52 protein-coding genes and 1 riboswitch (2 of these 53 running past the window's edge) are annotated in these 57671 nt (G+C 44.2%); of the genes, 16 read left to right on the top strand and 36 right to left on the bottom strand.

All coding sequences use genetic code 11. The features are described from left to right. Positions 1-728 carry the 5' portion of a DUF3383 domain-containing protein gene (locus tag NQ117_RS10900; RefSeq protein WP_258277958.1) on the bottom strand. Its footprint begins 271 nt before the window's first position, so 728 of the gene's 999 nt are visible here — the first part of the coding sequence; its start codon is at positions 726-728; its stop codon lies beyond the left edge, outside the window. Positions 729-735: 7 nt separating this feature from the next. Continuing rightward, on the bottom strand, positions 736-1185 hold the full coding sequence (locus NQ117_RS10905; protein ID WP_375163062.1) for a phage neck terminator protein: 450 nt from the start codon (positions 1183-1185) through the stop codon (positions 736-738). A gap of 528 nt (positions 1186-1713) precedes the next feature. Between NQ117_RS10905 and NQ117_RS10910 the strand changes: the two genes are divergently transcribed. The 4 genes from NQ117_RS10910 (at position 1714) to NQ117_RS10925 (ending at position 5862) form a co-directional block, all read left to right on the top strand. Further along, positions 1714-2196: an ArpU family transcriptional regulator gene (locus NQ117_RS10910; RefSeq protein ID WP_258277961.1), complete on the top strand. Its 483-nt coding sequence runs from the start codon at positions 1714-1716 to the stop codon at positions 2194-2196. 238 nt (positions 2197-2434) lie between these two features. After that, positions 2435-3322 carry a TetR/AcrR family transcriptional regulator gene (locus NQ117_RS10915; RefSeq protein WP_258277962.1) on the top strand — a complete coding sequence of 296 codons (888 nt, stop codon included), beginning with the start codon at positions 2435-2437 and terminating at the stop codon, positions 3320-3322. Positions 3323-3335: 13 nt separating this feature from the next. After that, positions 3336-4538, top strand: a complete 1203-nt coding sequence (locus NQ117_RS10920) for an MFS transporter (protein ID WP_258277963.1) — start codon at positions 3336-3338, stop codon at positions 4536-4538. A gap of 214 nt (positions 4539-4752) precedes the next feature. Then, entirely contained in the window at positions 4753-5862 is a 1110-nt protein-coding gene (locus NQ117_RS10925) for a cohesin domain-containing protein (RefSeq protein ID WP_258277964.1), read from the top strand. 153 nt (positions 5863-6015) lie between these two features. On the opposite strand, the gene NQ117_RS10930 is transcribed toward NQ117_RS10925, so the two are convergent. Next, positions 6016-6702, bottom strand: a complete 687-nt coding sequence (locus tag NQ117_RS10930) for a LysE family translocator (RefSeq protein WP_258277965.1) — start codon at positions 6700-6702, stop codon at positions 6016-6018. Between the two features lie 357 nt (positions 6703-7059). Between NQ117_RS10930 and NQ117_RS10935 the strand changes: the two genes are divergently transcribed. Together NQ117_RS10935 and NQ117_RS10940 are read left to right on the top strand one after the other, a co-directional pair. Continuing rightward, a complete protein-coding gene (locus NQ117_RS10935; protein WP_258277966.1) occupies positions 7060-8331 on the top strand; it encodes a YncE family protein in 1272 nt (423 codons plus the stop codon). 47 nt (positions 8332-8378) lie between these two features. Beyond that, entirely contained in the window at positions 8379-9647 is a 1269-nt protein-coding gene (locus NQ117_RS10940) for a YncE family protein (RefSeq protein WP_258277967.1), read from the top strand. A gap of 75 nt (positions 9648-9722) precedes the next feature. Here the strand turns inward: NQ117_RS10940 and NQ117_RS10945 are convergent, their stop codons facing one another. Both NQ117_RS10945 and NQ117_RS10950 read right to left on the bottom strand, forming a co-directional pair. Then, on the bottom strand, positions 9723-10592 hold the full coding sequence (locus tag NQ117_RS10945) for a GRP family sugar transporter (RefSeq protein ID WP_258277969.1): 870 nt from the start codon (positions 10590-10592) through the stop codon (positions 9723-9725). A gap of 1007 nt (positions 10593-11599) precedes the next feature. Further along, positions 11600-13219 carry an ABC-F family ATP-binding cassette domain-containing protein gene (locus NQ117_RS10950; protein WP_258277970.1) on the bottom strand — a complete coding sequence of 540 codons (1620 nt, stop codon included), beginning with the start codon at positions 13217-13219 and terminating at the stop codon, positions 11600-11602. Between the two features lie 946 nt (positions 13220-14165). Between NQ117_RS10950 and rsgA the strand changes: the two genes are divergently transcribed. Continuing rightward, entirely contained in the window at positions 14166-15092 is a 927-nt protein-coding gene (gene rsgA, locus NQ117_RS10955; RefSeq protein ID WP_258278233.1) for a ribosome small subunit-dependent GTPase A, read from the top strand. Positions 15093-15486: 394 nt separating this feature from the next. On the opposite strand, the gene NQ117_RS10960 is transcribed toward rsgA, so the two are convergent. Beyond that, positions 15487-16557: an MBL fold metallo-hydrolase gene (locus NQ117_RS10960; protein ID WP_258277971.1), complete on the bottom strand. Its 1071-nt coding sequence runs from the start codon at positions 16555-16557 to the stop codon at positions 15487-15489. A gap of 278 nt (positions 16558-16835) precedes the next feature. On the opposite strand from NQ117_RS10960, the gene NQ117_RS10965 reads away from it, so the two are divergent. After that, on the top strand, positions 16836-17966 hold the full coding sequence (locus tag NQ117_RS10965) for a virulence factor (protein WP_258277972.1): 1131 nt from the start codon (positions 16836-16838) through the stop codon (positions 17964-17966). 396 nt (positions 17967-18362) lie between these two features. Here NQ117_RS10965 and NQ117_RS10970 read toward each other — a convergent pair whose 3' ends face one another. The 4 genes from NQ117_RS10970 to NQ117_RS10985 form a co-directional block, all read right to left on the bottom strand. Then, complete coding sequence (locus NQ117_RS10970; RefSeq protein WP_258277973.1) at positions 18363-20333, bottom strand: methyl-accepting chemotaxis protein; 1971 nt, start codon at positions 20331-20333, stop codon at positions 18363-18365. Positions 20334-20460: 127 nt separating this feature from the next. Continuing rightward, positions 20461-21594, bottom strand: a complete 1134-nt coding sequence (locus tag NQ117_RS10975) for an ABC transporter permease (protein ID WP_258277974.1) — start codon at positions 21592-21594, stop codon at positions 20461-20463. Then, positions 21591-22754 (bottom strand): ABC transporter permease, encoded by a 1164-nt coding sequence (locus NQ117_RS10980; RefSeq protein WP_258277975.1) that lies wholly within the window; start codon positions 22752-22754, stop codon positions 21591-21593. The genes NQ117_RS10975 and NQ117_RS10980 overlap by 4 nt, the downstream gene beginning before the upstream one ends. Before the next feature lie 12 nt (positions 22755-22766). Continuing rightward, positions 22767-23714 carry an ABC transporter ATP-binding protein gene (locus tag NQ117_RS10985; protein WP_258277976.1) on the bottom strand — a complete coding sequence of 316 codons (948 nt, stop codon included), beginning with the start codon at positions 23712-23714 and terminating at the stop codon, positions 22767-22769. A gap of 224 nt (positions 23715-23938) precedes the next feature. Between NQ117_RS10985 and NQ117_RS10990 the strand changes: the two genes are divergently transcribed. The 3 genes from NQ117_RS10990 to NQ117_RS11000 all read left to right on the top strand — a co-directional run bounded on the left by NQ117_RS10990 (position 23939) and on the right by NQ117_RS11000 (position 27757). Further along, on the top strand, positions 23939-25093 hold the full coding sequence (locus NQ117_RS10990; RefSeq protein ID WP_258277977.1) for a sensor histidine kinase: 1155 nt from the start codon (positions 23939-23941) through the stop codon (positions 25091-25093). A 29-nt stretch (positions 25094-25122) separates the two neighbouring features. After that, the gene (locus NQ117_RS10995) at positions 25123-25815 is read left to right on the top strand and encodes a response regulator transcription factor (RefSeq protein WP_258277978.1); all 693 of its coding nucleotides are present in this window, start codon (positions 25123-25125) and stop codon (positions 25813-25815) included. Positions 25816-25973: 158 nt separating this feature from the next. Next, a riboswitch (Lysine riboswitch) is annotated at positions 25974-26165 on the top strand. Between the two features lie 131 nt (positions 26166-26296). After that, positions 26297-27757, top strand: a complete 1461-nt coding sequence (locus NQ117_RS11000; protein WP_309137865.1) for an amino acid permease — start codon at positions 26297-26299, stop codon at positions 27755-27757. A gap of 117 nt (positions 27758-27874) precedes the next feature. On the opposite strand, the gene NQ117_RS11005 is transcribed toward NQ117_RS11000, so the two are convergent. The 9 genes from NQ117_RS11005 to NQ117_RS11045 form a co-directional block, all read right to left on the bottom strand. Then, positions 27875-28600, bottom strand: a complete 726-nt coding sequence (locus NQ117_RS11005; RefSeq protein ID WP_258277979.1) for a DUF4097 family beta strand repeat-containing protein — start codon at positions 28598-28600, stop codon at positions 27875-27877. Between the two features lie 87 nt (positions 28601-28687). Further along, on the bottom strand, positions 28688-29395 hold the full coding sequence (locus NQ117_RS11010; protein WP_258277980.1) for a CPBP family intramembrane glutamic endopeptidase: 708 nt from the start codon (positions 29393-29395) through the stop codon (positions 28688-28690). A gap of 218 nt (positions 29396-29613) precedes the next feature. Continuing rightward, entirely contained in the window at positions 29614-30516 is a 903-nt protein-coding gene (locus tag NQ117_RS11015) for a transglutaminase domain-containing protein (RefSeq protein WP_258277981.1), read from the bottom strand. Between the two features lie 287 nt (positions 30517-30803). Further along, positions 30804-31754 (bottom strand): alpha/beta hydrolase, encoded by a 951-nt coding sequence (locus NQ117_RS11020; protein ID WP_258277982.1) that lies wholly within the window; start codon positions 31752-31754, stop codon positions 30804-30806. A gap of 96 nt (positions 31755-31850) precedes the next feature. Beyond that, positions 31851-32510 carry a bifunctional 4-hydroxy-2-oxoglutarate aldolase/2-dehydro-3-deoxy-phosphogluconate aldolase gene (locus tag NQ117_RS11025; RefSeq protein ID WP_258278235.1) on the bottom strand — a complete coding sequence of 220 codons (660 nt, stop codon included), beginning with the start codon at positions 32508-32510 and terminating at the stop codon, positions 31851-31853. Then, positions 32503-33519, bottom strand: a complete 1017-nt coding sequence (locus NQ117_RS11030) for an ROK family protein (RefSeq protein WP_258277983.1) — start codon at positions 33517-33519, stop codon at positions 32503-32505. The genes NQ117_RS11025 and NQ117_RS11030 overlap by 8 nt, the downstream gene beginning before the upstream one ends. Positions 33520-33670: 151 nt before the next feature. Continuing rightward, on the bottom strand, positions 33671-34129 hold the full coding sequence (locus NQ117_RS11035; protein ID WP_258277984.1) for a TM2 domain-containing protein: 459 nt from the start codon (positions 34127-34129) through the stop codon (positions 33671-33673). 3 nt (positions 34130-34132) lie between these two features. After that, entirely contained in the window at positions 34133-34465 is a 333-nt protein-coding gene (locus NQ117_RS11040) for a TM2 domain-containing protein (RefSeq protein WP_258277985.1), read from the bottom strand. A gap of 189 nt (positions 34466-34654) precedes the next feature. Next, positions 34655-34993 (bottom strand): TM2 domain-containing protein, encoded by a 339-nt coding sequence (locus NQ117_RS11045; RefSeq protein ID WP_258277986.1) that lies wholly within the window; start codon positions 34991-34993, stop codon positions 34655-34657. A gap of 347 nt (positions 34994-35340) precedes the next feature. On the opposite strand from NQ117_RS11045, the gene NQ117_RS11050 reads away from it, so the two are divergent. Further along, positions 35341-35550 carry a hypothetical protein gene (locus NQ117_RS11050; protein ID WP_258277987.1) on the top strand — a complete coding sequence of 70 codons (210 nt, stop codon included), beginning with the start codon at positions 35341-35343 and terminating at the stop codon, positions 35548-35550. A gap of 147 nt (positions 35551-35697) precedes the next feature. Here NQ117_RS11050 and NQ117_RS11055 read toward each other — a convergent pair whose 3' ends face one another. From NQ117_RS11055 to NQ117_RS11100, 10 genes are all read right to left on the bottom strand, one after another. Continuing rightward, on the bottom strand, positions 35698-36186 hold the full coding sequence (locus NQ117_RS11055) for a DinB family protein (protein WP_258277988.1): 489 nt from the start codon (positions 36184-36186) through the stop codon (positions 35698-35700). 15 nt (positions 36187-36201) lie between these two features. Then, a complete protein-coding gene (locus tag NQ117_RS11060; protein WP_258277989.1) occupies positions 36202-36702 on the bottom strand; it encodes a HugZ family pyridoxamine 5'-phosphate oxidase in 501 nt (166 codons plus the stop codon). Between the two features lie 117 nt (positions 36703-36819). Continuing rightward, positions 36820-37596, bottom strand: coding sequence for an ABC transporter ATP-binding protein (locus NQ117_RS11065; RefSeq protein ID WP_258277990.1), 777 nt, complete (start codon positions 37594-37596; stop codon positions 36820-36822). A 1-nt stretch (position 37597) separates the two neighbouring features. Beyond that, the gene (locus NQ117_RS11070) at positions 37598-38584 is read right to left on the bottom strand and encodes a FecCD family ABC transporter permease (protein ID WP_258277991.1); all 987 of its coding nucleotides are present in this window, start codon (positions 38582-38584) and stop codon (positions 37598-37600) included. 47 nt (positions 38585-38631) lie between these two features. Next, positions 38632-39687, bottom strand: coding sequence for an ABC transporter substrate-binding protein (locus NQ117_RS11075; protein ID WP_258277992.1), 1056 nt, complete (start codon positions 39685-39687; stop codon positions 38632-38634). Between the two features lie 296 nt (positions 39688-39983). Beyond that, positions 39984-41516, bottom strand: coding sequence for an AbgT family transporter (locus tag NQ117_RS11080; RefSeq protein ID WP_258277993.1), 1533 nt, complete (start codon positions 41514-41516; stop codon positions 39984-39986). Positions 41517-41702: 186 nt separating this feature from the next. Next, complete coding sequence (locus NQ117_RS11085) at positions 41703-42377, bottom strand: YkyA family protein (protein WP_258277994.1); 675 nt, start codon at positions 42375-42377, stop codon at positions 41703-41705. 22 nt (positions 42378-42399) lie between these two features. Then, complete coding sequence (locus NQ117_RS11090) at positions 42400-43248, bottom strand: polysaccharide deacetylase family protein (protein WP_258277995.1); 849 nt, start codon at positions 43246-43248, stop codon at positions 42400-42402. 247 nt (positions 43249-43495) lie between these two features. Continuing rightward, positions 43496-45622, bottom strand: coding sequence for a DNA topoisomerase III (locus NQ117_RS11095; protein WP_258277996.1), 2127 nt, complete (start codon positions 45620-45622; stop codon positions 43496-43498). 167 nt (positions 45623-45789) lie between these two features. Beyond that, positions 45790-46578, bottom strand: a complete 789-nt coding sequence (locus NQ117_RS11100) for an SDR family oxidoreductase (protein WP_258277997.1) — start codon at positions 46576-46578, stop codon at positions 45790-45792. Positions 46579-46812: 234 nt separating this feature from the next. Here NQ117_RS11100 and NQ117_RS11105 point away from each other — a divergent pair, with 234 nt between their 5' ends. Continuing rightward, a complete protein-coding gene (locus NQ117_RS11105; RefSeq protein ID WP_258277998.1) occupies positions 46813-47289 on the top strand; it encodes a glutathione peroxidase in 477 nt (158 codons plus the stop codon). Positions 47290-47448: 159 nt separating this feature from the next. Here NQ117_RS11105 and NQ117_RS11110 read toward each other — a convergent pair whose 3' ends face one another. Then, on the bottom strand, positions 47449-47925 hold the full coding sequence (locus NQ117_RS11110; RefSeq protein ID WP_258277999.1) for a MarR family winged helix-turn-helix transcriptional regulator: 477 nt from the start codon (positions 47923-47925) through the stop codon (positions 47449-47451). Positions 47926-48211: 286 nt separating this feature from the next. On the opposite strand from NQ117_RS11110, the gene NQ117_RS11115 reads away from it, so the two are divergent. Together NQ117_RS11115 and NQ117_RS11120 are read left to right on the top strand one after the other, a co-directional pair. Further along, positions 48212-48553: a DoxX family protein gene (locus NQ117_RS11115; RefSeq protein WP_258278000.1), complete on the top strand. Its 342-nt coding sequence runs from the start codon at positions 48212-48214 to the stop codon at positions 48551-48553. A gap of 183 nt (positions 48554-48736) precedes the next feature. Then, positions 48737-50122, top strand: a complete 1386-nt coding sequence (locus tag NQ117_RS11120; protein WP_375163063.1) for an MFS transporter — start codon at positions 48737-48739, stop codon at positions 50120-50122. Between the two features lie 98 nt (positions 50123-50220). On the opposite strand, the gene NQ117_RS11125 is transcribed toward NQ117_RS11120, so the two are convergent. After that, complete coding sequence (locus tag NQ117_RS11125; RefSeq protein ID WP_258278002.1) at positions 50221-50883, bottom strand: isochorismatase family protein; 663 nt, start codon at positions 50881-50883, stop codon at positions 50221-50223. A 369-nt stretch (positions 50884-51252) separates the two neighbouring features. Between NQ117_RS11125 and NQ117_RS11130 the strand changes: the two genes are divergently transcribed. Then, positions 51253-53043 carry a glycerophosphoryl diester phosphodiesterase membrane domain-containing protein gene (locus NQ117_RS11130; protein WP_258278003.1) on the top strand — a complete coding sequence of 597 codons (1791 nt, stop codon included), beginning with the start codon at positions 51253-51255 and terminating at the stop codon, positions 53041-53043. 138 nt (positions 53044-53181) lie between these two features. Here the strand turns inward: NQ117_RS11130 and NQ117_RS11135 are convergent, their stop codons facing one another. From NQ117_RS11135 to NQ117_RS11155, 5 genes are all read right to left on the bottom strand, one after another. Next, positions 53182-53883, bottom strand: a complete 702-nt coding sequence (locus NQ117_RS11135; RefSeq protein ID WP_258278004.1) for an AIM24 family protein — start codon at positions 53881-53883, stop codon at positions 53182-53184. 11 nt (positions 53884-53894) lie between these two features. After that, positions 53895-54335: a hypothetical protein gene (locus NQ117_RS11140; RefSeq protein WP_258278005.1), complete on the bottom strand. Its 441-nt coding sequence runs from the start codon at positions 54333-54335 to the stop codon at positions 53895-53897. A 342-nt stretch (positions 54336-54677) separates the two neighbouring features. Continuing rightward, positions 54678-55907 (bottom strand): pyridoxal phosphate-dependent aminotransferase, encoded by a 1230-nt coding sequence (locus NQ117_RS11145; protein WP_258278006.1) that lies wholly within the window; start codon positions 55905-55907, stop codon positions 54678-54680. 109 nt (positions 55908-56016) lie between these two features. Next, positions 56017-57090, bottom strand: a complete 1074-nt coding sequence (gene hisC, locus NQ117_RS11150; protein WP_258278007.1) for a histidinol-phosphate transaminase — start codon at positions 57088-57090, stop codon at positions 56017-56019. A 171-nt stretch (positions 57091-57261) separates the two neighbouring features. Next, positions 57262-57671, bottom strand: the final stretch of a protein-coding gene (locus NQ117_RS11155) for an NAD-dependent epimerase/dehydratase family protein (RefSeq protein WP_258278008.1). 508 nt of this gene lie beyond the right edge of the window; only the last 410 of its 918 coding nucleotides appear in the window; its start codon lies beyond the right edge, outside the window — the gene reads right to left on this strand; its stop codon occupies positions 57262-57264.

Here is a 57671-nt window from a genome sequence, read left to right on the forward strand (position 1 = left end):
TTTTGAATTTGTTCTTCCATGCGAGCACGCACATAGTCACGCGCCATAATGACGTCGATGTACTCACCGGATACAGTCTTGCCTTCCGATGTACGAGGTTGACCTTGCTTATTTACATAAGTAATAGCGCCGCCAAGATGAATATCAAGCAACTCGTTGCTTGTCATTTTCAATGGAGCAATCCCTTGGCATTGCTTAAATTTCCATGTTACAGAACCAACATCCGCAGAGCCTACTGCACCAACTAGCGCCGCATCTGGATAAGCCGCAGCGTCTGTATGATAGAACACGACTGTGCGAGTGTAGCCTGCTGTTTTCAATGCTTGAAGCTTCGCCTTGTCTGAAATACGTGTCACGAAGAGACGATAGTCTTCCTTTTCTAGTTCCTTCGCTAACGCTTCTACTGTCGGTGCATCATTTTCAGTAGACAAGAGGTAGTACCAACCGCCATCCAAAAGAGTCTGCAAGCGAGTCACCGCATCTTCCAACTCATCACGGGCTGCAATTGCGATTTGCGTCGGTGCATTTTCGCCTTGATCGAACAACACTTTTGCCATTGCAAATTCTTTCGTTGTGTCTGCATAATCAGCTTTTACCGCATCGAGATGTGCGTATTCTTTGTAAGCAGCACCGCCAGCCTTTTTACCGAGAATCAACGGTGTTGCAAAGGACAAGCGTCCTGTCGGCTTTTGCAGGTCAATCGTAATTTGAACGTCTTGTAATGTCATGTTTCAGTCACTCCTTCATTTGAATGTTAATTTTGTCAATCTTTACGGAGTTGGCTTGCTGCCAACTGTCTTTCATACGGAGTCTTACCGTCAGCGCTAAACTCGGGATCGGCTCCTTCTTCCATTCAGGGGGCATCATCTTGACGATGGTAGCCGATACAAGCTTCGCTTGCTCTTCCCCCTCTGACCAAAGCCATCTCATCAGCTCTCGGCATCGCTGCATCAGATCCAAACGATCTTGTCCAATGAGCAGCAGCTGCCATTCCATCTCAACAACCTTTTCTACCGTCACCTTTGTCCGATCCGTATGCGGAGTCATATCCTCATAAGGCTTCGGTACTTCATAAGTGATACATGGTGTTGGGCTGTCTGGCTTCACTTGGGTAACATCCAGCAGAGGCAGCTGCAAAGCCAGTGCCATTGGTTCCAGCAACTTCTGTACGATGTCCCGATACACAATCAAGCTCATCCCCTCCTTCTTGTTGTGAAGTGAATATGCGGCGCTATCGATAACAGAAACAGAGGCGCTATAGCTTGTAACGCTTATTGCGTTCTTGGCTGTTCCCTCTCGACTCACGATGTCCACATTAACATTATAAAATGGCGAACATACGTTTGGTTTATTCGTTTTTGATTTATTTTTCATCATTTTTTTATTGCTTTTTGATGTGATTTTGAAAGTTTTGTATAGGCGATTGAAAAGCTTCATCTATATAGGGGAAAAGGTATGGGGCTGCAACACAAAGCATCTATAAGGATGTTTTTAGTTACCGAAGGTTATCGGCAAATCAAAAGTGACTATTCATTAATAGGCGGCGAACACCTACACATCTACCTATCGATTGAATACGAACAGTAAATTTACAAAATTCCGAGCATAAATTCAAAAATAAGAACATTCGTTCTTATTTTGTGGTATAATAGTTATACCTGCCCACGGTGTTCCATAGATCAGAACGGATATTTGAAGGAGGATTTTACGCAGATGATGAAATGGGATATCCCCTCTCTTGAAGCATGGGACAAGCTCGGAACGAAGGACAAGAAGTCAATGATGGAGAATGTATTTAGCAAATATAGAATGTGTAAAGTGATGAAATTTGCCGTACGTGAAACGAAAATTACGGCCCAATACGAAGCGAGAGCCCATGGTGCGACCAATCGCGTTGGGGATCCAACAGCTGCTGTAGCTGTATATAACATTGATAAGACAAATGAGTGCTTGGCATTTTGCACATTAATTGAAACGATCGTCGCAGAGCTGGAGCCAGACGAACAGGTGCTCATCCGAGAACGGTATATGAAAGCTGCCAAGGTTACGGATATGAAGGTGTACAGCTTCGTTTATGATCCTCCTATTACCGCTGTAGCTTATGGACAGATTCGCAAGCGCGCCTTTGAGAAGCTCGTATACGCATTTCAATATGTGTTCCCTCCTCAAGGAACCATTCAGCAGCTCATTAATTAACTTTATTCATCAACGATAGGATGCATTGCGCTCTACTATAACGAGCCGTTCAAGTTCCGATGGATCGAGCATTTTCCGGCCCGTTGGAACTTTTATTTTTTCTACATAGAATATCGCTTTTACCAAGCTCATTATTCCGATGATCTACCATTTGACAATAAAGATTGTATTCTATACAATGAGGTTCGACCATAAAGTCATTATAAGAACTAGTTAGTCATAACTTGGAGGTATTGAGGTGTCAATCGATGTAATCGCAGATAAAAAATGCAATATCATCAAGACAGCGATGAAGCTATTTGCTCATAAAGGCTATCGAAATACGACCATGCAAGAAATAGCGGAGACATGCCAAATAGCTAAGGGAAGTTTGTATTCTCATTTCAAATCAAAGGAAGACTTGCTGTACAGCATATTTCAGTCATTCTCCCAATCTCATATGAATATGCTCTGCAAATCCGACCAGGAACCCTACTCCTCCGAGAAAGAGCGCTTTATTCATCAGTTGGAACTGCATATGAATTACAGCATGGAATATAGAGAAATTATTATCTTTCAGTTCAAAGAAAGTTCTGATGTCATTAATGATGATCTCGTCGCTTACCTTAAAAGTTTTCGAGCCGAATTCCTGAACTGGCTAGAGAAGCGGCTCATCCAAATATACGGTCCTGACTTTAAACCCTATGCTTTTGACACCACGTTTACCTTGTGTGGCATGATTCATATTTTCACAAACTACTTATTATTCGAGAAAAGCACACTAGATATCTCTCACATCAGTCACTATCTCATTCGACATTTAGACTATATGGCAGAAAAGCTTATGCAAGAGCAGCCTGAACCACTCGGGATAAAATTGTTACTGGAAGAATTTCAAGTTACATGCCCCGCAGAAGAAGCAGTACATCCATTGCAAATTACTAAACGAATGGCTGATACTATTGCAGATTGCCAAGCGGAAGAAGATCTCAAGATCGAAGCCAAGCAATCTTTAGCTCTTATCGAAAAAGAACTGACTGAAATTCAACCGCGCCGCTTCCTTATTAAAGGAATGCTGCACAATTTGCGAAGCATCCCTCAGTTGGATATTCATATATGCCAGCTTAGCTCAAAATTAAAACTTTAAGGAGAAACAACACGTGAACGAAAAGAAAACAACAAATGGCCCATTGTTCATTTTGATGATCAATATGTTCATCGCCATGGTCGGTATGGGTATGATTATTCCGCTTATGCCAATGTTTATTACGGAATTCGGAGCTACCGGCAAAGATATGGGTTATCTTATGGCCGCATTTGGACTTACTCAGTTCATTTTCTCCCCACTCGGCGGAGATTGGTCAGATAAATATGGCCGTAAAAAAATGATTGTTATCGGTATGGCATTTTTCACTATTTCACAATTACTATTTGCGGTGACCACTGATTTGTGGGTACTTTACTTGTCTCGTCTACTTGGTGGTGCAGGTGTAGGTCTGATGTCACCGCCAATGACAGCATTTATTGCTGACGTAACGACAGAAGATCAACGCGCAAAAGGTCTTGGATGGCTGGGGGCAGCGATGTCGCTAGGTATTGTTATCGGTCCCGGTATCGGTGGTTATCTCGCTGACTTCGGGATGCGCGTACCGTTCTATACGGCTGCAGCATTAGCTGGGTTATCTACACTTATTTCGATTGCGATATTGCCGGAGACATTAACACAAGAAGCAAAAATAGCCGCTCTGGCAACGAAACAAAAGCGCGAGAATATTGTTGGACTTATCATTAATTCATTCAAAGCGCCTTACTTTGTTCTGTTACTGCTCGTGTTCGTCTTAACATTTGGTCTTATGAACTTCGAAACGGTATTCGGACTATTTGTTGATGTGAAGCATGGATTCACACCACAAGACATCTCGCTTATCTTTACATTCGGAGCACTGGCAGGGGTTATTATTCAAGCCGTTGTATTCGGAAAACTCGTTGAAAAATTCGGAGAACAACGCGTTATCCACGGCTCCTTGATGCTTGCCGCCATCTGTATGTTCAGCATGACTTTTGTCGGGCAATATGCAGTTATCTTCACAACAACGTTATTATTCTTTATCGCTACTTCCCTCATCCGCCCAGCAGCCAATACGCTGCTGTCTAAGATGGCCGGCAATGAACAAGGCTATGTAGCTGGATTGAACAACGCATTTATGAGTCTTGGCAATATTATTGGACCATCCATTGCAGGTATTCTGTTCGATGTGAATATGAGCTATCCATACTGGCTGGGAGGCGTTGTTCTTATTATTGGCTCTCTTATGCTTGTCGGCTGGCAGCGCAGCAGAGCACAGTTTGCTAAAGTGGGCTAATTTATACAGTTGTGTAATTAAGAAAAGCTCTATCTTCGTAATTGAAGATAGAGCTTTTTTTGCAACCATAGTTCATTGTAATTTGGCCTAATAAAAATAAATTTATAATTTTCTTCCATAAAATTCTTAATTACAAAATTATGTTTAGCATCTCTCGATTGTATTCATTACAATGGCTCATGTGCACAAAATATATACATAATATGGAGGTTACATGATGCGTAAAAAATTTATGCCTAGCTTTATTCTAGCTCTTGTATTTAGTTTAGTATTTTCTATCATGCCAGCTTTTGGTGCGGCCAAATTAGGGACAGATATGTGGAATCCTGAGCAGGGCTGGAAGCGATATTCGAGCAATTCTCATCCATTCACCTATCATGGATATGGTTGGAATCACGTGAATGACATCTACAATAATTCTACGCATTACAATAATTATTCTAGTACATCTGCAAAATTTAATATTGTAGGCACTTCTTTTCGAGTAATAAGTAAAAACGCATTTAGCTCATTATCTGATGGCATTACGGTCATTATCGATGGTAAATATTACGGGAATATAAACTTGCAACAAATTGCCCGTGATGACTCTCAAAATAGCTATAATACACCACGTTTAGCTTACGAAGTGACAGGTTTGTCACCAGGAGAACATTCTGTTGAGCTAGTTAATAACTCATCCGGGAAATATTTTGTACTATCAGCTATCGACGTGCCTCAACAAAGTACTTTGAAGCCGTACAACCCTAACATTTCCACACCGAAACTTTCTGTAACTTCGGTAACGTATTCGGTTTATTTAAACGAAACGTTTGACGTTCAGCTCAGATTGGACAATGTGAACAATATTTATGCAGAAGATTTCAGCATTGAATACGACAAATCCCGCTTCCAATTTGTAAGCGCTGTGGCAGACAGCAAGCTAACGATCGTGCATCAAGAAAATGCGGATACATTACGATTTATTACAGCAAGCAAAGGCCGCTATAACGGCATTAATGGCAGCAGCCTTCTTGTTAACTTGAAGTTTAAAGCAATTGGTGTTGGCAATGGTAAAGTAGATGCCATTAAGGCCAAGATTGCTGACAATGGAAAAACAGAAACTACGCTTGCACCAGAAAATATCGGTGAACGCACGTTTCAGGTGCTTCCAAGTACGGAATACAGCCTAAAGCATCTTGGTGAGGTTGCTTTCTTCTATAAAGAGGACAAAACCAATTTGTCAAACAATTTGAGAAGCATTTTGGGAGACCGCGGTCCGGTTGAAGACGTCGATTTGACTCATATCGTGAAGATCGTGTTGGCTAATCCACAATATAAGTAACAGTAGCAGTAGCCTATCAATCACGCAATGAAAAAAGCCCGTTCCCTGCTCCTTCTCTCTCTTCTTGTAGCAACGGCTACAAGAAGACGAGTGATTGGAAGCTTGGTTGAACGGGCTTATTTTAAATTAATCAAAATAGCGCAAAATGCTTAATTATAAGAAAAATAAGTTGAAGCTAAGCAAAATATAAATCAACATCTCGGTAACAGCTAATCGTATTTTCCAGCTGCCAGATTGATTCATAAGCCGCCCGCCCAAGCTGCTGGCAAGCACCGAAACAACCGCAAATATAACAAACGCCTGTATCATAAATAGTACGCCTAGTTGGATCATTTGCAGCGGTACCATACCATTTTCTTGCCGAACGAACTGTGGGAACAACGCTAGGAAGAACAAGGAGAGCTTCGGATTCAGCACGCTCATCACTATGCCTTGACGATACAAGCCGAAGCCTGCTTTCGTGCTGGCTGCCGCATCATGCTTGCCAACTGGCTCTTCCGCTACCGATGATACTTCCGCAGTCGCAGCAACCTCACCTTCCGCCTTCATTTTACGGATACCCGTCCATACTTTCCACGCTAAATACAGCAAATATATTGCTCCTAAGAGCTTAATGATGAAAAATGCCGCTGGCGAAGAAAGAATGACGGCAGATACACCTGCCGCCGCCAAAGCGACATGAGCGATTAATCCTGTACATAAGCCAAGGGCAACAGTAATACCGCTGCGCCAAGATCGGCTCATACTTTGTGCCGTAACAAACAAAATATCTGGTCCTGGCATTAATGTCAGTGCAATAGCAACAGCCAGAAAGGATAACATTTGATTAAGCTCAACCACGTGCATATTCCTCCTGTGAACATCCTATAAATATATCAAAACAGACATATGTTTATTTAACTAGACAAATGCCAATATAACACCATCATACAAACATGTAAAGGCTTTTAAGCGTTAACGCGTTTTAGTGCGATGCGATTAAGAATATTTTTTTGCGAATCTTCATCCATTTCTTATTCTTACTCGTAACCTCTACATTTCACCTTCTCATTCCTATATGGAAAGAATGTAACCGTAGAAGATTTCAACATTTTTCGTGTTTAAGGAACCCATTCCTTCTCGCTATTAGTCATCCACACATCCAAATAAAGTCGAAATCCCATAAACTAAATATAACTATATGAAGTGGGTGAGCGCATGCCTATATTTGATTCAGGACCAATAGACAATAGTCAGACAGGTAAAGCTGCATTTGCAGAAGTCAGCGCCGTTAATGCAGGCCGTTTTCCTACGAATGTGAGCGTCCAGCTATACGAGCTGCCTCCACTCGCATTCGGTACACAGACAAACAATCCACTTTTCACAAGCTTGTTCTACCTCTATCCGAGAGGTAATCCAAACGATACGCTTTCTTCTGGACTCGTCGCTTTAGGCAGTGCCTTTGGTGTCAGAGTCATCAGCAGCGGGATTGGAGAAGATGATATCGCCGTACACGTTACACTTTACGATTCGGACAACCGCATTATTGGAACCCTCAACATCCCTGCAACCGCTCCTACTCCCTTACTCGTATATGGTGTTAATAACGGCTCGGACAATGTAAGTGTAGTCGAAGCTGAGACAGAACAAGTGACCACTTTTATTTCCACTACATCCACAGACCCTACGGGTGTAGCTTCAACTCCGGATGGCACCAAATTGTATGTAACCGTTCAAAGCACGAATAGCGTCGATGTATATGAAACGGCCACCAATACACTGATTACGACCATTCCCGTCGGGCTAGGCCCAGTAGGTGTGTTTGTCCGGCCTGACGGCGTCCATGCCTATGTAACGAATATCGGTGGAGATAGCGTTTCAGTCATTGACGTAGCAACGGATACTATCATTGGTGCGCCCATTCTAACAGGCTCCCAGCCATTTGCCGTTTCTTTTGTCCTATCACTAGCTAAAGCATATGTAACCAACTCTAACGGAAATAGCGTAACGATTATTAACACAAATACGTTAGCACCAACAGGAACGATCCCACTGCCTGCTAATCCTGTCGGTATTGCTACCACACCTGATGATAAGAAAGCATATGCCTGCGTACAACTCAACACCCTTGCTGTCATCGATACGGCGACAGACACTTTGCTGCCAGCCATCCCACTCCCTGTTGGGTCTGGTGTATCTCATGTTGCAGTTACGCCCGACGGCTCACGCGCCTATGTAACCGCAAGTGTCGCGGGTATGCTGTTCATAGTCGATACCAAAGCAGATATCGAAGTTCCCTCTCAAGCAGTCGTAATCGGAATGGGCGCTCGAGGCATCGCAATCACACCAGATGGTAATAAAGCATTTGTAACGGCCACACTTGAAAATTATATTGCTGTTGTTGATCTGCAGACGAATACGAGGCAACAACTCATTTCAACTGGCGTACTGCCTTCAGAAATAGCAATTACCCCCAATCTATTATTTTAACTTCATACGGCAAACATTGATTTTAGAAAAAAGGAAGGGATGATCATATGCCTCTGTACGATTCGGGACCGATAGATAACAGTCAGACCGGAAGAGCTGCTTTTGCAGAAGTCAGTACGGTTAATACAGGTCGTCTCCCTACAAATGTGAGCATTCAGCTGTATGAGCTTCCTCAACTCGTATTCGGCACACAGACCAATAATCCACTTTTTACAAGCTTGTTTCACATCCAACCTAGAGGAAACCCAAACGATACTTTATCTTCTGGACTCGTTGCGTTAGGTAGCGCCTTCGGAGTAAGGGTCATTAGCAGCGGACCTGGGGAGGACGATATTGCTGTGCATGTCACGCTGTATGATGCAGACAGCCGTATCATTCGCACTTTCAACGTCCCTGCTACCGCTCCTACTCCTTTATTCGCCTACGTCTCCACTGGTTCAACTAGGGTCACGGTTATTGATACCTCTATCGATCAAGTAGTTGAATCTTTGGTTACCGATCCATCTGTAGCTACTGTCTCAACATCTACGCCAGATGGATCACGTCTGTATGTAGCTGTTCAAGGTTCAAACGTGATCGATGTTTTTGATACCACGACCAGCACCTTCATTACATCGATTTCAACCGGAGGTCTTCCCCAAGGGGTATTAGTTAGACCTGATGGTCTTCAAGTCTATGCTATTAATGCTATTACAAATAATGTTGTCGTGATCGATGTTAATACGAATACTCCGATAGGCGCTCCAATCCCTACTGGAATTAACCCATTTGCATTAGCTTTTTCCTTAAATCTGAGCAAAGCTTACGTAGCTAATTTCAGCGGGTCTAGTATTACCGTAATTAATACAAATACGCTTTCTGTTATCACGACAATACCGCTTGGCGCTAATCCATTCAACATCGCTACCACACCAGATGGCAGTAAATTGTTCGCCTGCCTGAGTACAAATGTTGTCGTCGTTATTGACACAACTACTGATTCTGTCATTACTTCAATAAACATGTCACCAAGTATAGCGGTATTTGATATTGCTATTACACCAGATAGTACGAAAGCATATGTAACTGCGATCGTAACAAATGAAATTCGTGTCATTAATACGATCACGAATGCTGTTATTAACAATGCAACGATCCCCCTTGGCATCAGCCCACGTTCCATTGCCATCACACCAGATGGTAAAAAAGCCTATATCACTACAAATTCAGAAAATTCAGTGAAAGTTATCGATCTGAAGACAAATACAAACACAGCTACCATTATCGTAGACACCTCACCAAATGACATTTCTATTGCTCCTAATCTGTTATTTTAAATGGGGAAGGAAAAAGAGGTTCCCCACCGTCCATTAAGACGAGAGAGAACCTCTTTTCTGCATACACTGCTGTTTCTATTCCTTTGTGAGTCCGATCATAACGCCGCCTACTACGATAAGCACACAGCCGATAATAACGAACACCATTTGACGCTTGGATTTCTTCTCATTTAGCAAGAAGATACCACCTAGTGTCGAAATAATCGTACCCGTTTGTGACAAGGAGAAGCTTGTCGCAACGCCTATAAGCGGGATGGATAGAAGCAAGGCAAGGTTACCAGCTCCCCACCAAACACCGGTAAGGATGTTGCGGAATGTATATTTATTAAATGGCTTATGCTTCAACGTCAACAGCAATCCACCAAGGACCATACCGATTGCTTGTGGCATAATCGCGGCCCAGCCGTCAACTTCAAACCAACGAAGAATAATAACATAACCAACGAAACCGACTGTGGAGATAACCAAATGCATAATTCCTTTTTGCATCTGACTACCGCCGCTCATTTGCGTACCTTGTGTATTCGCTTGCTTGTCTTCCATCACAGTAAACACAACACCGATGATAAGAAGAACAATTGCAATAATTCCTAGAATGACAGAAGTTGTCGTAGACCATTCCCCGAATACGATAACACCGAACAATGTCGTTACAATTAATTGCATACCTGTTGAAATAGGAACCGTACGAGATACGCCTAAATATCCAACCGCGGAAAATTGATTGTATTGACCAAGCGCCCAACATATACCTGAAATAATACCGGCAGTCCAAATGGTTGTTGATAACTCCGGCTGTTTAAATACATATATCCCAATTGCAAATACGAGCGCACCGAGCGTCATTCCGACGAGTTGGTGATGTGCTTTCCCTCCAAGCTTGGAGCTGACAAGCAATAAAGTTCCCCAGAATAACGCAGGGACAAGAGCCAATAAAATATCCATGTCCAAATTCCCTTCTATCATCACAAACTAATCAATATTTAAAATATTTAAAGCCAAATATAATTGTTCAGCAATAAATTCGATACAGTGACGCCATAAAGCAATGTTTAAAAATATAACCACTTATCCTTTAAGATAGTGTAAACATTGCCCACTAATTATAATCATCAAGATCATCGAGCACGGCTGTTGATGAACCAAGTAAGTGTGCTTTCGGGATACGGTGCACAGCTCTCTGGACCTCATCTAACGGTCGCCATTGACGTTATTTTCGCTAAATCACCTGTAATAAAATTATAACGGGCGTACGAGCGCTTATTTTAGCAATTTAGTGATTTACATCGCGTTAGATGGCAAATAAGCTCTCTGGCAACCTTTACTTCTCAAAATAAGTGAATACAAGCAGAATAGCCTCCGTGGCGACCGTTACGTAATTACTTTACCCAAATATGCGCAGCTACCTATTACGAACTTTTCTCGCCTTCTTTTGAAATAAGATAGTTTCTGAATATTTGCATTGTAAAACTCACTTCTTTAAGGCAAGAAGCTAATGATTTGGTATGAATGATTTTCAAATATATGGATTAACCAAAGGGCATGATCGTCATACTATAATGACGATTTGGCTGGCACCTATTTATATAGCACCCGTGTTGTGCTTCATGTTGTACCTTTTGTGTGCATTATGTTGAGCATCATGTCGTGCATTATGTAGTGGTTCATGTTGTACATCATGAGTGAGTTATCGATAACTCAAATTGAATTACAAATCACACACTTACAATTGTACTTTACACACCCACTCACATTCTCCACCCTTGATTTGTATCCTAAAAAGTCAACAAAAAAGACGCCCCTGCTTCGACTTGCCTTGAAGCGGAGCGTCTTTCCCTAAGAACTAAACTGCCACACTTGCTTGAGTCATTGCATGTCTTGCTAGTATTGCTGATATTGCCGTCATTGCTATATCATAGCGCTTCGAGATTAAAAGTTCGAGCTGCAAACTTCTATTCTGCGTATAGTTTCTTACGCAGTTCTTTGATCTCGTCGCTTTCAAGGTATTCGTCATAAGACATTACACGGTCGATAACACCGTTCGGTGTAATCTCAATGATACGGTTCGCGATCGTTTGCATGAACTGATGGTCATGAGACGTAAACAACATCGTACCATCGAAGTCGATAAGTCCATTGTTGAGCGCTGTGATGGATTCTAGATCCAAGTGGTTCGTTGGCTCATCCAACAGAAGCACGTTTGCACCTGTCATCATCATTTTAGACAACATACAACGAACTTTTTCTCCCCCGGACAATACGCTTGCTTTCTTCAACGCTTCTTCGCCTGAGAATAGCATGCGGCCTAGGAATCCGCGCAAGAATGTTTCGTCTTGATCTTTGGAATACTGACGAAGCCAGTCTACCAAAGAGTCATTAACGCCTTCGAAGTAAGCAGAGTTGTCTTTCGGGAAATATGCTTGAGATGTTGTAATTCCCCAGCTGAACGTACCTGCATCAGCTTCAACTTCGCCCATCAGAATTTGCATCAAGGTCGATTTGATCAAACCGTTAGGTCCAACGAGTGCAATCTTGTCACCTTTGTTTACAATCAGGTGCAAGTTCTCAAACAGTTTCTCGCCATCAACCGTTTTGGACAAGCCTTCGATCGTCAACAGCTGTTTACCAGCTTCACGGTCAGACTTGAAGTTGATGAACGGATATTTACGGTTCGACGGACGAATGTCGTCAAGCGTAATCTTGTCGAGCATTTTCTTACGAGAAGTTGCTTGCTTGGACTTGGACGCATTCGCGCTAAAGCGCTGGATGAACGCCTGCAACTCCTTAATCTTCTCTTCTTTCTTCTTGTTCTGGTCACGCATCATCGTTTGTGCCAATTGGCTGGACTCGTACCAGAAGTCATAGTTACCGGAATAAAGTTGGATCTTGCCGAAGTCAATGTCCGCAATATGCGTACATACTTTGTTCAAGAAGTGACGGTCATGGGATACCACAACTACGGTACCTTCATAATCCATCAAGAAGCTCTCTAACCATTTGATTGATTCAAGATCCAAGTGGTTCGTCGGCTCATCGAGCAGCAAAATGTTCGGGCGACCGAACAATGCTTGCGCCAAGAGAACGCGAACTTTCTCACTGCCATCAATCTCAGACATAAGCTTGTCATGCCAGTCTTTAGAAATGCCAAGACCGATCAACATTTCTGCTGCGTCAGACTCTGCTTCCCAACCGTTAAGCTCTGCGAATTCGCCTTCCAACTCACCCGCACGCATACCGTCTTCTTCAGTGAAGTCTGTCTTAGCATACAAAGCGTCTTTCTCTTTCATGATCGAATATAGACGCTCGTGTCCCATCATAACGGTATCAAGCACTTTGTGCTCATCATACGCATAATGGTCCTGCTTCAATACAGATAAGCGGTCGCTTGACGCAATATGCACATCGCCGCTGTTTGGTTCAATTTCGCCTGACAATATTTTCAAAAAGGTCGATTTGCCCGCTCCATTAGCACCGATAAGCCCGTAGCAGTTGCCCGGTGTGAACTTAATATTCACGTCTTCGAACAATGCGCGCTTGCCGTAACGCAGCGTAACGCCTGTCGTATTAATCATCGTTAAACCGTCCCCTATTCTTAATAGTCTTAAGCGAACATTATAACACATTTAAATGAAAAAAACATGAAACCAAATAGAAACAAAATGAATACCAAATATTGATTACTATTGTTGTTCTTCATCTATGGAATGAAGCGCAGTTTTAGGTGAAGAATGCAATTGGGAATACACATCTTTCCATCTTATTTTCCAGAAGCTATAATATAAATTATCAAACAAGAAAGCGAGTGATGTTATATGAAAAAAGTTTTTAACATGAGGGAGATTCCGTTGGCCCCTTAGCACTTCGTGCAACCGAACTTATGATGCTTTCCAGCATGCTTAAAGAACAGGAACTGCGTCATGCCAAACTTATTTGTTTGAATACGTGCTGCACGTAAAAAGAAACACGACCGCTAAGGTTCCAAGCGGGATCCTCCCATTTATTTGTGTCGTCCTGTCACTTATGTCTAATCCAACACACAAAGGGAGAATCACATTGAACCAATTTTATTCGAATGATTCACATGAAAAAGAAACAAGTCATACAAACGAGAACAACAATACGAATATTTCACAATTTGAAAATATAGATCTTGCGTATGAACGAGCGTCAGATGATACAGGTACAGAAGAGGCCAATGCGCCGCTGGTAACTGATAAAGACACTGATGATGCACAGCTTGCGGATGCGAATGAGTCTTTGATCGCTGGAGCGTTGGCTGACAGCGCGGCAGCAGGTGCGGAGCAAGCGGCTAGCTATACGCTTGCGGCGCTTGGTTGGGACGAATCCTGGGACGCCGCATGGCGTGCTTGGGAGGAGTCCGTGCCCGAAGCGGTACATCGCCGCTACGGGGAAGCTTGGGTACCGGCGCGCGTGGCGCTATCGCACAAGCGCCTGTACCGGGTAATCGGCGCCGGCGGCGAATGGCTCGCCGAGCCGTCAGGGCAAGCGCGGGCGAGCATGCCTACGCCCGCGGACTGGCCGGCGGTAGGCGACTGGGTCGCCGTCGTCCCACGGCCGGCCGATGGCCGCGCGGTGCTCGCAGGCGTGCTGCCACGGCGAACGCGCTTCGCGCGCAAAGTCGCGGGCATGCGGTCAGACGCGCAGATTGTCGCGGCCAATGCCGATACGGCCTTGCTCGTCACATCGATGACGAGCGACTTTGAGCCGCGGCGGCTGGAGCGCTACGCCGCGCTTGCGTACGACAGCGGGGCTATGCCAGCTGTCGTGCTTACCAAAGCAGACGCCGTCGCTGACGCTGCGGAGGAATCCGCCTTCGTCGCGCAGGCGATGCAGGCAGTGCCAGGCGCCGAAGTGTTCACCGTGTCGGCACAGAACGGCACAGGCATTGACGGCCTGCTCGCCTATCTCGCCCCTGGCTCCACCGTCGTACTGGTCGGTTCTTCAGGTGTCGGCAAGTCCACACTTGCCAATGCCCTCACTGGCACTACGAGAATGGTAACGAATGCTGTGCGCGAAGATGATAATCGAGGTCGCCATACGACGACGCATCGTGAGCTAATGGCGCTTCCCAATGGAGCGTGGCTCATCGATACGCCTGGCATGCGCGAGGTTGGTCTCATTACCGGAACCGATGAGGAATCCGGATATGGCATTACACAAGCATTCCAAGATGTTGAATCGTTTGCCGAGCAATGCCGCTATCGCGACTGCAGTCATAAGCAAGAACCTGGCTGTGCGGTACATGCCGCTATTGAATCTGGCGAGCTGGATTCCTACCGACTGCAGGCTTATCGTAAGCTTCAACGCGAGCTGGCTTATGCAGAACGCCGTGAAAACGAGCAAGCGAAACGGGCCATGAATGAAGCGGGTAAAAAGCTTGCGAAGTATGCGAAAGCAGCTCAACGCAGCAATCCTAAACGCTAACATTCAGCTCTAGCTAACATTCAACTTATATTTAAGGTACTATCATGCGCTATCGTCCATCTCACAAATGATTGATAATCTCGATGCGATAGAAGCAAGACCTTAACCAAACCATTACCTTCTTTTATTAACAAACAGGGCTATCCTTATAGCAGCTGAATCGATCTAGCTGGCATAGGATAGCCCTGTTACTTTGTGATGCTGCATAGCCTGCTACATACCTCTAGAAGAAAAAATATACGATTCTCTTCTTTAAGCACTTAGCATCGGGTTTGGTATTAGTACTTGGTAGTTCGTACTTAACTTTCACATTTTGCATTTACCATACAGTAATTAGACCCTCTAGCTTATACTGCACTTACTGCACTCACTACTCAAACACGCCTTCCCACTATTATTCATCGCCTGATTTAACAGGCAACTGCTGTCCCTTCCACGTGTCACCAAGCAGCAGCAAACGCACACGCTCAGGATCAATGCCAAGACGTTCTCGTTCAGCCATCAAGCGGTCGATTGCCTCTTTTGGTGTATCGTCCGCTAATTTGAAAGCACCGTAATGCATCGGAATCATCAGCTTAGCACCAACATCTACAAACGCCTGCAGGGCCTCTTCTGGGTTCACATGCTGCGCGTTCATAAACCATTCAGGCTCGTAAGCACCTATCGGCATCAGTGTTACATCAATATCGAACCGCTCTCCGATCTCCTTAAAACCGCGGAAGTAGCCGCTGTCTCCTACAAAGTAGATCGTGCTCACATTATCTACATATTGCTCCACAGCTTTAGCGCCGCTTTCCTTTTTCTTCGTTGCCTCTAATGCACTCTTACTTGCATGCGTTTCGATATCCTGCAGAGATGCCTCTATACGCTCAAGCACATATCCACCCCAATGAGAGCGATTCATATCGGTCAAAGAACGTCTCGTCCAATGTTGAGCAGGCACGAATGTCACGTTAACTTGGTCGATTGTTATCGACTCCCACCACTGCAGCTCCACAATATTTCGGAACCCTTTACGGGACAACTTCCCTTTTAAGCCAACAGGGACAATAATGATCGTTCGCTCTGTCGCGAGTTGACGAAGAGAGGCAACATGCAAATGATCATAATGAGAATGGGAAATGAGCACAACGTCCACTTCCGGCATATCCTGTAACGGAATTCCAGGTGGGCTCAACCTTTTTTCCAGCGCCATTTTTATTGCCCATACTGGATCTGTCACGATATTTAGTCCACCGATTTGCAACAAAAAAGTAGAATGTCCAATCCATGTAATCGTCGTTTGTGACCGATTCTCGTTCAATGCAGCCAAATTGGGCTCCACATGTGGAATGACGTAAGAATAGTCCTTCTTGCGGAGACGCAGACGACGCTCCGAACGCCAACGCTTGAACTGCTTCCACGTCTTCTCGGTCATAACATTATCCATATTGTGATATTTCCGAGTTGCTCTAGAGCGTAACATGCCTTCACCTCGCTGATGTTTATATAAAAAATCAAATTGCTTTGCTTACTCTATTGCTCCATATACTCCATAATTACACACCTAATAATGAGTACACTCATAATCACATTACAATCTTTAATGTTATATATCGTATCATGGGAACAATCCCTTTTCCAACGACGCACATTGTACCTATTTATGTACGTTATACCCGAACTTCATTTACTTGATTCATTGTGAGGGTGCGATCTATCATGTACAATAAATGTACTCGCATTAAGCAAGGAGGATCAGATATGAAACTCATTCGCATCGAACCAACACCAAGTCCAAATAGCATGAAGCTGCAATTGGACGAGCGTCTGGATGAAGGCATTAGACGTACGTATACGCCTGAGCATAAACAAAATGCGCCGCGTATCATTCAACAGTTATTAGACATCGACGGCGTTAAAAGTCTATTCCATACCGCAGACTTTATTGCACTCGATCGTAAGCCGAATAACGATTGGGCAGTTATTCTGCGTCAAGTTCAAGATATATTTGGCTGGTCTCAAGAACAAGGCACTGCTGCAGAAGAAGAAACAGGGAACTACAGCTTTGGAGAAGCACATGTGTATGTGCAGTATTTCCGTGGCATTCCTATGCAAATTCGTGTACAAGCAGGCGGACAAGAGGAACGAATCGGTCTTGGGGAAAGATTCGTAAAAGCTGTCCAAGAAGTTGCCAGCGCAACGCTGATCAAAGAGCGCAAGCTAAGTGAATATGGTACACGCTACGGCGACCTTCCTACTATTGCACGTGAGGTCGAGCAGGAACTTGAAGCGACGTATACAGAGGAAAGACTTCAATCCGTCATCAAGCAAGCCATCGAATCGAAGCAATCCAATGAACCGTTCGTTGAAGAGCGTATTGCTTGGGATCAAGCTGCAATCGAAGCTGGACTACAAGACAGCGATTGGCGCAAGCGCTATGCTGCATTGGAACAGTTGGAGCCTGAAGAAGCTAACTTACCTCTTCTGCAAAAACTGATCGATGATGAGCACAGCCAAGTTCGCCGCCAAGTTGTCGTTTATTTGGGCGAGATTAAGACGGAAGAAGTTATGCCATTGTTGATTCATGCTTTGAAAGATGCTTCTGTCAGCGTTAGACGTACAGCTGGCGATACGCTATCCGACATCGGCGATGCTCAAGCGATGGAGCCAATGATTACAGCGTTGAAAGATAAGAATAAGCTTGTACGCTGGCGTGCTGCTCGTTACTTGTATGATCTTGGGGATGAGCGTGCTATTCAAGGGTTAACCGATGCTATGGAGGATCCTGAGTTCGAGGTTGCTCTGCAAGCACGCATGGCATTAGAACGCATCCAGTCGGGCGAAGAAGCAGCAGGTACAGTATGGCAGCAAATGACTCGTGCTCGTGATTAATTCCATGACTGCGTTTCTAACGTAGGAAACATAAATAACATATAACAAGGAACAGAGCTGACGACGACACCATCAATCGACGTCAGCTTTTTTCAACTCATTAATGATAGAGGTGTGCCTAGATGAGCAAAGCTCGTATTTGGTTAGTATTCACATGCGGAGTTTTAGGATTAATGCTAAGTATTCACCAACTCATCCGTGCCATTATGAATCATACATCTTTCATCGTACACATCATAAGTATCGTGTTGTGGTTCATGTATATCATATCTATGTATTACAGCATAAAAAATAAGAAAGCACGCTTAAAATGACCTAACCAGGATTCCCCTAGAGCCATTTAAGCGTGCATCTCATCACTTCACTATTCGCCATTTCGTGCTGTTTCTGTTCTCTTTACGACTCCAACTTGTAGCGGCTTGTTACCTGCTGCAAATCATCAGCTACCGATGCCAAATGATTAGCTGAAGCAGCAATATCCTGCATCGCTGCATTTTGCTGTTCACTTACCGCAGCCAGCGTCTCAATCTCCGAAGCGACTTTTTCCGTCACTTCAAGGGATTGATCGAACGAATGAATCATTTCTCGATTCGTTTGTGCCAGGTCTTTACTTACCCTAGCTGCATTCGTCAACTGATCGCTAACCGTCTGAATCACTTGGAACATTTCCGTCATCCGTCCCGTAAGCTGATCGGTCAACTGTCTGCCGCTGTTGACAGACTCCGTTCCTTCTACCATCGCTTGTGAGACAGCATCCGTCCGATTGGCAATCTCCTCAATTAAAGTTGTAATTTGTTCTGTCGCCTGTTGGGCTTGTCCTGCCAGCTTGCGAACTTCATTGGCTACAACCGCAAAGCCTCTTCCCTGCTCCCCAGCATGTGCGGCCTCAATGGCTGCATTCAGAGCAAGCAGATGAATTTGTTGAGACAAGTTCTGAATAAAGCCAACGATCGTCTGTATATCTTTAGACTTTTCCTGCAACAAATCGGTCTCCGTTTGAACTTGGTATGTGTGATCCATAATGGTAGACATCTGTTCATTCACAACTCGTAAGGAACGCTCACCATCTACCGCCCAAGCTTGGATTTGGTTCGCATTAGCAGCAGAGCCTTGTACAAGCTCAACGACATTTCGCAGCTTGCCATTAGCCTCAGTCGCCATCTCGTTCACATCCGTCAACTCTTGCTTCATCCCGTTAGAACGATTGTTTATTTCCTCATAGGAAGCCGCCACTTGTTGAAGCGAAGCGACATTCTCTTCCGAGTTGGCAGACAACTGTTCCGATGAAGCTGCAAGCGTATTCGCTGTATCACGAAGGTCTCGCATCACACTCGCAAGTGACACAGCCATCGTATTGAACTGATTTTCCAATAGTCCAATCTCATCGTTCCGTCGGCTTGTATTTACCTTCACATCCAAATCCCCATCTGCGATTCGCTTCGACATTTGCTGAAGCCGAATAATAGGAAGCAGGATCGATTTAATAAATGCAAACACACCTATTGATATAAATAGTAAAATCAGCCCCAAATAAAGAATCGCTTCACGATACAGTTGGTTCTGTACCTGCTTGATCTCCCCTTGATCCATAACGCCGACAACATTGAGCTTCAGCTTATTATCTCGATTAAAGGAAATAAAATGCTGCTTCTGCTCATTGTTCACCATTAGGTCACCTTTCAAGGCGGTCTTCAAGGCAACATATTCTCCTTCCAGCACCGTGCCTGGCTTATAGTCAGGATGAACGATGACTTGATTGGAGTCATCCAAAAGCGCAATATAGCCATTTTCACCAATCTTAAAGCTTGAAGCCATCTCAGCTAGCCGCAGCGTATTTACATCCAGCCCCATTACTCCGCTGCCATCGCTCAAGGTGCGAGAAAACGTAATGACCATCCTTCCTTCACTGTCCTTACGAACTTTGGAGGTGATGATCTTGCCTGGGCTAGCTAACGCCTCCGTATACCATGATTGTTTATTAAAGCTTGCCGTTCCTTGGACTCCGTCACTATGATGCAATCTGCCATCAAGCACGACAAACGCTGCCAAAATTTTATCGGTGTCCTTATCCATCGTTGTTAAACGAAATTGCAGCTGCGCGTCATTTGTTCGTATTTCCGGCAATGATTTTTCCATCGCTTGAAAGGCAAACACATAATCATTAAACATTGCATTAATCGATTCCGTCATCGTGTGAGACATTTTCGCCACTTGTTCTTTCTGGGCGTCAGACAATTCATTAGTAGCGCTAGTGGTAAGCAGCCATATAAGTCCTATAGTAGGTAATAAAATGAGTGCAAAAATAACTACCGAAACTTTCTTCTTAAGTGAGTTGCGAAGTGTCCATATACGTGGATTAAGTTTCAAGGCCCTTACCCCTTTGTCTCCGATTAGTCATTTCCATAGATGCCCACACTATATATATCGGTTATTCGACAAAAACGTGTAGAAGACCTTTCTATTACAACATCAATTCGACAGCCTATACGGACTACTACCCTTCCCTCGTCGCTGGACGAAACGCAGATACACCAACACCAAGAAAAATAATCGTAAATAACAGCAAAACACCGATCGGAAGAACGACAGTATTCAAGGAAGCACCCGCTTCCAACTTATCCAGTGCATCCAACACCCAGCGCTGGGGCACATAATAGGAAATCCGCTGCATGTATGGCTCCATAATGTATACCGGCCAGAAGCATCCGCCAATCATACAAGTTGGAACGATGATCCCATAACCAACCTGAGTGAACCGCTTCATATCCGTTAAGAACGTGCTAATCATACAAAGCGCCCCGAGGATAGCTAACAAGTATAGTTCCAATAACAAAAACTGTTCTACGATTGAAGTCGATATACGAGCCCCTAGAACTAGGTGTACAATGACCAGTACAACAGCAACTTGTATCGTTCCATTTGCAAATGCACCTAAAAAATAACCGAACGATATTTCAGAGTTCCGTACAGGTGCAGCATAAGCGCGAAGCATCGTGCGATTATGGCGATCCTCAATCATAACGCTGACTGCTTGTAGCCCATTCATAAAGATGAACATTAGGAAAATGCCCATAGCTATCCGCATCGAGACAGAGGAACTGGATTTTTCCGATTCCATTTTCAGTACAGGTCTAGCTTGCAAATATTCCGTGTACAGCTTTTCCTTACTCTCGGCTGAAAGCTGTTGTCCTTGTTCAACCTTCCCCATATCAGCTAGGAAGCGCTGCTGCTCTTGGACAAACTGTTCTAAAGCCAGCTTGACGAGCGCAGATTGCTCACTTAAATTCTTCTGATACATGTCCACTTGAAGTGTGGAGCTGTTCATCAGTGACTCACTATAGGAAGCAGGAATAAAAACACCAAATCCTGATTTTTCAGCACTTTGCTCCAATTCCACTATGCTAGCAGCTTGTACGACTTCAAATCGCTCTTCCAATTGAGCCTTCAATTGTTTGGACCATACTGATTGATCCTCGTCATACCAAACGACTACAGGAACAACACTCGTTATCGTTGTAATCATGATCATGAGCACGACCGCGGTTGGCAGCACAAACGTGAGAAACCAAGCGCGTTTGTTCACTAATATTCGATGAATATAAAACTGAGCAATTTTCAGTGCATTCATCGCAGTACCGCCTTTCGTACGAAGATAAGAGAAAATGTACAAAGCACGAAAGCCATTGCTGCGAGTATACTAAGCCCAAACCAGATTTCATTCCAGCTTGCACCTTTCATAACACCAGTCAATACATCCATCGCCCAATACGATAGCGTGAACTGACCTACACTTTCATGTACAGCCGGTATGATGAAAAATCCTCCACTAACTGCCGTCATAAATACGATGACCGTTTCAAGAAACGTTTTCATCGTTTGCTGGGATTTGAACCAAGTTGCTGCAATTAACCCTAAGCTCAGAGAACAAACTAACACGAGGGCGCACACAACAAACGTGATTAATGAAGAAATGCCCCAATCTACTCCATATACGAATGACGCAAATCCAACAATAAATGCAGACTGCAGCATGCCAAATAAGAAATGACCCATAATTTTTCCACCTACGAAATCGGCCATGCGTATCGGCGATGCTATCGTACGATGCAATGTTTGATTTTGACGATCCGAATAAATGGACTCCGAAAGTCCTCGTCCCGTATACAATAAGAACATGACAAGCATGGCGACCGCATAATACTGGATCGCTGATACCATCTCTGCATTAGCCGAATTTACATGGACAATCTCACCCTCCACAGTTGGTACAGCAGACGCTTCTACCGCTGTATCTTCCACTATTTTAGAAGGATCAATCCCTTGCTTTATAGCCGTAATCGTCATGCCTACCTTAGCGTTAAAAGTGTCTAGCAGCGTTTCCATCGTAATATTGGACATCGTGAGCGTGCCTTGAATGCCAGTAAGCAAAATGGGTTCTGATTGTATCTCTTGTGAGGGAACAATGACACCGTAATCTACAATTTGATTTTTCACATCACGACGCAGCTTGTCTTCCGTTTCATAACGCTTAAATGTGACATGTTCTTTTACTTTCTCATGCTCTGCCCAATCATCAAAAGCTTGCTGTATAGAGCTGTTTTCCCCCACAATGACACCAGCGGTTAATTGCCTCACCTCAACGTCTGATTGCTTGAATGTACTCATCCCAGACAAGGAAGAACCTAGTACAAAAATTAAAATTAGCGGCATGACAAAAATTACGAAAATAATGCTTTTCTGCGAAAAATTCATTCGCACCTCGTTAAGGGCAATCGTTAACCAGCGCATCTGTATCTCCTCCTAGTCCCGCAGCTGTCGTCCTGTCATAGTAAGGAACAAGGTTTCTAAACTTGGCTGCTCACGTCTAATCGAGCGAACAGGAACGGATTGCTTGCTCAAAACGAACAAAATATCCTGTAAACTTTCTTCTCCATGCGGCAGCATTAATTCCAAGCAAGCCCCTTGCTGTGTTACCTGAAGGACTGACGGATGGCGTTTAAGTTCAAGCACAGCTTCACTTACCTGCTGGTCGGATACAGGGAAAATTTCAACGAGAACTTTTTCATCTGAACCAATCTGCTGTCTCAACTCTTCCTCTGTACCCTGTGCAATCAATCGACCTTCATTCATGATGCCAATCCGTGTCGAAATCGCTGATACTTCCTCCATATAATGACTTGTGTATATAATCGTTGAACCATCTTCATTCAATTTGCGAACCGATTCTAAAATGTGATTTCGTGAGTGAGGATCGATTCCTACCGTCGGTTCATCCATAATAATAATGCGCGGCCGATGCGCGATCGCGCAGGCGATATTAAGCCGTCGCTTCATTCCGCCAGAGAACGAAGCAGGCTTATCATGCTGCCGCTCTGTTAGTCCTACTCGCGCTAAAGCTTCATCCGTTTGCTCCTGCAGTTGCTTCCCTTTAAGCCCATACAGCTTACCGAAGAACAGTACATTATCACGCGCTGAAATTTGTTCATATAGAGCCAAATCCTGCGGAACTAAGCCTAGGCTAGCTTTTGTGCGCAGCGGAGAACTCTTAACCGAATGTCCATCTACCCATATATCGCCTTGATCAATCGGCAGCAGACCGACAATCATTTGGATCGTGGTGCTTTTTCCAGCTCCATTTGGGCCGAGCAAGCCATAAATTTCACCTTCTTCAAGCTGAAAACTTAAATGATCTACAGCTACATGCTGATTAAATCGTTTTATAATTTGGTCCACCTTTAATATTGTCAACGTCTGCTCCCCCTCGATCATAGCTATTATCACTTCCCACTATGCTCACTTCTTCTGTTTCTTTCGTATATGAACTTCTCTACTTGTCGTCTCAATTCTAATCGTATATCGATTCATCCTATATGACAGGTCAATTTCGTCACTTTCTACCTATGACTAAAGTCATAAATAAAACAAATGAACAGATATAGCATGGTATAATTAACCATGGAGGTGGCAGTACGGTGTTGACACGTCACATTACGGTACTTATTCAGATCATGCTTACGATCATCACTTCAATTGTCGCTATATATACCGATGACGTATTCCGCTATTTTCACAATTACGATGAGTATTTTTTCTGCATATTCCTTTACTTGGGCTTGTCCCAGATTAGACAAATGTGGATTCCACAGCGCTGGACAAAGCTTTGTTTTGCCATCGAGCTTCTGTATTCCTTATTCCTTATCTATGCTTTTTCAACTATGCTGGTTTTCCTATTTATAGCGACGTGGATCACATCACCAAAGTTATGGGATTGTTCTTACTTATTGAAATGGTTAATTGCATCTTGGCTTGGGCTCCAGATCGCTTTCATCAATATATCCTGGACAGAAACGATCCATTTCAATGTAGTAACAATCGTCATAGGCATACTTCTATTTGGGTTAAGACAGTACGCGGGAGAAAAGAAGCGCTTGATGCTGCAAAATGACGAACTGCGTCAACAAATCTATGAACTGCAGCAGTCCAAGCTCGATATGATTCACTATGCACGAGCGATCGAGGAGATGAGTCAAGCTGAGGAACGGAGCCGAATCGCACATGATTTGCATGACGAGCTCGGGCATCAATTTATACGTCTCAAAATGATGATGGACGCCTCTGTAGAAATTTCAGCAACGAATCAAGAACAAGCCTTTACACTGTTCTTCGAGGTTCGTTCCCAGTTGGCTGCCTGCATGGAACTTATGCGTTCCACTGTAAAGAGGCTAAAACCAGCCGATCATCGACTACATTCCTATTCTTTAGAGCGGCTGCAGCAGGAGTACGAAAGTGCCAAGTTTACGGTCGATTATCATGTAGAGGGCATCCCTTATGTGTTGTATCCAAGTGTTGAAATTGCCTTGTATCGCAATGCTCGGGAAGCTTTGACCAACGCAATCCGACATGGTGGTGCTTCTAAAGCATCTATTATCGTGCACTATGAGCCGAGTCAAGTCGTCCTGCACGTTTCGAATAATGGTCAGCTTCCATCGGAACCTATTCAAAAGGGAATGGGCATGAGGGGAATGCAAGATAGAGCTCACACGTTGGGTGGGAATATCGAGATCATTACAACACCTTTATTCCGCATACAGACGAAGCTGCCTATCCGCAACAAATACATAGATTAGGACAACTAGATACGAGGAGGTTCACAGCGATGGCTATTCGGTTGATGATTTGTGATGATGATGTATTTATTCGTGAAAGCTTGAAGCTAATATGCCAACTGCAGCCTGACTTTTCGGTCATCCATACTTGCGGGAGCGGAAATGAGGCAGCATCCCTTGTATCGGAACAGCCAGTGGATGTGGTGTTAATGGATATGCGCATGCCAGACGGTGATGGTGTGGAAGGAACACGCCTCGTCAAACAGCTGTGCCCCACTACAAAAGTGCTTATTTTAACTACTTTTGATGATGAGCAGCATATTATAGATGCACTGCGGCATGGAGCGAGCGGTTATTTACTGAAAAACAGTGATCCATCACGCCTGATGGAAGCAATTCGCACCGTCCATAGTGGAACCGTGCTTATGGATCCATCGGTTGCGCTGAAGTTGGCTCATCTGCTGCGGCACTCAAATAGCGGCACAACTACGACCACATCTGCTCCTCAACCACAAGCAGATACACCCGTTATTCCGAATTGGGAGCGATATCAGCTCAATGGCTCTGAGCAAGCAATTATCCAGCATATCGCTAACGGTTTATCCAATCGTGAAATCGCTTCTACCCTATTTTTAAGTGAGGGAACGGTCAAAAATTATGTAACCGAAATACTAGCGAAGCTGGAGCTTCGCGACCGGACACAGCTAGCCATTTGGTACTGGAAACAGCTTAGTCGACAATAGGCATTATTGTATCATTCAAGTGCTTTGTTACTGTTTATGAAAATTACAGTAAATATTTTCAATATTGCAAGAGCCGCTATAATTGCTTTATACTACTGTGTATATTATTGCTGTATCATCTTTAACAACATCATTTTTCAAATCCTCATCAACTCCAAAGGTGAGGTAGAGGTTGCGGATGTTAATAGTACGTGAAGGGAGACGGGAAGCGTCTACGAACTTCATGGAAAGGAACAACCGCCGAAGTCTGTACCGTTCTAACTTCCAAGGTGCAGGCTGGGGCTGCTGTCGAAAGACGCAGCACTGCCATATTCGGATTACCCGTCCGTCTATGGAGCGCTATCTTGACCAAGGGGCTAGTTGAGACGGAATATAGAACCGTCCTAGCGACTATCGCTTAGACGGTTTTTTTATATTTTCTGTGGCAACATGCACCTTTTCGGTCATACTATACCTAACATCTAAGGAGTGTGCCGACATAATGAGTAACACAACAGATAATCAAAAATTGAAACGGCATTTAAAAACAAGACATTTAACGATGATCGCATTAGGCGGTTCGATCGGTACAGGCTTATTCCTAGCAAGTGGCGGCGCAATCGCACAAGCAGGACCTGGTGGTGCACTGCTCGCTTTCACTGCTGTCGGTATTATGGTTTACTTCCTAATGACGAGTCTTGGTGAGCTCGCTACGTATATGCCGGAGTCCGGCTCATTCAGCACGTATGCTTCACGCTTCGTTGATCCAGCGCTTGGCTTCGCTCTTGGCTGGAATTTCTGGTTTAACTGGGCGATTACGATCGCGTCTGAACTAGTAGCTGCTACATTAATTATTAAGTACTGGTTCCCAGATTCAAATTCGTTCTTATGGAGTTTCTTATTCCTTGGCATTATTGTAGCGTTGAATTTATTATCCGTTAAAGGTTACGGGGAGTCCGAATACTGGTTCTCCATGATCAAAATCGGTACCGTTCTTATCTTCCTAGTGGTCGGCCTACTTATGATTTTTGGTATTTTGGGCGGTGAGCGTACAGGATTTATCGGATTTGATACCTTTACTACAGGAGACGCACCATTCCATGGCGGCCTGCTTGCCTTGCTTGGCGTATTTATGGCAGCGGGGTACTCGTTCCAAGGAACCGAGCTTGTTGGTATCGCGGCTGGTGAAACCGACAATCCACGTGAAAGTGTACCAAAAGCGATCCGTCAAATTTTCTGGCGTATCCTGTTGTTCTATATTTTAGCGATTTTCGTTATCGCGATGCTTATTCCTTACACAGACCCACGCCTTCTAAAGGGAGCTGTTACGGATATCAGTGTAAGCCCGTTCACCTTGGTGTTCGAAAAAGCAGGTATCGCATTTGCAGCCTCGGTTATGAACGCAGTTATTCTAACATCCGTGTTGTCTGCTGGTAACTCTGGTATGTACGCATCCGCTCGTATCGTATATGTGTTGGCGCAAGAAGGCAAAGCACCTCGCTTCCTTGGCAAGCTAAGCAAACGCGGCGTTCCGGTTAATGCGATTTTGCTTACAGCTTCTATCGGTATGCTGGCTTTCCTAGCTTCCTTCTTCGGAGACGGAGCCGTATACTTCTGGTTACTATCTGCCTCTGGTATGTGCGGCTTTATCGCTTGGCTCGGAATCGCGATCAGCCATTATCGCTTCCGCCGCGCTTATGTGAAGCAAGGACGCAAGTTGGAAGATCTCGCATATCGCGCGCGCTGGTTCCCATTCGGGCCGTTGTTCGCATTTGCGCTTTGTTTAGTCGTTGTGATCGGACAGAGTCTACCGATTCTTGTCGCTGGAGACTATCACTGGCTGGATATCGTGATGCCGTATGTCGGACTTCCGTTATTCCTTGCTGTATGGCTTGGCTACAAAATCAAATATAAAACAAAGGTTATTCCATTGGATCAGTGCCAGTTAGATAGCCCAGAATAAGTGTTAGCTAAATAGCGGCTGATACGAACGATAATGATGTACAATACGCGCCGTAAGGTCGCATGAAAAAAGAGCCCGCTCTCTGTCACAGACAGTAGAAGCGGGCTCTTTCTCTATTTATTTATTATTGTTATGGACTGATCCTGACACTTGTTCAATAATCGCATCTCCAGACGTATCAGACTCGACACGAACATTTCCTTCAATTTGTTCAATACGCAAGTTGCCGCTTCCATCCTCAATCGTAATATTCCCTTTTACCTGCTCAATTTTCACATTGCCGCTATCATCGATGACCGCTATCATTCCAATATGATTAGATATTTCAATCTCACCTGATTTATCCGTGATATTTACATTTCCTTGGCTACTCGTAAGTTCAATATCACCGGAATCATCCACTAATTCGAGATCGCCCTTCACCTTTTGGAGCTTTATATCACCTGATTCATCGGCAATATCCAACTCAATATCCCGCGGAACTGTTAACGTAATATCCATCTGACGCATATCTACCCCCCATGAGGATGGCAAGGAATTAACGAACTCCGCTTCCTCCCCACGCTCTGTAAACGTCATCTTAAACTCTTCCGCCGAAATCTTTTCTGTACGCTTAATTTTCGCCACCGCTTCTATTTTATCAGTTTGATCGCTACCAACTATCGTAAGATCACCCGATGGATTGCTAACCCGAAGCTTCTTAATAACTCCTGCTTCGATCTGTGCTGTTTGTTGTTCTTCTATGATCTTGTCTGTACAACCTGATACAATCGTCATCAACGCTGCCGTCGCCAATGCATAGCTAATTGTTGTTATCCGTGACTTACGCCGTCTGTTCAACATATCCACCCCATATTATTTGTCTGTATGATCTATCCGACGGTTCTTCCAGGTTTTACCCTTCAATATTGTTAGAGTATCCTTTTATTATTAGCCAAGGGATGTCAGCAACACAGCAATCGCATTTATAGCGCCATGAATAATCATCGCTGGCCAGATCGAATTCGTCCGTTCATACGCCCACGCAGTAACTATCCCGCACAAGAAGTTAACCGGCATCGCATTATACGTTGGAATATGAATAATCGTAAAAATGGAAGAACTAAGAAAGATACCCCCACCGACACCAAGACGTGTGCGCAACCAACGATATAAAAAACCGCGATAAAAGATTTCTTCGTAGATGGGTGAAATAATAGCTGCTGATATAAATGAAATCGAAACAGCGAACACCGTTACATTTTGCTGCATTGCCTCTGTCTTACTATTATCGTAGGAATTCCCGACTAGAAGTACAGTCAGTTCCATCACTACTATACTGCCAACGAGATACAAAAGCGTCCAACCGACAATACGCCACCAGTCCTTTGCGGGAAACGAGCGCAAGCCTACTTCACTCCATGACAGCCTTTGTGGACGAAGTGCAATGAAGTACACCCCTAGTAGTAAAACAATTGCAATGGTAAGCCCCATCAACGTTCCTGAATACAATTCATTGCTGAACCAAGCTGTATACATAGGTGCTATTACAAATTTGATACATCCAATTACAACTCCAAACTCTAGTAGAAGCAATGCCGTAAGCTCTTTCCATGTCCATTTATCTTGCTGCTTCCAGTTCATTATGCTGCTATTCATAGGTTCCTTTCCCCTTTATCTCGTGTGATTTACATTCACTATATTGGGTGACGTAACGTCACCTGCAAGTACTTTTTTTAATTTTTTTGCAAGTTTCTAACCAATAAAAAATAGCCCGTTGCCTCCCGAGGGAAACAGCGAGCTATGTTCTCTTCTTCAAGTAAAAGAGCAAGGAACAACCCTAACAGGTTCATGATTAAACATCCAATGGTCGCTTATTATTGCTGCTTATATGTTTGCATTGCCTGTGGAAATTTTTCACGGTCCCATGTATGATCACGCCCAATTTCCTCATCACTGAGCAAGTAATACGTGTGCAAAATACGATCGCGTTTGTCTGGCACTGGGTCATTCCATGTAGCGTCCACGTGATACCACTGATTATTCAGCTGCACAATATTCCATGCATGCAGTTGTCCACCCGCATTGCCTTCAACAACACGGCTCGTTATCCCTGCATCCTCGTACAACGCTTGCAATAACAAAGCATATCCTTGGCAGACGGTGCTTCCTAGCGTAATCGCCTCATAGGCAGTGAACCTCGTCATCGTTGCATCATAAGCAAGCTGACTCACAACGAAGTCATGCAGTGTTCTCACAATTTGCTCCTCATTCATGCCAGGTGTAATAAGCCGTTTCACTTGATCTTTCGCATATTGACGCACTTGTTGGTATTGCTCGTACGTTTCTCGATACTGAACATATACAGATACTAAAGCCCCTTTTCCATATGATTTCCAGTGAAACGTATAACGGCTGACGTTATACCGAATAAATGGATTAGAATAAAGAGCATCGTTCAGTACATCCGTTAGCACCTGACTGAATTGGTCGATCGATCCCTCGTACTTAAATTGGATCATCGTGGTCCGCTGCTCCAACTGTTCTGCAAGCCAGTTCTCCATCATGTGCTCATCAGAAAAGTTAACAGATGAAGACTCTGCTTCAACATGCGGCCACGATATATAACTGCTCCACATCAATACAAAAATAAGCGTCGCTATCATCATTCGCATACTTCGATGCATCCACTGTGAACGATAATGTGCTCGATGCTTCAACACACGCTGCCTTCTACTCGGACAAACAAACGGACAAGCCTTCTCTTCCTCTTGATTCATCAAGCCACCTCCACATATGGCAAGCCTTATCATAGGATGATCCATATCGTAGCACAGTACCTATAAGAAGGATGTCACGTTATGGAATGCTCGCTTGTCACTTCCATTTCCTGTTTCTTGCAGTACTCGACAACGTCTTTCATACGTTGAGCGTATTGGAGACCTTATGCACAATAGGAAGCAAGATTAGCAGTTTGATGCTCTATAAAGAAGGCGAATAACATAGAGCAATGACTGAAATTTATGCCCATTCTACAAAAAAAAACGCCCCGTAAGCACAATCGTGCTTACGAGGACGTACATGTATCAGGACGATTTGGAGAAGCTGCTGCTTGCTTTACATGCTTATGTAGAAAAGGCAGAACACCCTCCCAAAATGCGGGATCCTGTTCGGAACAGCTATGACCATTCGTATGGACGAACATATGGGGCAATTCACAAGGCAAATCGCTTACAATCCCTTGCAATTCCGAAGGTGGAATAAACGTATCCCCCATCGAATGGATCATATACAGCGGCACTCTTCCTGAACGACGCCGTTCATTGCGAAGGATCGTCTCCCGAATATTAATGGCATCGAACTCAGCCTTATGAATTCGAGCGCGCAGAAGCCAGATACGCGGCACAAGTTGCGCCAAAGGAAAAATAGGTAGTCCTCTTCGCTTCAACTCAGCTGTTATCATCGTAAATGGATTAGCTGGCATCGAATCCGTTACCATCGCTTGTACCTCTAGTCCTTCGTCTAGCGCCAACATGGCACCAAAGCCTCCTAATGAATGGCCAATAATGCCTATTCGTGCAGCATCAAGCTCAGGACGGCTATGAGCATAGCGCACCGCCGCAAGCAAGTCATCACGAAACAACAGCGCAGATGGCGCCTTCACTGCACCGCTTTCACCATGACTTGTGACATCATAGACGATAACAGCATAACCCGTTGCTCGAAATGGCTCCACATAGCGCAGCACTCGAGAACGATTGGAAGCCCAGCCATGAGAAATAATTATGACAGGCAGGGGCTGGTTACTAAGCTCTTGATGCCAATCAGTAGGCCAGAGCAGCCAGCCTTTTAGCCATGCACTGCCTTGAAATTCAATCGATTCAAACTTCCCTGTTGGCTGTACCTCGATCGGCTTTCTTCGCGGCGATTGGCTTTTGACAGACAAGCGCCAAATAACAGAGAGAAAGAGAAGGATTAACACGACGACTACAATGATGAACAAGCTAATGAACGGCATACCCACCTGACCTCCTCTCATTTATATCCCTTAGCAAGGGCAGCTTGGCTATAACTAAAAATAGTTTACTGGACAAAACAATCTAGTCCCGATCTACTAGGCTAGATGGCGAACAGTATTCACCCATTGAGAGGCATGATCCTCTAGCTCCTGCCATGCTGCTGCTCGAATAAGGTCACCACGAACGAGCTTGGAACCAAGCCCAAATGCCGACGCTCCTGCCGTCCAGTATTGCTGCACATTATGCAAATCAATACCACCTGTCGCCATAAGCGGAATATGGCCGAGTGGGCCACGAACTTCACGTATATACTCTGAACCGAGACTGCCAAGCGGGAAGAGCTTTAACACTGGCGCCCCCGCCTTCCATGCACGCACCATTTCAGTAGGAGTCAATACACCTGGCCATACATCGATTCCTCTTGCTTGAGCGAGTTCAATCACTTTCTCATCCAAGTTCGGCGTAATTAAAAACTGCGCCCCACTGTCCAAAGCTTCTCTCGCTGTTTCTTCATCTATAACCGTTCCTGCACCGATAAATGCCTGCTCCCCAAAGCGTTCACGCCATCGGGATACGATTGCCGCGGCCCCATCCGTATTCATCGTCACTTCCAGTAAGGTAATTCCACCACGTATCAATGCTGCTGCAGCTTCATCGGCAGCCTCTCCCGTATAGCCACGAAATATCGCAACGATGCGCTGCTGCAGCAATTCAGTTGTCGCAGCAGTATGTAAAGTAGGTGCTGCCTTAGACATGGCAATCACGCACAGACTCTGACGTAGAAGTAGCTTGAGATGAAGTAGAGGTTAGTTGGCTCCATCTTGTTCGTGCGAATGCCGCACTACCAATGACACCGCCATCATCTATCAGTTCGCCTTGGCGAATTTCTAACTGCTCCAAATAACCATGATATACATGACGCTTAAGTGCTTCACGAACAGGAGCAAATAATCGCTCTCCTGCCAAAGAACCGCCGCCGCCAATAACGAGCACGTCCGGGCTGTACGCAGTAATCGCATAGGCCAATGCTTTACCTAACACAGTACCCGTATGCTGCATGATAGATTTGGCAAGCTCATCTCCTTGATCATATGCATCCGATACGAGTGCTGCCGTCAAGCTACCAGCTTCATAAGCTTCCCTCAGTATGCTGCTGCAGCCGGCCTCTAACGCCTCTTTAGCTTGGCGAACCAATCCAGTAGCGGATACGACGGTCTCCACACAGCCAGTTAGCCCACAACCGCATGGTGTAGTTTCCCCGTCCATCGCGACATGTCCAATTTCTCCAGCCATAAAACGATTCCCATAATACAATTCTCCGTTTGCAACCGTTGCCGCAGACATACCCGTACCGATGGTAACACCCAGAACTACTTTGCCGTCACGGCCAGCACCGCTCATCGCTTCACCATACACATACATTCGAACATCATTATCAATGAACACAGGAACACCTACAAGCTCCCCTAAACGCTGAGATACTTCAACGTCCGTCCATTTCAAATTCGCCGCAAATATAGTAACACCACGAACCGGATCAATAAATCCTGGGCAACCCGCTCCTACCGCAATCAAACTGCTTCGCCCAATACCGTTCTGCGCTAGCAGCTCATCAACCATCGAAGCCATCTTCTGCAATACATGCTCTTCCCCAAGCTCGGTTTCCGTTGGTTTCTTCACTTTATCAATAAGCTCATACTGCTCATTCACCAATCCGCAAACGATATTCGTACCACCTAAATCAATGCCTACCATATAACGCACGATAGCTCCCCCTCGATTATCCCAAGTTATTTCATCTCCATCATATTCCTTATTATACCATCAGTGATCTATCAATGAAGAAGTTGATCTTAATTAGCAACAAAAAAAGCTGCCTAAGGCAGCTACAATTGTACATATTTAAATACACTTTTTAAGGTCTTTGCTGATAAGCGTTAGAAGAATTAGAATTCACTTTAGACGGTACAATTTGACGCATAATGTCCAGCTCAAGTTTCTCATTGAGACGCTCTACCTTGCCTGAAATGAGAAATCCTTCAACAACCCACCATATAAGACCAATAAATATAAAGAGTAAAAAAAGAATGAGCACTACCGAAGAGTCCAGAGCTGGATCCAAACGATCAAATGTATTTACAGCAAAGATAAATAGCGAAATAGGCAGTACAATGTAAAAACACAAACCCGCAAATAGCAGAAATATGCCTGCTGCCTTTTCTCCTAAGTAAAACCTGTGCGCGCCAAATGGACCCAAGAACAACCAATAAATGACCGCATGCATTTTAGACTTTGCTCTCTTCTCATATTCATACTGAAAAGCGATCATTTGATCGGTGCTCAGATTGTACTTAAATAATAAAATGCTGTTCATAAATTAGTATCGATTGCGCAGCATTTTAATATTGTGAATAAGCTCTAATTCTTTCCGAGCATTTATTTTGTCAACTGCTCCACTGAGAAGAATCAATTCAATAACCCATAAAATCAAGTAAGGTAGACCGAACAGTAATAAGCCGAATAGAAATACGACAATGTTCAATATCCCCATACCGATGTGACCCAAATAGAAACGATGAACACCAAGCGTTCCTAAAAAAATCAAGAGCACATAAGCTAGCGCTTTAGACTTCTTCGCTCTTTCCATTTCGGATGAAACGATAACTAACTCGTCCATTGATAATTCTTTCTTTAGAATGACATTTTGCACGACTAAATTCTCCCTTTATCATAAATTTTCTATTTACCCTTAGAACTGGATCTATTATAGACTGAATTCGACAAAATTGGCATTTAATATTTACTACTCAACCCAGTTAATGGTTCTTTCGCATCACCTTTTCAATGTTTTTCTATATTTTATTCGACAACTGAAAAAGTGAAGGCTGTAGTTCACGGACTAGTAGGGTTTTCGAATTCCTCTTACACGATGAATAAGCTTTATTTCTTTTTTAGCATTAGCTTTATTTACAGCCCCACTAAGAATAAACAATTCGATTATCGATAGAATACAGGATGGTAACGGGAATATAAAAAGTAAGATGCCGAAAATAAAGAGTGCAATATTCAAAATTGCCATTCCGAAATGCCCCAAGTAAAAACGGTGAATGCCCAGCCAACCTAAAAAAATTAAAAGCAAATACGCTATTTTCTTAGATTTTTTTATTCTTTCCATTTCGGATGAAACGATGAGTAATTCATCTATCGATAACTCTTTCTTTAGTATGATATTTTTCACATTTACGGCCACCTTTTTTTCATAAATTTTCTATTCACCCTTAGAACTGGATCTATTATAGACTGAATTCGACAAAAATAGCATTTAATATTTACTACTCAACCCAGTTAATGGTTCTTTTGCATCACCTTTTCAACATCATTTCTATTCCAATGAACTATCTCTCATTTCACAAGTAAATTGATGAAAAATTGACGAAATTGCACGCACAAAAAGGAAGACTTTGGGTGTTCATTCGATATATAATAGCAGTTATAGTCTTTATTTTTACTAACTCATTCATACTCTTTCACTTTTAACTCTCTAATAGATATGTACATTCCATTCACATGATGAGGTGATTCCCATTGACCTACGTCGATATTAGTACAATTAGTCCGCAGCTGTTTGTAACCGTCTTGTTCTTCCTATTAATCGTGTGTCCGCTTGTTAGTCTAGGTATCGTTCGATTTTTCCAACAGCGCACCAAACAAGGCTTTATCTATATTGCGACAGCCCTTGTTTCCTACGTTATCTTTCTCATTGTCGCAGATTTTGTTGCTAAGACGTGGCAATAAGCTGACGAATGTGCCTTGAACATGTGATGCCTAATGAAGCAAATTTTGTATTCCGTCAAGGTTACCCTAAATATGCCGCAACAAAAACAAGCAGACCTTCCAGAAGGTCTGCTTTGCTTATTTTGTATACTCTCTATGTTTCTTACCTTAGCCTTGATCGACATGGTTCTGCTGTTCTGCAAGCTTACGAATATATGAAATTTGTCCACTGTGAATACCGGTATGATACAATGCTCTTCCTAACGCTTCTCGCGGTGTTGACGTACCGATTGGTGTCACGACCGGCTTGTCCCAATCCTCTAACGGCAGCTCCTTCATTCCCGCTATCAAGTGCTCATTGGCCGATGCTGAAAAGGAAATTAACGCTGCCAACTGACCAAGATCTTGTGGAGCATCCTTAGGTGGCCCAGCTGTCAGAAAAGTAACATCAGCAGGCGTCTTACGCTTAAAGAACCAAGCTGCAAACATATACTCCACTTCAGCATTGTGGCGGATCAAATGGGCAATAGTAGGGAACTGTTCCGAAAGTTTTAAGTCCATGTCTGACTCTTGCAAACCCTCTATCATCTTCTGAAATCGGTCACGCACTGCACTCCAAATGGGTTGAACAGCTTCAAATGGATGTGGCATCTTCATCAACCTTTCTCATACTTATTCCTTTTCTTTGCGATCTACAACGACGTGCTCCAGCATGCTGCCAGATAAATTCACATTGAAGGCTTGGCCGAAACCTACTACATAACGACCTTCAACGGGAGTAAGTTCGAATAAGGAGAAATCAAGTCCGCGCAGCAGCTTCATCATGCTTTCACCAAATGCTGCATCAAATTGAGCGAATACATCATCATGACCTTCATTGCCTAAATTAGCAGTCGTGCATACCCATCGAGCCCGCTCACGTGCAAACACATTTGGAGACTTCGCTTCATCTGCAATCATCATCACATGGATGTGTTCATTGCTGTCTACGTAATAATAATGATCCGAGATTTGACTAATATAAATGTAAAGCTTCTCGTTGTACTTTACGACAGGAGCATAGCTAATGAACGGTACTCCTTGCTCGTTTGTACTGCTGATTACGATTGATTTACAACTTTCGATAAACGCTATGTAGCGCTGCTTGGTCGCTTCCATATCAATTGGCTTCATAATAATAACTCCCCCATACTGTTCACATTACATTCCATTTAATCTATATATCCTTATCTGCGCAGATGAGGATAATGATCGAATTGCTAATTACTATTTACTGCAATCCAATTGGCTTTATGCACGCTTTAGCGGATGGATACGTGGATATTCCACTGCCTCTAGATACTGAACTTCTGCTTCTACTCCATATACATTTCGAATGATATCTGGTGTCAGTACATCTCGCGGCTTGCCTGTGGTATGAATGCTACCATTCTGAATCACATAAATTTTGTCACTATATGCGCTGGCTTGATTGAGATCGTGCAGCACCATGACAACTGTGATCCCAAGCTCTCTATTCACCGTGCGCACAAGTTCCAGCACCTCAAGCTGATGCGCAATATCCAAATATGTCGTCGGCTCATCTAATAACAGAACTTTCGGCCTTTGTGCCAATGCCATAGCAATCCAAGCACGCTGAGCTTCGCCCCCGGATAAGGAAATAACGAGCCGCTTACGAAAAGACTCCATTCCTGTATGCAAAATAGCCCAGTTAATAATGTCATAGTCATCCGCATTTAAGCGCTCATACCATTTCTTATGCGGGTATCTGCCGTAAGAGACAAGCTCCTCTACGGTCATATCTGCAGGTGTTTGATTAGATTGACACAGGATGCACATCAACTGAGATATTCGCTTACTTCCCATGGCATGCATCGATTCTCCTGCAAGGCACACTTGACCACTTTCACAAGGAATTAGTCTAGACATTCCCTTTAGCAGCGTCGATTTGCCAGAACCATTCGGTCCGATAATCGACACAATCTCTCCTTCTTGAATCTGCAGGGTGACATTTTTGACGATCGTTTTATCCTCGTAGCCAATCGTTACATTGCTAGCTTCCAGCATGTCATATATCTCCCTTTCTCATCAGATATAAGAAGTAGGGTCCGCCTACTACAGCCATTACGATGCCTGCTGGAATATCCATAGGGGCGAATAACGTTCGGCCAAGCGTATCTGCTATAAGTAATACTAGCGCCCCTAATCCGATGCTCATCGGCATCAAGTTCCGATAATCCGAACCTACCAGCAATCGTGCCATATGAGGAACGACAAGCCCAACGAATCCAATCATACCAACCGTTGAAACCGATACACCTGCTAGATAGACTGCCGTGAACGACAACACAATTCGGATCCGATTCACATTTTCACCGAGATTCAACGCTGCCTGTTCGCCCAAACGCAGTACATTGGCTTGCCGAATGCAGAAGAACGCCGCAATCCATCCTACGATAGAATAAGGCAGCAGCATCGTTACATCTCCCATGCCTTTGCCAGACATACTGCCGTTCAACCATTGCAGCGCAGCAGGCAGCTTGTCACTATAAAGGAGTGATAATAGTCCAATTAGACCTCCGAACACGGAGTTGACGGCAACCCCAGATAAAATAACTCGAACAGGAGACAACCCTTTCTTTTTCCATGCTAATGCATACACCATTATCGCTGCCAACGTTCCTCCTGTAATTGCCGCAAATGGTACAAACGAAGAATAGCTTGGCATAACCAGCAAAATGAACAACACGGAAACAGCCGCTCCACTAGATACTCCAGTCAGGCCGGGGTCAGCTAAAGGATTGTTCATAACTGCTTGCAGCAGCGCTCCTGAAATCGCAAGGTTAGCGCCAATGATAATAGCTAAAGCAACTCTCGGAATGCGAATGTCCCAAATAATTGTATCCGGCACCGCACCTCCACTGCCCGTCAAAGCAGCGATAATTTCGAAAGGCGAATATTTTACACTTCCTAAAGCAATGGATAATATAACGGCAATGACTAGCAGGAGGAATGTCAATCCGATCGTTATGCTTTTATTTTTGTAGGCGAGCACTGGTCTTCCTCCCATTCATGAAACAAAACATGATATTCACTACCGACTTATTCGTATAATTGCTTAAACATATGTTGATAAGCCTCTCCTGCTTTTACGAGCGAAGCTACACCGAAGAGATTGTAATCCAATGCTTTAACTTTGCCATTCTGGAACGCATTCAACTTCTCCCATGCACCATTCTTTTTCACATCTGTTTCAAATTTCTTAAGCGCTGTATTCGGATCGCCATGTGAAACGAGCAAGATAACATCAGGGTTTGCTGTCACGACATCCTCCATATTTAACGAAAGATACGTTTCATCCGATTTCAACACTTCGGATACGACATTCGTCGCTCCCAACTGCGCCGCGATGCTGCCTGGGAAAGTCTTCTCATTCATCATCATGAACGATTCAGCCGTACCGAACAGAATCATAACCTTTGGTGCAGGTTTACCCTTCGCTTTCGCGATCATTTCGGCTTCTTGCTTTGCAAGATTATCGAGCATTTCCTTCGCTTTGTCTTCTTTACCGAATACTTTGCCCAATGCGACAGTAGACAGCTTCAGCTGCTCCAAGGAATCAGAAGGAATATAGGCTGTTTTTAGCGAGGCTGTCTTAAAGGTCTTCTCTAGGCTATCCTTAATGGAAGCAGGCCCGATAACAACATCCGGTTCCAAACTTGTAATCTGTTCAAGATCTGGCTTGAAAGCAGAGCCGATTCGCTTTACATCTTTAAATGCTTCTGGCAGCTCTAGTGTTGAAGTCGGAACCCCTACAGGCATAACGCCTAATCCATGTAAAACTTCAGAGATAGATACAGACACAACTACGGCCTTCTCTGGTTTCTTGTCTCCGAATTGTGCAGCTAGTACCGCTGCTTCCTTTTCATCGACTTTATAGGAGCCTCCTGTTGGAGTTGATGTCTCTTTTGCCTGTTCACCTGATTTCTCCGATGATGATGTTGATCCATGAGAACCATGAGAACCTTGAGAGCTTTGTACTTCACTCGCCTGCTTGCCTACAGGATCCGTATTTGTATCATTTCCGCATGCTGTAAGTACAGCTAGCAGCATTAAACTTGCGATCATCATACTCCATTTACGTTTACGAGAATTCATGTTGAAATAACTCCTTTGCAACATAAAAATATTTTCTATGCTGATATAAATTTTTCGAAATAATGATAATGATTATCAGTATCACAGGAGTATATTATCATTTACTTATATAAAACACAACATAATTGAAAAGAATTATCATTCTCATTCGAAAAATGAGCTTCTACCTCCTGTCTCCCACCATGAAGAGAACCAAAAAAGTGTGCGTCAGTTAGCTTTGACGTATATCTACATACAAAAAACTGCCTCCCAGCGCAATGCTGAGAAGCAGTTCTCAAAAATAAATTACCTAATTATTATTTCATATAAACGCCAGTACCTGGTCCGATGTCTATTCCAGAGAACATCCAAAGGAAGAGCATAATAACCCAACCAATCGAGAATGCAATCGAGTATGGAATCATCGTCGAGATAAGCGTACCGATTCCTATTTTCTTGTCGTACTTCTGAGCGAAAGCAATAATAACGGCGAAGTACGGCAATAGCGGCGAAATAATGTTTGTCGTTGAATCAGCAATACGATATACGAGCTGTGTGAACTCTGGTGTATATCCAAACTGCATCATAATTGGAACGAATACAGGCGCCATAATCGCCCATTTTGCCGAAGCTGATCCAATGAACAAATTGATAAATCCACAAATTAATATAAAGATCAAAATTAACGGAATGCCTGTAATACCGGAGCCTTGCAGCAGCTCTGCTCCTTTAATGGCAAGAATCTTACCTAGATTCGTCTGTGTAAAGTAAGCTACGAATTGTCCTGCGAAGAATGCCAATACAATGTAGCTTCCCATGCTGGACATTGTGTCACCGAACATTCTGGACACATCTTTGCTGTTACTAATCGACTTTGTCATCTTGCCATAAACAACACCTGGCACAAGGAACATAATCAGAAGAATCGGCACAAGGTGCATGAAGAATGGCGAACTAACGATATCTCCCTCTCCACGAAGTGGTCCCCAAGATGGTAGCACGAGTAGAGACAACAATCCACATGTTACAATCAATGATACCAATGCGCCCCAAAGGCCTTTCTTCTCTTCCTTTGTAAGGTATTGCAATTCACCGATCTCTTCGCCTTTGTAAGTTCCAAGACGAGGTTCAACGATTTTATCCGTTACAAACGTACCGATAATCGTAATTAGAAATACCGATACAGCCATGAAGTAGTAGTTACCTGCAACGTTAAGGCCTGCCGCATATTCAGGGTTGAACGGCTCAACAGCCATACGCGTTAGCTCACCTAACATCGGGTCAAGCGACGTCAGGAATAAGTTCGCACTGAATCCACCGGATACACCAGCAAATGCAGCAGCCAAACCAGCAAGCGGATGACGCCCCATACCAGCGAACAATACTGCTCCAAGCGGTGTCAATACAACGTATCCGGCATCAGAAGCCATACTAGACATTACACCACCGAATACGAGTGAAGCTGTAATAAGCTGGCGAGGCACAGAAGTAACAAGACCGCGCAAGGCAGCTGTAATCAAGCCAGAACGCTCTGCTACACCGATACCGAGCATCGTCACGAGTACCGTTCCGAGTGGAGCAAAGTTTGTAAAGTTCTTAACCGCATTTTCAAATACATATTGTAAACCTTCTTTACTAAGAAGGTTCATAACGGTAAGCGTTTCGCCAGGCTTCGTCGGATCAGCAACGCTCAATCCAATGGAAGACAATATAGCGGAAACGACCATAACGAGCAATGATAGTAATGCGAACAGCATAACAGGGTCCGGAAGCTTATTACCGACCTTCTCAATGCTATCAAGGGAACGCATTAATAGACTTTTTCTTGTATGGCGTTCTTGAGATCCCATTGTCACTTTCCTCTCTTATTTTAAATGTCCTTTGTGAGAGGACACCTGTATTTTCGTTTGTTCTATTATATTAGATACAATTTTATAAATAAATAGTATTTTTGCATTTGTAATAAATTACCTCTAAAATTTTTAGTAAATAAATAAAAGAAGGGCATTCGCCCTTCAAAAGCCTATAATCTTCTATTACTTAGAAGAAGTAGCTTTATCCGTTTGAATGCCCACTGCTTTGTAAAAAGCATCTTTATTCGTATTAAACTGTTCTGTGTATTGATTGAACTGCTGTTTGAATTGATTGACTTGCGTCCATTGCTGGTTGCGCTCACGCACAGCCTGCTGCAACTGTTTCAAGTTCGTCTTCTCAACTTGTAGCTGTTCATACAACGCTCGTTCCGATGCAATCAACTTTTCGTACTGTGCCGCTAATTGCTGGGTCGTCTCATAACGTTTTGTATAAGCAGCCAGCGCTTGAGCAGCTTGCTCTTTACCTTGTGCTGGTTCTAGCTTGTCCACTTGGGATTGTGCGTCTGCGACATGCTCATAAGCAGCAATGACTTGTTCTTTCACTTTCGTCATAGCCTGCTGGCGTTGATCCAACGAGGACATCGTCTGCGTAATCAGCGTCTGTACGTTCACATTGCTGCGCTCTCCCTTGTCCAAAATGGTATCGTACTGCTTCTGGTCTCTAGCTTCTAATTGCTTTAGTTCTTCAAATGCTGCCGATGCTGCACTTTCCGTTGAAGCAGCCTGCTCAAACGAACTAAACAACTTCTCACTTGAAGGAGCTCCGCACGCTGCTAGCATCGTTGCCATAGCTACTATTATTGCTATCATGCCAATTCTATTTTTCCAAGACGTCAACTTCAATCTCCTCCTACCCCGACTACAGGCGCTCATCATGCTGGAAGTTCACAGGAAAATGAGCATTAGGGTCGTATACTTCAAATTCATAGCCTTGCGAACTAATATATTCGATCATTTCCGGCAGTATTTGAACCGTTTGCTTGCGATCATGCATCAAAATAACTTCCGTATCCTTCTTCAATCCACGTTTCACTTCATCCAGCATCCCAGAAGGGTTTCTTGCGTATTTCCAATCCAGCGTATCCAACGTCCAGTCCCACATTTTAAAGTCTGCCTCTACAATATCATCACGGAACGGCTCTTTAATTTGCGGTGCACTTCCATAAGGCGCACGAATAAGCTTCGTTGTAATGCCTGTCGCATCTTTCACAAGCTGCTGTGCTTCATTAAACTCTTCTATAAAGTTAGCTGCACTTCCGCTCTTATACAGCTTGGTGTAATCATGCGTCATACTGTGCAGCGCAGGATAATGGCCTTCATCCGCAATTTGCTTTACGAGATCCGGATGCTGCTGCATGCTGTTGCCTAGCATGAAGAAGGTCGCTTTTATATTATGTTCCTTCAAAATACGAAGAATTTCTGGCGTATGTGTGTTTGGTCCATCATCAAATGTCAAATAGGCAACTTTACGCTTCATGCCGTTGTACATCGTAGGCGATTGCTTCTCTTTCGCCACTAGGTCAAATGCTGCAACATTTGTAACTGCATGTTGTTCTTGATTAGAGGCTGTCGACATCCCATCATGGCCCCACAGTTGTTTGCCAACCGTATAAACTCCATAACCTATACCAACCAATAATGCCAGTAAAATAATACGGAGAATCCATTTCTTACGTCGTTTGTTTCTCCGTGAATCTACCCTCACCATGTTCGTATTCCTCACGCCAACTTCCACTTCCTTCATTTAACTTAATATGACCGTGTATGACGACTTTCGACATTAACTTCCTTGATTCTATCAAACTAAAGTTACGCAATCATTACAAGATTTTCAGATTTGGGTAAATGATAGCGAGGAAATTTTGGAAGTTTTATAGAGGGAAAGTAAACAGAAACACAAATAGCCTTGCCCCTCCTGTACGCCAAGGAGGGACAAAGCTATTACATCAATGAGACTATTCGTCTTGCTTGGCTAATGCCGCCTTCAACAAGTCTCCTAAATTTGAACCAAGTGACTCTTGTTTCGTATATTGCTTCACAAGCTTCCGCTCTTCATGCTTCTTCACTTTGCCACCGACACCGTCTAATTTCTCAATGACGTTGCACGGCAAACATTGAAAGAACTTGCCGCTCTTGCCTGTCTTCATTTCCATACGTTTGCGGCACTGTGGGCAACGACGGTTCGACAGCTGCTTATCTGCCGAGCGCTTGTAGCCGCACTCCTTGTTCGGGCAGACCAGCGTCTTGCCTCGCTTGGACTTGCGCTCCAGCATCCGAGTATTGCAATCAGGACAGTGACTGTGAGACACATTATGCGGCTTATACTCCGCTTGGCTTGCTTTAACGCCTTGTACAAGCTGCTTCGCCATCTCGCGTATTTGCTGCATAAAGTCGCCTGAGCGACGCTCACCGCGGGCGATGCGCTCCAATTCGCGCTCCCATTTCGCTGTCAATTCTGGCGTTCTCAACTCTGATGATACGAGCTCAATGAGCTGCTTCCCCTTGCCTGTAGGTTTCAGGTGAGCACCCTCACGCTCAATCGTATCACTCGATACGAGCTTCTCAATAATATCTGCACGAGTCGCAGGGGTACCGAGTCCGTGCTTCTCCATCTGCGTCAAAATAGAAGCTTCCGTATGACGAGCAGGCGGACGCGTCCGATCCCGCTGCACATAGAGGCGCTTCACATTTACGGTGTCATTCACGTTAAGACGAGGAATCCGCTCTGTCTCGCGCGCATCTGCGGAACGGCCTTCTTCCTCTTCGTCGTTCCAATCATTATCGTACGCTTGGCGCCAGCCTTGCTCTACAACTGTACGCCCTTTCGCTGCGAACGTCTCATCGCCGATACGAAGAGTCAACGCGACTTGCTCCCATTCGGTTGGCGGTAAGAACAACGCCAAGAAGCGGCGTGCAATAAGATCATACAGCTTGCGCTCCTCTGGAGAGAACTGTGCCAAACGCAGCGGTTCATCTGTGGGAATAATCGCATGGTGATCCGTTACTTTGGAATCGTCTACAATACGCTTCGTAATTGGCAGCGTGCGCTTCGCCAATGTTCTTGCCAAGGCAGCATAAGGACCTGCTGCCATCGCTTCCAGCCGTTCCTTGAGCGTACCCGTCATATCCGAAGAAAGATGACGGCTGTCCGTACGCGGATACGTAACCGCCTTGTGCTGCTCATAAAGACGCTGCAGCACGTTCGACGTCTGCTTCGCTGAGAAGCCGAAACGACGGTTCGCATCGCGCTGAAGCTCTGTCAAATCATAAGCGAGCGGATGCGGCTCCTGGCGCTTCGACTTCTTCAAGTCAGTGATGACAGCGCGCTCATTCGCAAGCTTCTCCATACGCTTCTTCGCCGCATCCAGATCAAATTCGCGCGCATCGCCATTTGCTCCGCGCCATATCGCTTCATAGCCGCCCATATCGGCGATGAGCTGATCGAATTCCTGCGAACGGAAGGCAGCAATGTCCTTCTCGCGCTGCATTACAATACCCAATGTCGGCGTCTGCACGCGGCCAGCAGACATTGGCGTCTCGAACTTACAAGTCAAGGCTCTCGTCACATTTAAACCAACAAGCCAATCTGCTTCTGCGCGACAACGAGCGGATTCATAAAGACGATCAAAGTCTGTGCCTGGACGCAACCTCTTGAAGCCTTCCTTAATTGCCTTATCCGTCTGCGAAGAAATCCATAAACGACGAAACGGCTTGCGCCAGTTCACTTTTTGCATAATCCAGCGTGCCAGCAATTCGCCTTCACGAGCTGCATCCGTCGCGACAATTAATTCTTTCACATCTGCACGCTTCATCAGCTGCTGTACGATCTTGAATTGATGCGACGACTCGCGCAATACCGTCAATTGCATCTTATCTGGCATCATCGGCAAATCTTCAAGATTCCACTGCTGATACTTCTTGTCATAGAACTCCGGTTCAGCTAATCCAACCAGATGTCCTAATGCCCAAGTGACGATATATTCCGAACCTTCTATATAGTGCTTATGATTGTCACGGCAGCCCAGCACGCGCGCGATCTCGCGCCCTACTGAGGGCTTTTCCGCCAATACGAGAATTTTCATTATGTTTTCCTTTCCTTGCACGATATACGGAGTCAAAAACGATATCGATTCCGTGTTGCAACAACGATAATTCATCTATTATAGCATGTCTAACTATAAGACGCCTTGCGGCACCTAAGCATAGAGAAGCGATAGACGAAGCATAGCTGTTGCTCTTTTATCGTTTTTTATATCGCTGTAACCGTACCACCATCTGCAAGCAAAGATTGTCCTGTCATATAGCTATTTGCAGGAGAAGCAAGGAAAGCGATAAGACGTCCCATTTCCTCAGGGGCACCGTATCGTCCTATCGGAATACGTGCAGCCTCTGCTGCTTGAATCTCTTCAATGGAGACTTGTCTCTGCTTAGCTGCCAGCTCATCCAGTTGTTCAACTCGATCTGTTGCAAATCTACCCGGTCCAACTGTATTAATAAGAATACCCTCTTGTGCTAATTGCGGAGCCAAGGTCTTCGCAAGACCTACAACACCAACGCGGAAGGTAGAAGATAGCATCAACGTCTCGATTGGCTGCTTAATGGAGGAAGAAGTAATATTGACGATTCGACCAAAGCCTCCTTTTCGCATATAAGGAAGAACTTCACGAATGGCGCGAACGTAGCTAAGCAGCGTCAGCTCAAAGCCTTCTTGCCACATCTCGTCACTAAGCTGATCGAACTTGCCCGGCTTCGGCCCACCACAGTTATTTACTAAAATATCAACCGTTCCATAACGCTCCACGGTCATTTCCACAATCCGCTTAATCGACTCGGCACTTGTAATATCCGCCTCCACCGTCAGCGCTTCGATTCCTGTCTTCGCCTTCAAGCGGACAGCAGCCTCAGCTAAGCTGACATCATTGCGTCCTACCAATGTAACCTGTGCTCCTTCAGCAGCCAATGCCTCAGCCGCCGCATAACCTAGACCCTTTGATGAAGCTAATACGATTGCTACTTTTCCTTTCAACTGCAATTCCATCGGTTCCACTCCTCACGAAATATATAAAATAATGATCCATTATTTTTGTAACCATCCATTCTCTTCACTCTTTCGACCCCCAAGATCATAATCCTGCTCCACCCCGTATCGATGCGTCCATGTATCTCGTGAGCTGAATGCAGGGCAGCATTGAACTGCATCCTCTAATGCCTTACTATAGGAACATATCGCCTGGCCCACGGAATGTATGGAGCCGATAAGGAGGAAAAGAAAATGTCAGCCTTATACGAAATCGAAGTGAAGAAGCCGTCTGGAGAAGCGATTTCGCTAGAAACATACCGCGATAAAGTACTGCTTATCGTGAATACAGCTAGCAAATGCGGATTTACCCCACAGTTCAAGGAACTTCAAGAGCTGTATGAGCAATATCAGGCACAGGGTTTTGAAATTCTAGGCTTTCCTTGCGATCAGTTCGCAAATCAAGAATTTAGCGATATCGAAGAGACTTTGCAGCATTGTCAACTGAACTATGGTGTAACGTTCCCCATGTATGCGAAAGTAGATGTAAAGGGAGACAACGCCTCGCCACTGTTCCAATATGTTACTGGCGAGAAGAAGGGATTACTCGGTTCAGATGTGAAATGGAACTTTACGAAGTTCCTTATCGACCGACAAGGCCGTGTCGTTAATCGCTACGCACCGCAGACAACCCCCTCCAAGCTAGCTGCGTCTATTGAGGGCTTGCTCTAATCGAGGAACTTTCTATATTTTTAACAACTTACGTATACAAACTGCCTATTTTCCATATTCAACATTAAAAACGCACCTATTATCGTTTTCATTGGTCCACTTACTAAGTGTGATTCTCCAATGTCTTCCGTAACAGGTGCATTTTTATTATTTAGATATTTACTTAAAACCTTCACACGGCTGTGACAGATCTTTATTTTCATTCAATTGAAATAAAAGATCGAGGAATTGCTTACGCTGCTCAAGGGAAAGATTCCCTAGTAATCTATCCGATATTTCATCTTGAAGGGCAAGAACCTGGCTTAAATGAGTCTCTGCAAGCTTCGTGAGTTGTATCAGCGTTGCTCGACGGTCCATCGGATCAGGAATACGTACTAGAAGCTTATCTTTTTCCAACGCATCTACAATATCTGTGACCGAACGAGCCTTGACTCCAATTTTAGCAGCGAGTTCATTCATACGAATACTACCTGATTGTGACACGGTAGATAGGAGCCGCAATCTCGGACCCGAGATTTGAAAAGGCACATCAAGTGTTGAAAGTTGGGCATCAAACTCCCGTTGAATGTGGTAAGTTGTGCGAATTAGAACATGAATAATGTCTATCGATTCTGGAGTACTTGAATACGGAATCATGGTAAGACCTCCTTGACTTATTCCAATATACAATATATTCTCATCTAGCGTGCATTTTAAAGCGAGACCTCTTAATGAGGTTCCTCACTATTAAATATATGTTTTAGCGCCTTATTACAACTTACCCCCATTATGAGCTTTTCCCTGTAACAGCTCAAATTAACATAGTAAGGAGGGAGACTTTCACAAAACGCTCAATACGAAGTATAACGAAACAAAATAGTAAAATCAATTTCATACACAGGGAACGAAATAAAGAGACATTATTTCTAGGAGGTAAATTTTCATGACCATTTTATCATACGTTCTTCAAGGACTATTAATTGTTATGTTTCTTTTTGCAGGAATGAGCAAAATAGTCGGTTCAGCTATGCAAGTACAAGCATTTGAACAGTTAAGATTGCCGCAATGGTTTCGAGTAGTAACTGGCTTAACGACTATGGTCGGAGTTATTGGTTTGATTATAGGTTTCTGGAATAAAGAACTGATTACCCTTGCTGCGCTCTGGATTGCCTGCATCATGGTAGGTGCTGTTATTTCCCACATCCGTGTAAAGCATCCGTTTAAGCAAATGGTAGCAGCTGTCGTTCTTCTCGTCCTAGCACTGATACTTGCCTTTATTCAATAAAGCGATAGAGATGTTGACAAATAGTGTGTGGCCTCAGTATTATTAATTAGAGAGGTTACACACTATTTTCATATTTATTATCTTTATATCGAAATAAAATGCAATTTAAAGTGGTACGGCTGTTGATTCAGCCCATTCAACATAAATTGGAGCATCAAGAAATGGAGGAAACATCACATCATGATCAATTCGAACAAAGCCGCTAACGCCGATAAATTGCTTCGCGTACTTGTTGTTACGTTAATTTTTTCTGTGATGAACGGTACGATGTTCAACGTTGCCTTACCTGCCATCGGTCACGAATTCAGCCTTTTACCATCTCAGGTTAGTTGGATTATGACCAGTTATATGGTGCTTTATGCGGTAGGTTCCGTCGTATTCGGTAAACTTGCCGATAACTATCGCCTGAAAGATCTGTTGACGTACGGTCTCCTCGTCTTCGCCTTCGGATCAATCGTAGGGATGTTAGCTGCTGAATATTGGATGATTATTGTCGGCCGCATTCTGCAAGCAGCGGGAGCTTCTGTTCTTCCCGCTATAGCCATGATTATTCCGATTCGTTACTTCTCTCCAGAGAAGCGTGGACGAGCACTTGGCACATCTGCTATCGGACTTGCACTCGGTAGTGCACTAGGACCAGTCGTTTCAGGCTTAATTACTAGCGTCGGTAGCTGGCGAATGCTGTTCTTGTTCTCTTTGCTTCCTTTGCTTACTCTACCCTTCTTCCGTAAATACTTGGACGATGCAAAGGGCGAAGCGAAGGCGATCGACTTCCTTGGCGGTGGTCTATTAGGTGGAACCGTTGCGCTCATTCTTCTCGCGATAACACAAAGTAACCTATGGATGCTTGTAGGCGGGGTTGTACTGCTCGTTCTGTTCATTATTAGAATCCGAACGGCTGCCAATCCATTTATACAGCCAGAACTGTTCATCAATCAAAGTTACTCTGTCGGATTGCTGCTTACGTTTATGGCGACGGCGATGAGCTTCAGTATTACATTTATGACACCGCAATATTTGACTGCTTTAAATGAGCTTTCTGCTAGCAGCATCGGATTCGTGCTGACTCCAGCCGCTCTTGCAGCAGCCCTGCTAGGACGGAAAGGCGGCAAGCTGGCAGACGAGCACGGCAACTCAGCTCTTATCAAAACTGCATCATTATTGATGCTGCTATGCTTCATGCTTCTATCCACATTTGTTGGGATATCGCCTTATGCTATCGCAATCATTTTAATGCTTGGTAATGTAGGACAAACCTTTATGAGCATCGGGATGTCGAATACAATTTCCAGAACATTGACCAGAGAGCAGACTGGAGTCGGCATGGGCTTGTTCTCCATGTTGAACTTTATTTCTGGAGCAATCGCCATGAGCGTAATTGGCAAAATGCTTGATAGCGGCTCCACTTCACTTCGTCTTAATCCTTTTATGATGAATGAAAGTGCGTATGTATACAGCAATATCTTCCTTGTATTGTTTATTGTTACGCTTATTGTATGGGGTCTTTATCGCATTCAATTTGGATCAAGCTCAACTGCTGCAAGCTCGATTACAGAGCAGACGAAGTAATCTGATTACTCGTTTATTCCCAATTCTCAGTTCCCAAGTTCCCCCTTCCTAAAAAGGCTCCTGAACGTTCAGGAGCCTTTTTTTATTAACCTGACAAATTAAACTCCACCCTTAGTTGTTGCTTCTTTTCCAAGCTCCAATGCTGTCCCAAAGCTTTCAATAAGCAATTGATAAGTCGGCATTAACTCTGCAAGCACTTTAGCAAACTCTGCTGCATCAGGACGGTTCCATGTTCCCATAAGTTCAGATATTACTGCCAGCGTATCTATCGGTATCGCTCCTGCTTGTACGACACGAGCAAGCGTAATATCCGTAGCCATACAACTCCAGTTACCTGATGAGTCTACCACTGAATATACTTTGTATCCTTCAGCAAGTGCAGACAATGTTGGGAATGCCATACATACACTCGTAAGCGTACCTGCAATGACAAGTGTCTTTCTTCCCGTTGCTTCTACTGCTTTAACAAAGTTAGGATTATCCCACGCATTAATTTCCCCATTACGCGGTACATATACGATTTCGGGCAAAATTTCTTTGATCTCAGGGATCAACGGACCATTTGGACCTGTTGGTACAGAATCCGTTTGAAGAGAAGGAATATTCATTAACTTTGCCGTTTTAGCGAGGGCGACTACGTTGCGGCGCAATGTAGGCACATCTATATCTTGCACCGTTTGGAACAAACCACTTTGATGATCGATGAACAATATTACTGTATCCTTTGGATCAATTGGCGTATAGCTTTTAGAGCTTGTCATGAATGTTTATGCCTCCTGATATTGAGTATGCTAACGATGGGGACCGAAATCTCCACGTTGTATTCTGTTCAATATTCACACAATCAAAACGAAATGGAGCGATAAAAAAATTATCTATCCATTCTCACCCCATCCACATCTCCATCATTTTTAATATGACTTGTCGGTTCACAATGTAGAGTAAGTACATATTGAATAGGTGGCTCTCATCATCTCAAGCTGTAATTTAAAAAACGGAACATACTGGTGGATGGCATTGGACTGATGCGTTTGCCATAAAAATGTGTAAAAATAGGAACAGACCTCTCTGACGTGTATGTATGTTATATTGCGTCTGATTATGTAATGAACTAAATGAGGATGAACGATATGAACAATGCAATACCATCTAGAAAAAGCTTAGTCATGCGCATGACCCGCGAAGTGCTGCGGGTTTTGAAACTGTCATGGCGTCCGTTACTTTTATTTGAACTCGTATACAAATTGTTGACGATCGGAATTTTCATTCCGCTGCTATCTGCTCTATTTAATCAAATCTTGGATTGGGGCGGTTTTCAAGCAATTGCCAACCATGATGTCATCCGGTTTCTATTCAGCAGATATGGCATGGTGAGCTTAATCGTACTGGCGCCCATTGCAATTGCTATTATTTATACCGAATTCGCCGTGCTCGTCTATATTGCTTATTACAGCATTCAAGGACGTGAAGTACGTGTGCGCGCCGTACTAATGAAAGTACTGGGACGGCTACCACAGTTGGGTCGAATCGGACTGCTTGGTCTAGCCATCTATTTACTGCTGCTCTTCCCGCTCTTGGATGCAGGGTTTGGTGCTTCGCTTCTACCCAGCCTGCTTATCCCTGAATTCATTACCGGCGAACTCATGAAGACGTTGGCGGGAGTGGTAGCTGTTGTAGGTTTTTTTGTTTTCATTGGTGCAATGAACTTAATTTGCATTTATGCGCTGCCTATTCTCGTGTTAGAACGAACGCAGCGCTTCTTCCAAGTTGTTCGTCGCAGTGCCAAACTGTTCTGGCGCAGCAAGTTCACCCTGCTCGCTTTACTTGCGGAATGGTTGCTTGTTTCGATCCTGATTGTTGTGTTCTTCTTTATACTGCTTGTGCTGTTCCTTGTGCTAACGATTTGGATTCTTGGCGAAAACATCGCAATCGATATGGCACTTGGCATGATGATGAGCTTAGGATTGTATACTCTGTCCTTATTACTCACACCGCTATTCGTCATTTCGATAACTCGTGTATATATGGAGTATACGGACCCTGCCGACCATGCTGCGGATGAAGATGGCATTGATCCGACCTACTGGATATGTGAAAAAGGTAAGAAGCAGCAGGTGAAAAAGCAGGGCGGAAAGCTCATTACGATGATTATGCTGTTATGCGTTGCGTTTGGCTGGGGGCTTACGATGCTGTTTGCAAGCGAACAACCTGCTCAGCGAGATGAATTTATTCTGATGGCTCATCGTGGAGATCTTTCATCTGGCATCGAAAATACGATGGAAGCTTTCGAAGGAGCGGTGCAAGCAGGAGCAGACCGGATTGAATTGGACATTATGCAGACGAAGGAGGGCAAGCTAGTCGTCTTCCATGATGAGAATTTGAAGCGATTGACGGGGCATGACATTCCGATCTATGACATCACATGGGAAGAGCTTCGGCAGCTTCCACTGCGTGAGAACGGACTAACGAGTCGTATCTCAACGCTTGATGAAGTCATCTCGACCTTCAAAGGTAAGACGAAGTTTACGATCGATCTGAAGCCGCATGGCTTCGAACAAGATTTAGTCGCTTCCCTCGTAAGCACGATTCATAAACATGGCATTCAAGATGAAGTATATGTGCAAAGCACCGATTATGAATTTCTACAGGAGTTCAGAGCAGCAGCTCCGAAAATCAAAATTGGCTACGTGATGTTTGCAGCATTTCGTTCGCTCCATCCATATGATGTCGACTATTTCGCAATCGAGCAATCGTTTATTAGTTCTCGAATTATTGCTTCCGCGAAGCTTCTGAATAAGCCGTTATATGTGTGGACCGTGAATGATGTAGATAGTGCTGAACACTTCTACAAACTAGGCGTCAATGGAGTTATTACTGATATTACAACCGATATTCGAGAGCATATCGACCTGCTTCATTAACAAGCAGACATGAAGTATTAGGCATGTACGTAAAAAAGGGATGACGAGAGTATACGACTCTTGCCATCCCTTTTCACTTGTAGGTAAGCGATCATCTACAGCAGTACTATAACAAACTGCATTAGCTTCTATCGCCCCTTATTTTATAAACACGCCACCAAATGGAATAACTTCACGCAAAATACGTTTAATAAATCCGCCACCCTCAAGGTCACGTTCCAATTGCCCGTCCGATTTGCTCGTTTGCAGCAATATGTAGCCTCGTCCTGTTATTTCCCAGTGATAGTTCATATGCTGACTAGCCAGTGTATTGCCGTACACGACCGGCTTTAATTGTGCATTTTCGGGGTAAGCAACTAGGCAGCCAACATCGACATAAGTAGGCCGCACGGGATCAAGCTCCATCCGATAAAGAGGACCGTGAGAAATAACACCAAGCAAGCCATCTTCCGCTGTAAACTTCATTTTGACGAGCTCGCGTGTAATCACTGCATTTTTAAACGTCTGGACTCGACGATCCACTTTCATACCCGCTGTGTAGAACATGACATGCTTCCATTCAAACAACAAATCTGATCCCGCCGTAATTGGAATCGTCTGCATGCTGAATCCCGTCGGTAAACCAATCATAAACTTAACGGGCCCTGATATACGGGATTGAACGAATTTGCGCTTACGGTAAATGCCTGCAATATCCATCAACTGGTCTTCTCGCTGTGCAGAAGCACCTTGGAAGGAGAGAATTTGCCCCGGATGAAGAATATAGACGACTTCGCCTGCCGCAAGCTCTAGCGATAAAGCTTGTGATAATACCGCTTCTGCTTCATTAATAATATTCATCGCTGCACCTGCTATCGACTGCGGTGACGGCTCCATACCATCACACGCATCACTCTAGTCAATACAAAATACAAAATTAATAAACCGACAGCTGTTAATATCGTTAAAAATATCCGGTTCACCTGCTGTTTTTGCTTAAGCTCCTGCTCCTCTAATAGGAGCAGACGGTTCATCAATTCTTCGTTCTGCTTGCGCAGCTGATCATTCTCTCCGTTCAGCTTGTCCGTCATCTCTTGGTAACGCGCTTGAGAGTCTTTTAAAGATTGCTCCATCTGATCATATTGGCCTTTAAGCTCGTTGAATTCTTTAGGCATCTCAGATATGCCCTCCATCCAGTCCCACAAGCCTGCCTGAGCACTGGGAACCGGATAACAGAACAACATAACGCTCGCGATGAGCATGGCACATAACATTCCGGCACGATGATAAGCACTACGCTTCGCTCGTCGCATACGCTCGCCTCCTTGAATGTTTTTTACATCGAATGTGATGTTGATTTATCGGTAATTAAGGATCAAAACTTGATAAAGTTAATAAAAAGAAAAGGGTATAAACAAGCCTGTTATTCTAAAAATGTTCAAATGTTCCATGCGACTTGTTGTTTGTCATCTTGCGTTCATGAAGGTAGCTTTACCAAATATATACGGAATCATGAACCTTTACGTTGCAAGTTATGACAACAGACGACAATGCCATTATACAATGTTCGCATGCAAAAAGGACCCGCCCAAAGGCGAGTCCGCTATAAAAATATTTACAATATGTGATTTAAAACCATTTGCTCTATCTAAACCCTATCTAAAATCATTCATCAGCGCCTTGAACAATGGACGAGAACGTTCAATTTGCTCAGGAGATACGCTAAATGATAGACGGAAGTAGCCCGGAAGGCCAAAGCCTCGGCTCGGCACAATCAAAATGCGGTATTCTTGCGCCGCATGCTGACAGAACGCCACTTCATCCTCGATTGGCGATTTCGGGAAGACGAAGAACCCGCCTTCCGGCTTCGTGAAGGTGAAGCCTGCTTCTTCAAGCACACTAACGATTAAGTCTCTGCGTTCACGGTAGCCAGAGGCCTCAACCTTTAAGCTGTCCATGCGAGCAACGGCACGCTGCATAAGCACAGGTGCATTAACGAAGCCTAGCGTGCGATTGCAATATACAAAGGCACTCGTCAACAGCTCCGCATTTGGAGTATCATCAGCAAGCGCAATATAGCCAAGTCGTTCGCCTGCTATTCCTAAGTCTTTGCTGAACGAACTCGCTACGATGACACGGTTATAGCTAATAAATGGATTAGCAAGCTGTGCATCATAGATGAGCTGGCTGTATGGTTCATCGAACAGCATGTAGATGCTATGTCCATATTTATGCTGAGCGTCTTGCAGCAGCTTGCCCAACGCATCAAGACGAGCTTGCTCAAATGCGGCTCCTGTTGGATTATGTGGTGTATTCACAATAATCCCTTTTGTGCGAGGCGTTATCGCTTGGGCTAGACGTTCGATATCTGGCTGGAAATCTTCCGTCAGCAAGCAAGGTACTGCATGTCCGCCATAGTTCTCGATATATCCTTTGTATTCCGCGAAGTAAGGCACAAGAACGATGACCTCGTCTCCTGGATTCATTATCGATTTCAAAGCAACATTCAATGCTCCACCCGCTCCAACTGTCATCACGACATGCTCATGACGAATAGAAACAGCGAAACGGTCAGACAGAAATTGAGCCACCTTTACCCGTGCTTCTGGCAAGCCTTGATTCGGTATGTAGCTATGGCTGCCATGTGCTGCGGATGCCACTTCTTCTTGCAATGCTTTCAAAAACGAAGCAGGAGGATCCAACACCGGGTTGCCAATGGAAAAGTCACAAACGTTATCCGCACCATAAATCGATTTTAGTCTCCCGCCTTCTTCAAACAGCTTGCGAATCCATGATCCGCCATTCAACCCTTGCAGCACTTGGGCAGACAAATTATCTTCTAGGGATGTGCTATCTTTAGCTGTGAATTCATTTTGTCTAGTCATCTCACTACTCCCTTTCTATGCAATAGCTAATAATTGTTACCATCTGGACGCAGCAAATAAGCTCTAGCATGTCTAGCAAATCCATTTACTAGTGAAGCGTAGGCAATTGCTATTTGTCTATGGCAGCCACTGTATTCTCATAATGATTCAGCCTTTCGAGAAGCACAGATATCTCGTCGTCTGTACCGATCGATATACGTAGTTTATCACTTAACCGCGGTGAAGGGAAATACCTAATATAAATGTGATGCTGGAGTAAATAATCATAAATTTCCTTCGCCTGATGGCGGCGAGGACGGCATAAGATGAAATTTCCGTTGGATGGAAATACATCATAGTCAAGCTGCGCCAAACCTTCGTTCAGTCTATTTCTTGTCTGGTTAACTCGCTCAACGTTAGCAGCAAAATGTGCTTGATCCTCAACAGCCAAACGTGCCATGTGCTGGCTTACCACGTTAATATTATAAGAATCTTTGCACTTGTCCATTGCAGCAATAAAGTCAGCTGACGCAAAGCAATAGCCAACTCGCGCCCCACATAAGGAGTACGACTTCGAGAAGGTGCGAACAACGACAAGATTCGGATACTTCGCTGTTAGCGGCAATGCCGACGTATGAGGCTCAGCAAAGTCAATATACGCTTCATCGATCACGACAACGCCTTGATATTGCTGCAGTAATTGCTCAATATGAGACAGTTCCAACAGTCTGCCGGTCTGTGCATTCGGATTCGCAATAAAGATACCCTGCGAACTAGGCTTAATCATGTTCTCAATCGAGATTTCGAATTGCTCATCTGTATCCACGTATACACAATGCAATTGGTGAATATCCGCTAACGTTTTGTACAGCGTGTAAGTAGGATATGGCGTTACGATCGTGTCACCCACATCAAAGCATATATCGAACAAGACTGATAGCACTTCATCAGATCCATTGCCGCAAAATACTTGTCTAGGATCAACACCGTAAACAGCCCCGATTGCTCGCCTCAGCTCCGTACTCGTTGCATCAGGATAGTAGCGCAGCTCCTGCAGCGCGAATGATTGCAGCCACTGTTGAATATTCGGTGTGGGAGGATAAGGATTTTCATTCGTATTAAGCTTAATTACACCTGGATCACGCTTCGGCTGCACGCCAGAAATATAAGGTTCCATTTGCAAAACACTTGATTTGATAACCAATATAATCCCTCCGCATCGATTTAATTTTTACTAACTATAGCGTTTATGCTACTAGAGTGCAATCTTTGTTCTTAACAAAATAATCCTTATATCATGCACTTGGCTGACATAAGGAGAATCCTGTAACCCTAGTCGCTATGACTGAGGATCACCATCATAAATATCGTCACGCTAGCGCTGTTCCTCTACATGATGACGCCACCACGCTATCGTCTCTGCGAGCCCCGTATGCAAAGTGTAAGCAGATTTCCAATGTGCTTCCTTCTGCAATCGCTCTATATTCGCTCCAACAAATAAAGGTTCATCTGCTGGCAATGGAATCGCTCCCCAATGAATAGAAGCCCTGCTCCCCATTTGCTCTTGGATGATGGAGGCGATTAACCTTAATGGGACAGGACGACCAGAACCAATATTTACGATGCCGTCCAACTTGCTCATCACCAAGGAAACAAGGGCGGCTGCAGCATCCTCTATATAAAGAAAATCGCGAGATTGCCTGCCATGCGTGCATAGCACCTCTTCCTTTTTCAACAGTGATGTAATGATATTGGAAATGAATCGCTTGCCAGACTCATGCGGCC

Source organism: Paenibacillus sp. SC116, assembly GCF_024733555.1.
Lineage (GTDB): Bacteria > Bacillota > Bacilli > Paenibacillales > Paenibacillaceae > Paenibacillus_B.

Bases quoted from the DNA above. Each gene is read 5' to 3' on its own strand.
- NQ117_RS10910 (WP_258277961.1), top strand. From the start codon at position 1,714: ATGATGAAATGGGATATCCCCTCTCTTGAAGCATGGGACAAGCTCGGA.
- NQ117_RS10925 (WP_258277964.1), top strand. From the start codon at position 4,753: ATGATGCGTAAAAAATTTATGCCTAGCTTTATTCTAGCTCTTGTATTT.
- NQ117_RS10935 (WP_258277966.1), top strand. From the start codon at position 7,060: ATGCCTATATTTGATTCAGGACCAATAGACAATAGTCAGACAGGTAAA.
- NQ117_RS10940 (WP_258277967.1), top strand. From the start codon at position 8,379: ATGCCTCTGTACGATTCGGGACCGATAGATAACAGTCAGACCGGAAGA.
- NQ117_RS10945 (WP_258277969.1), bottom strand. From the start codon at position 10,592: ATGGATATTTTATTGGCTCTTGTCCCTGCGTTATTCTGGGGAACTTTA.
- NQ117_RS10950 (WP_258277970.1), bottom strand. From the start codon at position 13,219: ATGATTAATACGACAGGCGTTACGCTGCGTTACGGCAAGCGCGCATTG.
- rsgA (WP_258278233.1), top strand. From the start codon at position 14,166: ATGCCTACGCCCGCGGACTGGCCGGCGGTAGGCGACTGGGTCGCCGTC.
- NQ117_RS10960 (WP_258277971.1), bottom strand. From the start codon at position 16,557: ATGTTACGCTCTAGAGCAACTCGGAAATATCACAATATGGATAATGTT.
- NQ117_RS10965 (WP_258277972.1), top strand. From the start codon at position 16,836: ATGAAACTCATTCGCATCGAACCAACACCAAGTCCAAATAGCATGAAG.
- NQ117_RS10975 (WP_258277974.1), bottom strand. From the start codon at position 21,594: ATGAATGCACTGAAAATTGCTCAGTTTTATATTCATCGAATATTAGTG.
- NQ117_RS10980 (WP_258277975.1), bottom strand. From the start codon at position 22,754: ATGCGCTGGTTAACGATTGCCCTTAACGAGGTGCGAATGAATTTTTCG.
- NQ117_RS10995 (WP_258277978.1), top strand. From the start codon at position 25,123: ATGGCTATTCGGTTGATGATTTGTGATGATGATGTATTTATTCGTGAA.
- NQ117_RS11000 (WP_309137865.1), top strand. From the start codon at position 26,297: ATGAGTAACACAACAGATAATCAAAAATTGAAACGGCATTTAAAAACA.
- NQ117_RS11005 (WP_258277979.1), bottom strand. From the start codon at position 28,600: ATGTTGAACAGACGGCGTAAGTCACGGATAACAACAATTAGCTATGCA.
- NQ117_RS11010 (WP_258277980.1), bottom strand. From the start codon at position 29,395: ATGAATAGCAGCATAATGAACTGGAAGCAGCAAGATAAATGGACATGG.
- NQ117_RS11015 (WP_258277981.1), bottom strand. From the start codon at position 30,516: ATGAATCAAGAGGAAGAGAAGGCTTGTCCGTTTGTTTGTCCGAGTAGA.
- NQ117_RS11020 (WP_258277982.1), bottom strand. From the start codon at position 31,754: ATGCCGTTCATTAGCTTGTTCATCATTGTAGTCGTCGTGTTAATCCTT.
- NQ117_RS11025 (WP_258278235.1), bottom strand. From the start codon at position 32,510: ATGTCTAAGGCAGCACCTACTTTACATACTGCTGCGACAACTGAATTG.
- NQ117_RS11035 (WP_258277984.1), bottom strand. From the start codon at position 34,129: ATGAACAGCATTTTATTATTTAAGTACAATCTGAGCACCGATCAAATG.
- NQ117_RS11055 (WP_258277988.1), bottom strand. From the start codon at position 36,186: ATGAAGATGCCACATCCATTTGAAGCTGTTCAACCCATTTGGAGTGCA.
- NQ117_RS11060 (WP_258277989.1), bottom strand. From the start codon at position 36,702: ATGAAGCCAATTGATATGGAAGCGACCAAGCAGCGCTACATAGCGTTT.
- NQ117_RS11065 (WP_258277990.1), bottom strand. From the start codon at position 37,596: ATGCTGGAAGCTAGCAATGTAACGATTGGCTACGAGGATAAAACGATC.
- NQ117_RS11075 (WP_258277992.1), bottom strand. From the start codon at position 39,687: ATGAATTCTCGTAAACGTAAATGGAGTATGATGATCGCAAGTTTAATG.
- NQ117_RS11080 (WP_258277993.1), bottom strand. From the start codon at position 41,516: ATGGGATCTCAAGAACGCCATACAAGAAAAAGTCTATTAATGCGTTCC.
- NQ117_RS11090 (WP_258277995.1), bottom strand. From the start codon at position 43,248: ATGGTGAGGGTAGATTCACGGAGAAACAAACGACGTAAGAAATGGATT.
- NQ117_RS11095 (WP_258277996.1), bottom strand. From the start codon at position 45,622: ATGAAAATTCTCGTATTGGCGGAAAAGCCCTCAGTAGGGCGCGAGATC.
- NQ117_RS11100 (WP_258277997.1), bottom strand. From the start codon at position 46,578: ATGGAATTGCAGTTGAAAGGAAAAGTAGCAATCGTATTAGCTTCATCA.
- NQ117_RS11105 (WP_258277998.1), top strand. From the start codon at position 46,813: ATGTCAGCCTTATACGAAATCGAAGTGAAGAAGCCGTCTGGAGAAGCG.
- NQ117_RS11110 (WP_258277999.1), bottom strand. From the start codon at position 47,925: ATGATTCCGTATTCAAGTACTCCAGAATCGATAGACATTATTCATGTT.
- NQ117_RS11115 (WP_258278000.1), top strand. From the start codon at position 48,212: ATGACCATTTTATCATACGTTCTTCAAGGACTATTAATTGTTATGTTT.
- NQ117_RS11125 (WP_258278002.1), bottom strand. From the start codon at position 50,883: ATGACAAGCTCTAAAAGCTATACGCCAATTGATCCAAAGGATACAGTA.
- NQ117_RS11130 (WP_258278003.1), top strand. From the start codon at position 51,253: ATGAACAATGCAATACCATCTAGAAAAAGCTTAGTCATGCGCATGACC.
- NQ117_RS11135 (WP_258278004.1), bottom strand. From the start codon at position 53,883: ATGAATATTATTAATGAAGCAGAAGCGGTATTATCACAAGCTTTATCG.
- NQ117_RS11140 (WP_258278005.1), bottom strand. From the start codon at position 54,335: ATGCGACGAGCGAAGCGTAGTGCTTATCATCGTGCCGGAATGTTATGT.
- NQ117_RS11145 (WP_258278006.1), bottom strand. From the start codon at position 55,907: ATGACTAGACAAAATGAATTCACAGCTAAAGATAGCACATCCCTAGAA.